Source organism: Streptosporangium sp. NPDC049248 (assembly GCF_040678965.1).
Classification (GTDB): Bacteria; Actinomycetota; Actinomycetes; order Streptosporangiales; family Streptosporangiaceae; genus Streptosporangium; species Streptosporangium fukuiense.
On the sequence record NZ_JBFAQY010000026.1, the window covers coordinates 2,516 to 60,186 of the forward strand.

General features: G+C 70.1%; 50 protein-coding genes and 2 tRNA genes (1 of these 52 cut by a window edge). 10 read left to right on the plus strand and 42 right to left on the minus strand.

Translation table 11 applies throughout. The features are described from left to right. A partial coding sequence (locus tag AB0K21_RS33915; RefSeq protein ID WP_364155775.1) for a tetratricopeptide repeat protein occupies positions 1-1,019 on the plus strand: 1,019 nt, incomplete at its 5' end. Between the two features lie 175 nt (positions 1,020-1,194). On the opposite strand, the gene AB0K21_RS33920 is transcribed toward AB0K21_RS33915, so the two are convergent. The 9 genes from AB0K21_RS33920 to topA form a co-directional block, all read right to left on the minus strand. Then, positions 1,195-1,271, minus strand: a tRNA-Thr gene (locus AB0K21_RS33920). 64 nt (positions 1,272-1,335) lie between these two features. Beyond that, the gene (locus tag AB0K21_RS33925; RefSeq protein WP_343971398.1) at positions 1,336-2,832 is read right to left on the minus strand and encodes an alpha/beta hydrolase; all 1,497 of its coding nucleotides are present in this window, start codon (positions 2,830-2,832) and stop codon (positions 1,336-1,338) included. Positions 2,833-2,958: 126 nt separating this feature from the next. After that, on the minus strand, positions 2,959-3,810 hold the full coding sequence (gene ricT / locus AB0K21_RS33930) for a regulatory iron-sulfur-containing complex subunit RicT (RefSeq protein WP_343971717.1): 852 nt from the start codon (positions 3,808-3,810) through the stop codon (positions 2,959-2,961). Positions 3,811-4,028: 218 nt separating this feature from the next. Then, the gene (locus AB0K21_RS33935) at positions 4,029-5,183 is read right to left on the minus strand and encodes a glycosyltransferase family 4 protein (protein WP_343971402.1); all 1,155 of its coding nucleotides are present in this window, start codon (positions 5,181-5,183) and stop codon (positions 4,029-4,031) included. Beyond that, positions 5,180-5,932, minus strand: a complete 753-nt coding sequence (locus tag AB0K21_RS33940; protein WP_343971405.1) for a hypothetical protein — start codon at positions 5,930-5,932, stop codon at positions 5,180-5,182. Before AB0K21_RS33940 ends, AB0K21_RS33935 begins: the two co-directional genes overlap by 4 nt. A 483-nt stretch (positions 5,933-6,415) precedes the next feature. Continuing rightward, a complete protein-coding gene (locus AB0K21_RS33945) occupies positions 6,416-7,597 on the minus strand; it encodes a DNA polymerase III subunit delta' (RefSeq protein ID WP_343971408.1) in 1,182 nt (393 codons plus the stop codon). Between the two features lie 81 nt (positions 7,598-7,678). After that, positions 7,679-9,742 carry a dTMP kinase gene (gene tmk, locus AB0K21_RS33950; protein ID WP_343971411.1) on the minus strand — a complete coding sequence of 688 codons (2,064 nt, stop codon included), beginning with the start codon at positions 9,740-9,742 and terminating at the stop codon, positions 7,679-7,681. 179 nt (positions 9,743-9,921) lie between these two features. Beyond that, positions 9,922-11,328 carry a metallophosphoesterase gene (locus AB0K21_RS33955; RefSeq protein WP_343971414.1) on the minus strand — a complete coding sequence of 469 codons (1,407 nt, stop codon included), beginning with the start codon at positions 11,326-11,328 and terminating at the stop codon, positions 9,922-9,924. 132 nt (positions 11,329-11,460) lie between these two features. Beyond that, on the minus strand, positions 11,461-14,112 hold the full coding sequence (gene topA / locus AB0K21_RS33960) for a type I DNA topoisomerase (RefSeq protein WP_343971417.1): 2,652 nt from the start codon (positions 14,110-14,112) through the stop codon (positions 11,461-11,463). 157 nt (positions 14,113-14,269) lie between these two features. Between topA and AB0K21_RS33965 the strand changes: the two genes are divergently transcribed. Continuing rightward, positions 14,270-14,455: a DUF5703 family protein gene (locus AB0K21_RS33965; RefSeq protein WP_012895568.1), complete on the plus strand. Its 186-nt coding sequence runs from the start codon at positions 14,270-14,272 to the stop codon at positions 14,453-14,455. A 182-nt stretch (positions 14,456-14,637) separates the two neighbouring features. Here the strand turns inward: AB0K21_RS33965 and AB0K21_RS33970 are convergent, their stop codons facing one another. The 3 genes from AB0K21_RS33970 to AB0K21_RS33980 form a co-directional block, all read right to left on the minus strand. Next, complete coding sequence (locus tag AB0K21_RS33970; RefSeq protein WP_343971421.1) at positions 14,638-16,803, minus strand: chaplin family protein; 2,166 nt, start codon at positions 16,801-16,803, stop codon at positions 14,638-14,640. A 250-nt stretch (positions 16,804-17,053) separates the two neighbouring features. Beyond that, positions 17,054-17,674 (minus strand): hypothetical protein, encoded by a 621-nt coding sequence (locus tag AB0K21_RS33975; RefSeq protein WP_343971424.1) that lies wholly within the window; start codon positions 17,672-17,674, stop codon positions 17,054-17,056. Positions 17,675-17,783: 109 nt separating this feature from the next. Beyond that, positions 17,784-19,091 carry a M20/M25/M40 family metallo-hydrolase gene (locus tag AB0K21_RS33980; protein WP_343971427.1) on the minus strand — a complete coding sequence of 436 codons (1,308 nt, stop codon included), beginning with the start codon at positions 19,089-19,091 and terminating at the stop codon, positions 17,784-17,786. 164 nt (positions 19,092-19,255) lie between these two features. Here AB0K21_RS33980 and AB0K21_RS33985 point away from each other — a divergent pair. After that, positions 19,256-19,341, plus strand: a tRNA-Leu gene (locus tag AB0K21_RS33985). 308 nt (positions 19,342-19,649) lie between these two features. On the opposite strand, the gene AB0K21_RS33990 is transcribed toward AB0K21_RS33985, so the two are convergent. From AB0K21_RS33990 to AB0K21_RS34025, 8 genes are read right to left on the minus strand one after another with little or no spacing between them, the layout of a single operon-like run. Next, complete coding sequence (locus tag AB0K21_RS33990; RefSeq protein WP_343971430.1) at positions 19,650-20,402, minus strand: SDR family oxidoreductase; 753 nt, start codon at positions 20,400-20,402, stop codon at positions 19,650-19,652. Next, positions 20,399-21,193 (minus strand): enoyl-CoA hydratase/isomerase family protein, encoded by a 795-nt coding sequence (locus AB0K21_RS33995; RefSeq protein WP_343971433.1) that lies wholly within the window; start codon positions 21,191-21,193, stop codon positions 20,399-20,401. The genes AB0K21_RS33990 and AB0K21_RS33995 overlap by 4 nt, the downstream gene beginning before the upstream one ends. Position 21,194: 1 nt before the next feature. Beyond that, positions 21,195-21,458 carry a hypothetical protein gene (locus tag AB0K21_RS34000; protein WP_343971436.1) on the minus strand — a complete coding sequence of 88 codons (264 nt, stop codon included), beginning with the start codon at positions 21,456-21,458 and terminating at the stop codon, positions 21,195-21,197. Then, positions 21,455-23,125 carry a CocE/NonD family hydrolase gene (locus AB0K21_RS34005; protein WP_343971439.1) on the minus strand — a complete coding sequence of 557 codons (1,671 nt, stop codon included), beginning with the start codon at positions 23,123-23,125 and terminating at the stop codon, positions 21,455-21,457. Before AB0K21_RS34005 ends, AB0K21_RS34000 begins: the two co-directional genes overlap by 4 nt. Continuing rightward, on the minus strand, positions 23,125-23,895 hold the full coding sequence (locus AB0K21_RS34010; RefSeq protein WP_343971442.1) for an SDR family oxidoreductase: 771 nt from the start codon (positions 23,893-23,895) through the stop codon (positions 23,125-23,127). The genes AB0K21_RS34005 and AB0K21_RS34010 overlap by 1 nt, the downstream gene beginning before the upstream one ends. A 10-nt stretch (positions 23,896-23,905) precedes the next feature. Beyond that, positions 23,906-24,733: an enoyl-CoA hydratase-related protein gene (locus tag AB0K21_RS34015; protein ID WP_343971445.1), complete on the minus strand. Its 828-nt coding sequence runs from the start codon at positions 24,731-24,733 to the stop codon at positions 23,906-23,908. Continuing rightward, complete coding sequence (locus tag AB0K21_RS34020; RefSeq protein WP_343971448.1) at positions 24,730-25,461, minus strand: SDR family NAD(P)-dependent oxidoreductase; 732 nt, start codon at positions 25,459-25,461, stop codon at positions 24,730-24,732. Before AB0K21_RS34020 ends, AB0K21_RS34015 begins: the two co-directional genes overlap by 4 nt. Continuing rightward, a complete protein-coding gene (locus AB0K21_RS34025) occupies positions 25,458-26,429 on the minus strand; it encodes an amidohydrolase family protein (protein ID WP_343971451.1) in 972 nt (323 codons plus the stop codon). The genes AB0K21_RS34020 and AB0K21_RS34025 overlap by 4 nt, the downstream gene beginning before the upstream one ends. An 84-nt stretch (positions 26,430-26,513) precedes the next feature. On the opposite strand from AB0K21_RS34025, the gene AB0K21_RS34030 reads away from it, so the two are divergent. Beyond that, positions 26,514-27,164 (plus strand): TetR/AcrR family transcriptional regulator, encoded by a 651-nt coding sequence (locus tag AB0K21_RS34030; RefSeq protein WP_364155783.1) that lies wholly within the window; start codon positions 26,514-26,516, stop codon positions 27,162-27,164. Positions 27,165-27,262: 98 nt separating this feature from the next. Here the strand turns inward: AB0K21_RS34030 and AB0K21_RS34035 are convergent, their stop codons facing one another. The 8 genes from AB0K21_RS34035 to AB0K21_RS34070 all read right to left on the minus strand — a co-directional run bounded on the left by AB0K21_RS34035 (position 27,263) and on the right by AB0K21_RS34070 (position 36,975). Further along, complete coding sequence (locus AB0K21_RS34035; protein WP_343971457.1) at positions 27,263-28,894, minus strand: AMP-binding protein; 1,632 nt, start codon at positions 28,892-28,894, stop codon at positions 27,263-27,265. A 1-nt stretch (position 28,895) separates the two neighbouring features. Next, positions 28,896-29,654: an ABC transporter ATP-binding protein gene (locus AB0K21_RS34040; RefSeq protein WP_343971460.1), complete on the minus strand. Its 759-nt coding sequence runs from the start codon at positions 29,652-29,654 to the stop codon at positions 28,896-28,898. Then, positions 29,651-31,438: a branched-chain amino acid ABC transporter ATP-binding protein/permease gene (locus tag AB0K21_RS34045; RefSeq protein WP_343971463.1), complete on the minus strand. Its 1,788-nt coding sequence runs from the start codon at positions 31,436-31,438 to the stop codon at positions 29,651-29,653. Before AB0K21_RS34045 ends, AB0K21_RS34040 begins: the two co-directional genes overlap by 4 nt. After that, complete coding sequence (locus AB0K21_RS34050) at positions 31,431-32,306, minus strand: branched-chain amino acid ABC transporter permease (protein WP_343971466.1); 876 nt, start codon at positions 32,304-32,306, stop codon at positions 31,431-31,433. The genes AB0K21_RS34045 and AB0K21_RS34050 overlap by 8 nt, the downstream gene beginning before the upstream one ends. A 7-nt stretch (positions 32,307-32,313) precedes the next feature. Further along, positions 32,314-33,552: an ABC transporter substrate-binding protein gene (locus AB0K21_RS34055; RefSeq protein ID WP_343971469.1), complete on the minus strand. Its 1,239-nt coding sequence runs from the start codon at positions 33,550-33,552 to the stop codon at positions 32,314-32,316. A gap of 443 nt (positions 33,553-33,995) precedes the next feature. Beyond that, positions 33,996-34,748 carry an SDR family oxidoreductase gene (locus AB0K21_RS34060; RefSeq protein WP_343971472.1) on the minus strand — a complete coding sequence of 251 codons (753 nt, stop codon included), beginning with the start codon at positions 34,746-34,748 and terminating at the stop codon, positions 33,996-33,998. Further along, a complete protein-coding gene (locus tag AB0K21_RS34065) occupies positions 34,745-35,776 on the minus strand; it encodes a phosphotransferase family protein (protein WP_343971475.1) in 1,032 nt (343 codons plus the stop codon). Before AB0K21_RS34065 ends, AB0K21_RS34060 begins: the two co-directional genes overlap by 4 nt. Then, positions 35,773-36,975, minus strand: coding sequence for an acyl-CoA dehydrogenase family protein (locus AB0K21_RS34070; RefSeq protein ID WP_343971478.1), 1,203 nt, complete (start codon positions 36,973-36,975; stop codon positions 35,773-35,775). Before AB0K21_RS34070 ends, AB0K21_RS34065 begins: the two co-directional genes overlap by 4 nt. 182 nt (positions 36,976-37,157) lie before the next feature. Between AB0K21_RS34070 and AB0K21_RS34075 the strand changes: the two genes are divergently transcribed. The 3 genes from AB0K21_RS34075 to AB0K21_RS34085 all read left to right on the plus strand — a co-directional run bounded on the left by AB0K21_RS34075 (position 37,158) and on the right by AB0K21_RS34085 (position 41,103). Further along, the gene (locus AB0K21_RS34075) at positions 37,158-37,715 is read left to right on the plus strand and encodes a TetR/AcrR family transcriptional regulator (protein ID WP_343971720.1); all 558 of its coding nucleotides are present in this window, start codon (positions 37,158-37,160) and stop codon (positions 37,713-37,715) included. A 316-nt stretch (positions 37,716-38,031) separates the two neighbouring features. After that, positions 38,032-40,083 carry a cellulase family glycosylhydrolase gene (locus AB0K21_RS34080; protein ID WP_343971481.1) on the plus strand — a complete coding sequence of 684 codons (2,052 nt, stop codon included), beginning with the start codon at positions 38,032-38,034 and terminating at the stop codon, positions 40,081-40,083. A gap of 336 nt (positions 40,084-40,419) precedes the next feature. After that, entirely contained in the window at positions 40,420-41,103 is a 684-nt protein-coding gene (locus AB0K21_RS34085) for a hypothetical protein (protein WP_343971484.1), read from the plus strand. A 196-nt stretch (positions 41,104-41,299) separates the two neighbouring features. Here AB0K21_RS34085 and AB0K21_RS34090 read toward each other — a convergent pair whose 3' ends face one another. Further along, the gene (locus AB0K21_RS34090; RefSeq protein ID WP_364155789.1) at positions 41,300-41,464 is read right to left on the minus strand and encodes a hypothetical protein; all 165 of its coding nucleotides are present in this window, start codon (positions 41,462-41,464) and stop codon (positions 41,300-41,302) included. A 4-nt stretch (positions 41,465-41,468) separates the two neighbouring features. Between AB0K21_RS34090 and AB0K21_RS34095 the strand changes: the two genes are divergently transcribed. Beyond that, entirely contained in the window at positions 41,469-41,606 is a 138-nt protein-coding gene (locus tag AB0K21_RS34095) for a hypothetical protein (protein WP_364155791.1), read from the plus strand. A 95-nt stretch (positions 41,607-41,701) separates the two neighbouring features. Here the strand turns inward: AB0K21_RS34095 and AB0K21_RS34100 are convergent, their stop codons facing one another. Further along, entirely contained in the window at positions 41,702-42,436 is a 735-nt protein-coding gene (locus tag AB0K21_RS34100; RefSeq protein ID WP_343971494.1) for a helix-turn-helix domain-containing protein, read from the minus strand. Between the two features lie 221 nt (positions 42,437-42,657). Between AB0K21_RS34100 and AB0K21_RS34105 the strand changes: the two genes are divergently transcribed. Further along, positions 42,658-43,329 carry a DUF4097 family beta strand repeat-containing protein gene (locus tag AB0K21_RS34105; protein WP_343971497.1) on the plus strand — a complete coding sequence of 224 codons (672 nt, stop codon included), beginning with the start codon at positions 42,658-42,660 and terminating at the stop codon, positions 43,327-43,329. A gap of 48 nt (positions 43,330-43,377) precedes the next feature. Then, entirely contained in the window at positions 43,378-44,505 is a 1,128-nt protein-coding gene (locus AB0K21_RS34110; protein WP_343971499.1) for a serine hydrolase domain-containing protein, read from the plus strand. Between the two features lie 308 nt (positions 44,506-44,813). Here AB0K21_RS34110 and AB0K21_RS34115 read toward each other — a convergent pair whose 3' ends face one another. From AB0K21_RS34115 to AB0K21_RS34170, 12 genes are all read right to left on the minus strand, one after another. After that, a complete protein-coding gene (locus tag AB0K21_RS34115; protein ID WP_343971501.1) occupies positions 44,814-45,257 on the minus strand; it encodes a carboxymuconolactone decarboxylase family protein in 444 nt (147 codons plus the stop codon). Further along, entirely contained in the window at positions 45,254-46,078 is an 825-nt protein-coding gene (locus tag AB0K21_RS34120) for a class I SAM-dependent methyltransferase (RefSeq protein WP_343971505.1), read from the minus strand. The genes AB0K21_RS34115 and AB0K21_RS34120 overlap by 4 nt, the downstream gene beginning before the upstream one ends. 5 nt (positions 46,079-46,083) lie before the next feature. Next, the gene (locus AB0K21_RS34125; protein ID WP_343971508.1) at positions 46,084-47,757 is read right to left on the minus strand and encodes a class I adenylate-forming enzyme family protein; all 1,674 of its coding nucleotides are present in this window, start codon (positions 47,755-47,757) and stop codon (positions 46,084-46,086) included. After that, positions 47,754-49,490: a CoA transferase gene (locus AB0K21_RS34130; protein WP_343971511.1), complete on the minus strand. Its 1,737-nt coding sequence runs from the start codon at positions 49,488-49,490 to the stop codon at positions 47,754-47,756. Before AB0K21_RS34130 ends, AB0K21_RS34125 begins: the two co-directional genes overlap by 4 nt. Then, positions 49,481-51,088, minus strand: a complete 1,608-nt coding sequence (locus AB0K21_RS34135) for a class I adenylate-forming enzyme family protein (RefSeq protein WP_343971514.1) — start codon at positions 51,086-51,088, stop codon at positions 49,481-49,483. The genes AB0K21_RS34130 and AB0K21_RS34135 overlap by 10 nt, the downstream gene beginning before the upstream one ends. Positions 51,089-51,154: 66 nt before the next feature. After that, positions 51,155-52,489 (minus strand): FAD-dependent oxidoreductase, encoded by a 1,335-nt coding sequence (locus tag AB0K21_RS34140; protein WP_343971517.1) that lies wholly within the window; start codon positions 52,487-52,489, stop codon positions 51,155-51,157. Next, positions 52,486-53,481, minus strand: coding sequence for a UbiA family prenyltransferase (locus AB0K21_RS34145; RefSeq protein WP_343971520.1), 996 nt, complete (start codon positions 53,479-53,481; stop codon positions 52,486-52,488). Before AB0K21_RS34145 ends, AB0K21_RS34140 begins: the two co-directional genes overlap by 4 nt. Then, positions 53,478-54,629: a DegT/DnrJ/EryC1/StrS family aminotransferase gene (locus AB0K21_RS34150; protein WP_364155796.1), complete on the minus strand. Its 1,152-nt coding sequence runs from the start codon at positions 54,627-54,629 to the stop codon at positions 53,478-53,480. The genes AB0K21_RS34145 and AB0K21_RS34150 overlap by 4 nt, the downstream gene beginning before the upstream one ends. Then, positions 54,626-55,831 carry a DegT/DnrJ/EryC1/StrS family aminotransferase gene (locus AB0K21_RS34155; RefSeq protein WP_343971525.1) on the minus strand — a complete coding sequence of 402 codons (1,206 nt, stop codon included), beginning with the start codon at positions 55,829-55,831 and terminating at the stop codon, positions 54,626-54,628. The genes AB0K21_RS34150 and AB0K21_RS34155 overlap by 4 nt, the downstream gene beginning before the upstream one ends. A 165-nt stretch (positions 55,832-55,996) precedes the next feature. Further along, positions 55,997-56,524 (minus strand): EF-hand domain-containing protein, encoded by a 528-nt coding sequence (locus AB0K21_RS34160; protein WP_343971528.1) that lies wholly within the window; start codon positions 56,522-56,524, stop codon positions 55,997-55,999. Between the two features lie 239 nt (positions 56,525-56,763). After that, complete coding sequence (locus tag AB0K21_RS34165; RefSeq protein ID WP_343971531.1) at positions 56,764-57,228, minus strand: hypothetical protein; 465 nt, start codon at positions 57,226-57,228, stop codon at positions 56,764-56,766. Then, positions 57,225-57,671: the 3' portion of a Gfo/Idh/MocA family oxidoreductase gene (locus AB0K21_RS34170; protein WP_343971534.1), read on the minus strand. Its footprint extends 477 nt past the window's final position; 447 of the gene's 924 nt are visible here — the last part of the coding sequence; its start codon lies off the right edge, out of view; the stop codon is at positions 57,225-57,227. The genes AB0K21_RS34165 and AB0K21_RS34170 overlap by 4 nt, the downstream gene beginning before the upstream one ends.

A 57,671-nucleotide genomic window follows, 5' to 3' on the forward strand; every position in this document is an offset into this window, starting at 1 on the left:
GCGCTTACCAATCGGCAGGGCGGATTGCAGAGGCGATCACCCTGTTTGAGCAGATGCTGGCTGACAGCGAGCGAGTACTAGGCACCGACCACCCCGACACCCTGACCAGCCGCAACAACCTCGCCAGCGCTTACCAATCGGCAGGGCGGATTGCAGAGGCGATCACCCTGTTTGAGCAGATGCTGGCTGACAGCGAGCGAGTACTAGGCACCGACCACCCCCGCACCCTGACCAGCCGCAATAATCTTGCTTATACCCATGGGTCGGCAGGGCGGACGACAAAAGCGATCATCTTGCTTGAGCAGGTACTGGCCGACAACGAGCGAGTACTAGGCACCGACCACCCCAACACCCTGGCCAACCGGCACAACCTCGCCAACGCTTACCTATCAGCAGAGCAGGTAGAAAAAGCGGTCATCTTGCTTGAGCAGGTACTGGCCGACAACGAGCGAGTACTAGGCACCGACCATCCCAACACCCTGGCCAACCGGCACAGCCTCGCCAGCGCTTACCAATCGGCAGGACGGATTGCAGAAGCGATCACCCTGTATGAGCAGGTACTGGCCGACAACGAGCGAGTACTAGGCACCGACCACCCCAACACCCTGGCCAACCGGCACAGCCTCGCCAGCGCTTACCAATCGGCGAAGCAGATAAGAGAAGCGATCACCTTGTATCAGCAAGTGGTGACTGATCGTGAGCGGGTGTTGGGCGCTAACCACCCTGGCACTTTGAGCAGCCGCCACAACCTGGCTTACACATACCGGTCAGCAGGGCGGATTGCAGAAGCGATCACCCTGTATGAGCAGGTACTGGCCGACAGCGAGCGAGTACTGGGCGCCGACCACCCCAATACCCTGACCAACCGGCACAACCTCGCCGGAGCCTATGGGCTGGCAGGGCGGGTAACAGAAGGGCTCGCCCTGTATAAGCAGGTACTGGCCGACAGCGAGCGGGCGCTTGGGGCAGATCACCCGCTCACACGAATGATGCGAAAAAATCTTGGCGGCACTCGGTAAGCTAGGCGCTCGAAATGATCATGGTAGCGGCGTCTGATATGCCGACTTAGGGGTGCTTGTTAAGCAGCCGTTTTCCGACACTAGCTCCGTCACGGGAGAAACGCCGGGTCCACAGTGCTGTTAGCAAGGGTGTTAGCAAAAGGCCCCCACCGGAACCCGGTGGGGGCCTCTGAGCTGGAGCCGCCTTGGGGAATCGAACCCCAGACCCCTTCATTACGAGTGAAGTGCTCTGGCCGACTGAGCTAAGGCGGCGTGCCGTGTTTCACCACGACTTACGGCAGTCTACAGGCTCCCAGGGCCTTCCCGCGCACCGGAATCAGCCGATCTTCGGACACTGGGTTCCGTCGGCGGGGACGGTCAGATCGATCAGGTAGTCGTCCACCAGGCGATCCACACACGCCGAGCCGGTCAGATAGGCGGTGTGGCCGTCTCCGTCGAAACCGACGAGGACACCGGAGGAGAGCTGGGAGGCGAGGGCCTCTGACCACTGGTAGGGCGTGGCGGGGTCGCGTCTGGTACCGACGACCATGATGGGCGGAGCTCCGGGGGCGTCGATCTTCTCCCGGGCACCTGCCTTGACCGGCCAGTACGCGCAGGGCAGTGAGCTCCACATGACGTACGCGCCGAACAGGGGGGCGACCCTGGCCGCCTGTTCGGCCGCCTCGGCGTAGGCGGCGGGGTCTTGGGGGTAGACGCTGTCGACGCAGTTGACCGCCAGGTTGGACTCGGTCTGGTTGGTGTACTCGCCGTCCTCCCCACGGTCGACCAGCAGGTCGGCCATGCGGAGCAGGACGGTGCCGTCACCCTTCAGCGCCTGGGCCAGCGCCTGGCGGAGGACCGGCCATGCCTGCCGGTCGTAGAGCGGGGTGATCACACCGAGCATGGCCCAGGCCTCGGTCACCGTACGGTCGTCGCCGGTCCTGTTGGTCAGGGAGGCGGTGTCCGCCCTGCGGAGCAGCTCGGTGATCTCCGCACGGGCGGAGGCGACGGAGCCCTGGAAGGGGCAGTCGGTGGCCGCGAGGCAGTTTTCCAGGAACGCGTCGAGGGCGACCTCGAAACCGCGTGCCTGCGCGGTGTTCAGCTCCAGCGGGCCGAGCGAGGGGTCCACGGCGCCGTCCAGGACGAGGGCGCGGACCCGGTCGGGAAAGAGATCGGCGTAGACGGCACCCAGCTGTGTGCCGTACGACTTGCCGAGGTAGGTGAGGTGGGAGTCACCGACGGCGGCACGCAGCAGGTCCATGTCCCTGGCGGCGTCGGCGGTGCCGACGTACGGCAGGAGCCTGCCCGATCGGGTCTCGCATCCGGCGGCGAACCGTTGCGCCCCCTCCTTGAGCACGGTGACCTCTCCCGGTGAGTCGGGCGAGTTGTCGAGGCCGACGAAGACGTCCAGCTCGCTCGGCGACAGACACCGGACGGGCGCGGACTCGCCGACCCCGCGCGGGTCGAAGCCCACGACGTCGAAGCGCTCGCGAACCGCCTCGCTCACCGCGGTGCGGGCACTTCGCGCGTACTGCACTCCGGAGGCACCCGGCCCGCCGGGATTGAGGAGGATCGAGCCGATCCGCTTCCCCGAGGCCGGGAGCCGGATCACACTGAGCTCGATCTTCTCACCGTCCGGCTTGCTGTGATCGAGCGGTACGGCGAGCTTGGCGCACTCGAAACCGTCCTCGCACTCGTTCCAGCCGAGAGCCGCTCCCGCCACACCGCGGCCGGCTCCGGTGCCGCCACTGGCGTCGGCGGGGACGTCGGTGCCGGTGCACGCGCTCGCGAGCAGGGCCACCGCCGCCAGTACGGCGGTCACACGGGATCTCACGCCTTGTCCGTTCCGTAGTCCGTAGGTCGGGTCACACGCGGATCCGGCAAGGGGGCCGACACGCGGAGAGGCTGAACGGTCGAATCCTACGCCCGCGCCGAAACCCCGTGACGGGAAGCCGGTCGGTCACCCTTCCGGCCCGCTCTCGGCGACCCGCACCGCGCCGCCGTACGCCTCGTCGTGCTGCTTGCGCGGGGAGCAGACCGAGGCCGACGGGCAGGCGCAGCGGCGGCCGCCGTCCTCCAGGCGGACCACGACGGAGTCCGAGGGCACGTTGCGGCCCACGACGGTCCCGGCGCCCTCGGGGGTGTCGACCTTCAGCCCGATCCGGGGCATCCTGCTCTGGGCGTCGAGGTAGAGGGGGTGCTCGTACTTCAGGCAGCACATCAGCCGCCCACATGCCCCCGCGATGCGCAGCGGGTTGACCGGCAGGTCCTGGTCCTTGGCCATCCGGACGGAGACCGGCTCGAAGTCCTTGAGGAAGGTGGCGCAGCACAGGTCGCGGCCGCAGGGTCCGATGCCGCCCTGGAGGCGGGCCTCGTCGCGCGGGCCTATCTGGCGCAGTTCCACCCTGGCGCGCAGGTTGCGGGCCAGGTCGCGGACGAGGGCGCGGAAGTCGACCCGTTGCGGGGCGGAGAAGTAGACCGTGTAGACGTTCTCCGCGTCCAGGTAGTCGACGCCGACGACCTTCATCGGCAGCGTGTGCCGCTTGATCAGGCGCTTGGATACGCTCCGGGCCTCCGCGCGGCGCCGTTTGTTGCCCTCGTCGCGGGTCAGGTGTTCCTCGGTCGCGATGCCCGCGCACAGCGGCAGCCCGCCGATCTCCTCGCTCGTCCACTGCGGCGCCCAGACACACTCGGCCACCTCGGGTCCGGCCTCGGTGGGCACCAGCACCTTGTCGCCGACCTTGGGGCTGTGCTCGCCGGGGTCGAGGTAGTACAGCCTGCCGTAGCGGGTGAAACTCACCGCCATGATCATGCCCATATGGCTCCAAACCTGGGGGTACGGCTCGTGCTCACCCTACGCTCCGCACCCTGCAGAGCGCGGGGCCGCCAAGAGGTGAACACGGGCCGCCCCATCGAGAACCCGGTGGCTGGAGCTCCGGGGACGAGCACTGCTCCCTTTCGAACAGCCCACGGGGAGAGAGTCGTCTGTCGGCGCGGGGCCCGTCAACGGCCGGGGCCCCGGGCAGCCGCTCAGCGGCCGAGTTGGGCGAAGGACTTCTCCCAGCGTTCGGCGATCGTCGAGATGTCGTAGCTCCGGGCCGTCTGGAGGGCGTTCTTGGCCATCCTGTGGCGGCCCTCCTCGTCGTCGATCATCTGGATCAACCCGTCGGCCAAGGCGTCCACGTCGTCGGCGGGGACCAGCAGTCCGTCGATCCCGGGTGTGATGATCTCGCGAGGTCCACGGGGGCAGTCGAAGCTGACCACCGGCACCCCGGAGGCGAACGCCTCGATGATGGTCATGCCGAAGCCCTCGAAGCGGGAACTGACCGCGTGGATCGACGCCTTGGCGAGCTCGCCCTCGATGTCACCGGTGGGACCCATGAACGTGACGTTGTTGTGCAGCCGCAGCTTGACCGCCTGCTTGATGAGCTTGTCGCCGACCCGGCCCTCGCCGTAGATCCGCAGCTTCCAGTCGGGACGTTCCCTGGCCACCCGGACGAACGCCTTCAGCAGCCGGTCGTACCCCTTGACCGGCACCAGCCTGCCCGCGGCCAGCACGATCCGGTTCTCCTGCCTGGAGCGTGGACGCGGTCCTCCGGGCAGCCCGTTGCCGATGGTGAACACCCGGGTGGGCGACCCGTTGAGCATGTTCCGATAGTCGTGCTCGTCGGCCTCGGTGAGGGTGACGACCGCGTCCAGCTTCGGGTACCAGGTCCGGATCTCCTCGAAGATCCCAGGCTGATGCGCCTCGAAGTGCAGGTGCTCCTGGGCGATCGTGACGACCTTCCTGCGGGCGTACCTCGCGGCCATGATGTTGAGACCCGCGCGGGTGGTGATCAGGACATCGCTGCGGAGCCTGCGCAGCTCGCGGACGAGGACCTCGTCGCTCCAGGCGCTGAAGGACGCGTAGGCGCGCTCCTCGGGGTGGATCAGCGCGCTCTCCCGCGCTCCCAGCCGCTCGGCCCTCTTCGTGTACGGCCAGCGGACCCTGGCCCCCTCCCGCAGGTCCACCAGCGAACGGAGCCTGACCCGGGAGCTCAGCGGTAGGAAGGGGGTGTCGGTGTGCTGGAAGACACTGACGACCTCGACCTCGTGCCGCTCGGACATGGCGGTGGCGAGGTCGAAGGTGGCGCGGATGGTGCCGCCCATGCCGTAGGCGTTGAGAATGAGAAAGGAGATCTTCATGGTTTCTCCCCTTCGATGCTGAGCGCGACGGCGAGACTGTCGGTCTCGGTGTAGTACGGGCGGACCCTCACCTGCCCGACACGCTGGGCAGGAAAACGAACTTTGACCTTCTTGTCCGTTATGTCATCAAGACGGGTCGCCAGCGGCAGTCGGATCCCGGAGATCTCCGCGTACAGGTCCCAGAAGACCCGGCGCCGCACCTGCGCCTCGGCCATCGGCGCGATCTCGATCGCTCCCTCGAACCACCGTCCCTGGAACGTCGCCGGCCCGCTCACCGGCTCCGGCCCCCGGCGGGCCACCGCCACAAGCCGGGCCTCCCCCCGGATCGGGTCACCGTACGCGACGGAGCCCTCGACGGCGATCACTCCCTCGTCGGCGGTCACCCGGATCACCTCGATGTACGGTTCGACCTCGCGGACCCGCAGGCCCAGCGTGCCGAGGGAGGTGCGGAACGCCCTGATCTCCCGGTTGCGGCGGGTCTCGGCGTAGGACCAGAGCCCGTCGAGTGAGAACCCCGGGTCGTCGGTGGCGACGGGCTCGCCCCGGCACGAGGCCATCCAGAGTCCCGGGGCCAGCACCGTCAGGTCCGCCGCCCCGCACTCCTCACCGGTCTCCATATGCCGCAGGACGATCTCCACGTCCGTCGGCGCCGACCATTCGATCCTCAGCGTGTCGTCATCGCCTACCCGGCTCGTGACGGCCCGCCCGCCCACGGACGGGACCACCCGGTGGCGTGCCTCGGTGCTCACTGAAATTCCCCCGGCCTTCGCTGCTCATCCCCGTAGAGCAGGACACTTCCTGTTGTTTTATAACAAAAGCATTGATTTTTGCCCGTGAATCCTAACGACCCACACTCATGCTTTGAGGTGATTTAGCGAGCAATGGTTCCATCTAATCGGAAAAAGGTGGGCAGGAGATGCACAGTCGCGACGATCGCGGTCCTTCACCAGCCGATATCCGTCACGCCGGGTTACCGGAAACTCCAAAGTGTCCGATATCGGCCAAAGTTGATCAGCCCGAACTCCGGTCCCCAGCGGACCACGATGTGCGCCTCCGAACCATCCATGCCCGCCGGCCGGAAACCTCCCGGCCATCGCGGTGGCACACGTCCGCCTGCCTGCCGCCCCCGGCATAGGGCCCGCCGATCGCCTCACAGGTTCCGGTCTGCCCAATTCCTATATTTCAGCCTATAACGTAAAAACCGCCTCCGGGTCGCCTCCCGTCAAGGCGGATCAGAGCCGGGGCTGACGCAACGAGAGAGTCATCGACTCCACGGCCATCTGCGGGCTGACATTGGCCGCCAGCCGCCTCCGGCAGCGCATGACGGCGTCGATCCTGCGCAGGGTGTCCTCCGGGGTGGAGGCCCCGGCCAGGTCTTCCAGATCGGCGCGGCGGTCCTCGCTGGCCAGTTCCACGTGTGCGCCGAACTGCACGGCCAGCACGTCGCGGTAGAACGCCACCAGGTCGAGCAGTGCCGCGTCGATGACATCGCGCTTGGTGCGGGTCGCCCGGGACTTCTGCCGGTCCTCAAGATCCTTGAGCGCTCCGGCACCGCCGCGGATCAGCCCCCTGTTGAGCCCCTTTCCGGTGGAGCCCTCGCCGTAGACCTGACGCAACTCGGTGATCTCCGCCTCGTTCAGCACCGCCGTGACCGCGGCGGCCTCGTCCTCGGCGGTCTTCACCAGGCGCTCGGCGGCCATCACGCACTCCCCGACGCCGGTGAGCGACCGGGGGATGGACAGCACCGCCTCGCGACGCGAGCGCGCCTCCTCGTCCAGGGCCAGCCTGCGGGCGCGGTCGATGTGCCCCTGGGCGGCCCTGGCCGCGAACTCCGCCATCGTCGGCGGCACGTTCTCGCGCGTGGCCAGCACGTGGGCGACCGCCGAGGTGGGCGGGGTGACGAGCGTGACGATCCGGCAACGGGACCTGATGGTGATCATCATGTCGTCCGGAGCAGGCGCGCAGAGCAGCCAGACGGTCTTCGGCGGCGGCTCCTCGATGGCCTTGAGCAGCGCGTTGGACGCCCCCTCGGTCGCCCGGTCGGCGTCCTCGAACAGCACGACCCGCCAGCGGCCCAGCGTCGGCGCCCCGGCCGCGCGCAGGATGAGCCTGCGGGTGTCCTTGATGCCGTACGAGAGTCCCTGCGGGCGGACGATCTCCAGGTCCGGGTGGGAGCCGACCGACACCTGGTGGCACATGTCGCAGTGGCCGCACCCCTGCTCGGGGCAGAACAGCGCGGCGGCGAACGCCCGCGCGGCCTCCTCACGCCCGGACCCGGGCGGCCCGGTGAACAGCCACGCGTGAGTCATCCCGGCACCGCGCCCCCCGGCCAGCAGGTCGGCACCGGCCGCCGCGGCCCGGCGGAGCGTTACGGCGGCCCGCTCCTGCCCCACAAGATCATCAAAGACTCCCACGGACCCAACCTACCGCCGGTGCCGGTCGCGTCGCCGGGGCAGAGCCTCACAGATCCGCTCACGGCTCACGGAGGCACCGGGTCAGTCGCGAATCGCCGGGATGGTCCCGGTGACGTCCTCCGACTCCTGTGGCACCGGGTCGGGCATGATCTCGCGGACCCGGTCGTAGATGAGCGAGGAGATCCGTTCCTGGGTCAGGGTCCCGTCGACGACCAGGTAGCGATCCGGCTCCGCGGCGGCCAGCGCCCGGAACTCGCGGCGGACGCGCTCATGGAACTCCAGCGGCTCCGACTCGATGCGGTCGGCGGCCCCGCCCAGCCGGGCCAGCCCCACCGACGGCGGGGTGTCGATGAGCACGGTGAGATCGGGAACGAGCCCGCCGGTGGCCCAGCCGTTGATCCTCTTGACGTCCTCGATGTCCAGCGCCCGGCCCGCGCCCTGGTAGGCCAGCGACGAGTCGACGTACCGGTCGGAGATCACCATGGAGCCCCGCTGGAGGGCCGGGCGGATGACCTTCTCCACATGCTCGGCCCGGTCGGCCGCGTACAGCAGGGCCTCCGACCTCGCGGACAGCCCCTGGTGCACCGCGTCGAGCAGGATCGCGCGCAGCCGCATGCCCACCTTGGTCGAGCCCGGCTCGCGGGTCTGTACGACGTCGAAGCCCTGGTCGCGCAGCCAGATCGCGAGCAGCCTGGACTGGGTGGTCTTGCCCGACCCCTCACCACCCTCGAAGGCGATGAACATCCCGCGTGCCTGCTCGGCGCTCTCGGGTGCGAACCGCTCCCCACGTGCCGCGGCGATCAGGTCGGCGACGATCGAGACGCCCCTGCGGTCGTCCATCTGCCGTAGCGCGACGGTCCCGACGGCCACCGCGAGCAACCCGCCGACCAGCAGCACCAGGTTGGAGCCGTCGAACTGGTAGACCGGCTCCTGCCCGACCCTGATCTCCCGCTCACCGAACAGGCCCGCCAGGGTCGGCGCGACCGCGACCACCAGCAGCAGGGTCACCCGGGCGAGCGACTGCAGGAAGGAGAACGTGCGGCCCCGCAGGTTGTCGTCCACCTCCAGCCCGATCATCGTGTAACCGATGATCCAGGCGATTCCCGCGCACGCGCCGAGCAACACGGTCAGCAGGACGACGATCACCAGGTTGTGGACGAGCGCGATCGCGACGAGGACCACCCCGGCCACCACGATCGACAGGCCGAACAACCGTCGCCGCGACAGCTCCCTCAGCAGCCTCGGCCCGAAGAACATGCCGGACGCCATGCCGACGAAGACCGCCCCGAAGACCACGCCGTACGCCGCGTCGCCGCCGCCCAGCGCGCCCACGTAGATCTTGGCCACCCCGACCACCGCACCGCCGGCGGCGAACGCACCCAGCATGCCGATGATCAGGCCGCGGATCAGCCGGTTACCGCCGACGAACCGCCAGCCCTCGAAGATCTGCCGCAGCACCGACGGCGTGGAGGTCGCGGCCCGCGCGCCGGCCTTCGGGATGTCCTTGAGCGAAAGGATGATGAAGGCCGAGACCAGGTAGGCGAGCGCGTTGATGAACAGCGCCAGGTAGGTCTCTCGCTGGGCGAAGAACGGCACCAGGTTGCCCAGGGCGTCGTCGGCGACCGACAGCACCGCGAACAGCAGCGCGGCGACCGGCGCGGTCCCGTAGGTGACCAGGAGGTTGAGCTGGTTGGCCTCCTCCAGCCGCTCCTTGGGCACCAGGTTGGGCACCGTGGCGTCCTTGGCCGGAACCCAGAAGAGGTTGACGCACTCGACCAGGAAGGTGGCGATGATCACCCATTGGTAGTTGCCGATCAGCGGGATCGACAGCACCAGCGCGAAGCGCAGGAAGTCGCAGAAGAACATCGTCATCCGCCGGTCGAACCGGTCGGCGAACGCGCCGGCGAGCGGACCCAGCAGGATGGCGGGGAGCATCTTCGCCACGAAGACGCCTCCGATGGCCAGGCTCTGGACCTTGTAGCCGGACCCCACCGTGAGGTTGCCCGCCAGGGCGGTCAGTGCCAGCAGGTTGAGCCAGTCTCCGAGGCTGCACACCGACATCGCCGTCCACAGTTTGCGGAACGGGGTGTTGGCCAGCACGTGGGGGGGCTTGCGTCGCGTGGTGCTCCGGCCAAGGGTGGTCATAGTGTCAGCGTATCCAGGTGCTCGCTGGGCTGGGGAGAACATGAGCCAGGCGAGAACGCCCGGCTGCCCGTCGCACGAGGGTAATGCCTCCGCCCTGTGCCCCGCAGGTGTCACACCCGAAAAGAAGCGTCAGATGCTCGTGTTCCCAGTGATGCGTCCCCTTCCCGATCGGTGCCGGACTACCGAGGCTTCTCGTTCCGGACTTCCAGCAGGGTTATCTCGGGTGGGGCGCCCACCCGGACCGGCGGCCCCCAGAAACCCGCGCCCCGCGTCACGTAGACCTGGGTGCCGTCCACCTCGCCGAGACCGGAGACGACCGGCTGCTGCATCGGAATGATCAGGTTGAAGGGGACCATCTGCCCTCCGTGCGTGTGGCCGGACAGCTGGAGGTCCACCCCGTAGGTGGCCGCCTGGACCGCCTGGACCGGCTGGTGGGCGAGCAGGACCGTGGACCGGGAGCGGTCACGGCCCCCCAGCGCCCGCTCGAAGTCCGGACCGTCACCCGACGCGACACCGCCGACGTCGTTGACCCCGGCGAGATCGAGCACGGCTCCCCCGTGGGCGATCTCCACACGCTCGTTGCCCAGCGGGCGGACGCCGAGTTCGCGGAGTTCCTCGATCCACTCCTGCGGGCCGTTTGCGGTGTAGTACTCGTGGTTGCCGGTGACGAAGTAGGCGCCGTAGCGGGATTCGAGATCCTTCAACGGCCTGGCCAGCGGGCCGAGCTCGGCCACCGTACCGTCGACCAGGTCGCCGACCACGGCGACCACGTCGGCCTCCAGTGAGTTGATCATGCGGACGATGCGCCGGGTGTGCTCCGTACCGGTGAGCGGGCCCAGGTGGATGTCGCTGACAACCGCGAACCGCAGGCCGTTCAGGCGCGGATCCAGCCTGGGCAGCACCACCCCGACCGACTCGATCACCGGGTCGCCGAGAGCGGTCCTGATCCCGAACCCGATCGTGCCGAGCGCTCCCGCCCCGGCGGCGACCGCCGCCGTACGGGCGATGAACAGCCTCCTGCTCAGCCCGCCCGCCGTGTCCTTCGCCCCTCCGTCGCGCGGCGTGCCTCCGGGGCCCGGTACGACCACCACCCCACCGATCGCGGACTCCCCACGGTCGGTCCGGGCCACCGAGACGGACCGGAGGGAGTGCTCGGGACGAACGGCGGCCACGGACGCCGGTGTGACGGCGGTTTCGGATCGAACGGCGAGCTCCGGCTGCGCGTCTCGTTTCGCACGGCGGGCGGCCACCCCCGGCGGCACCCCGCGCCGCTCGGCCCGGTGCTCCACCCCGCGCACCACCAGCAGGGCCACGGCCCTGGGGATCTCCAGGACCACCAGGAACACGAGGAGGTAGAACATCGTCGCGATCCAGAAGAATCCCGGCCACGCCAGGAAGTGCCCCCACTCACTGCGGGAGGCGACCAGCGTCACGGGGGCGAGCACCGCCAGGCCGACGATGACCCAGGTCAGCACCCGGCGGGTCCGCCCCGGCCGAGTGGTCGAGCGGACCAGACGACGCCACAGGTAGTAGTGGACCACCGTGATCGCACAGATGACCAGCGATACGAAGCCCACGATCGTCACTTGCCTTCCCTCTCGCGCCCACCGGCCATCCCGGCGCGTTCCGAAGAACGCCCGAAACGGCGAATGCGTTCCCCGCGGGCGCGGTGACCCCATGGGCCAGGGCCCCGTACGAGGTGCCCTGGCTCGGCGGCGTCAGGCCTTGGCCTTGGCCCGGGTGGTGCGGGGGCGCTTGGGCGCCGGGCCACGGGCGCGGCGGTCAGCGAGAAGCTCGGCGGCGCGTTCGGTGGTGATCTGCTCGACCTCGTCCCCCTTGCGCAGCGAGGCGTTGGTCTCCCCGTCGGTGACGTAGGGCCCGAACCGCCCCTCCTTCACCACGATCGGCTTCTTGGAGACCGAGTCCTCGCCCAGCTCGCGCAGCGGCGGCGCGGCCGCGGCCCGCCTGCCCCTGGTCTTGGGCTGGGCGAACAGCTCCTTGGCCTGGTCGAGGGTGACCGTGAACAGCTCCTCCTCCGACTTCAGGGAACGAGAGTCGGTGCCCTTCTTGATGTACGGCCCGAACTTGCCGTTCTGCGCCGTGACCTCCTGGTCGTCGATCACCCCGAGCACCCTCGGCAGCGAGAGCAGAAGCAGGGCGTCCTCAAGGGTGACGGTGTCCAGGGACATCGACTTGAGCAGCGACCCGGTGCGCGGCTTGGGGGCGTCGGCCTTCTTGGTCTTCTTCTTGCCCTCGGCCGGAGGCGCCTCCACCGGCAGGATCTCGGTGACGTACGGGCCGAAGCGACCGTCCTTGGCCACGATCACGTGCCCGGTCACCGGGTCCTTGCCCAGCTCCCGGTCACCCGTCGGGCGGGAGAACAGCTCCTCGGCCATCGACGCGGTGAGCTCGTCGGGGGCCAGGTCCTCCGGCACGTTCACCCGGACACCTTCGCGGTCCAGGTACGGGCCGTAGCGGCCCACCCGGATCATGATGTCGGTGCCCCTGATCGAGAACGAGCTGATCTCCTTGGCGTCGATCTCGCCGAGATCGGTGACCAGTTCCTTCAGCCCCTCGCCGCCGTCCACGCCGAAGTAGAACCGGCGCAGCTCGGGCACCCGCTCCGCCCGGTCGTTGGCGATGTCGTCGAGGACCTTCTCCATGTCGGCGGTGAAGTCGTAGTCGACGAGGTGGCCGAAGTGCCGCTCCAGCAGGTTGACCACCGCGAACGCCAGGAAGGACGGCACCAGGGCGGTGCCCTTCTTGAAGACGTAGCCGCGGTCCAGAATCGTTCCGATGATCGACGCGTACGTCGAGGGGCGGCCGATCTCCCGGTCTTCCAGCTCCTTGATCAGCGACGCCTCCGTGTACCGGGCCGGCGGCTTGGTGGCGTGCGACAGCACGTTCAGCGCGGACGCGGTGAGCGGGTCGTTCTCGCTCAGGTTCGGCAGGCGCTTCTCGGAGTCGTCGCGGTCGGTGGACGGGTCGTCCGCGCCCTCGACATAGGCCTTCAGGAAGCCGTGGAAGGTGATGGTCCGCCCGGAGGCACTGAACTCGACCCGCTCCCCCGAACTGGACGTGCCGTCCACCTTGACGGTGACCGACTCACCGACCGCGTCCTTCATCTGGGAGGCCACGGTCCGCTGCCAGATCAGCTCGTACAGGCGGAACATGTCACCGGTCAGCCCGGTCTCGCCCGGCGTGCGGAACTCCTCACCCGAGGGGCGGATCGCCTCGTGCGCCTCCTGCGCGTTCTTCACCTTGCTGGCGTAGACGCGCGGCTTGTCGGGCACATAGGCCGAGCCGTAGAGCTTGATGGCCTGGCTGCGGGCGGCGGCGACGGCGGTCTCCGACAGCGTGATGCTGTCGGTCCGCATGTAGGTGATGAAGCCGTTCTCGTAGAGGCGCTGGGCGACCTGCATCGTCGACTTCGCGGAGAAGCCCAGCTTGCGGCTGGCCTCCTGCTGCAACGTGGTCGTCCTGAACGGCGCGTACGGCTTGCGGGTGTACGGCTTGCGCTCGACCGACCTGACCTTGTACGGCACACCGGCCAGCCGCCCGGCCAGGGCCTGGGCGGCCTGCTCGTCCAGGTGCAGCACATCGGCGCTCTTGAGGGTGCCGTTACTCGCGAAGTCCCGGCCCTGGGCGACGCGCTTTCCGTCCACACCGGTCAGCATGGCGGTGAACTCGTGCGGAACCTCGTCGCCGCCGGTGTCGAGCAGCGCCTGCAGGTCCCAGTAACTCGCGCTGGTGAACGCCAGGCGCTCGCGCTCGCGCTCCACGACCAGCCGGGTCGCCACGGACTGCACGCGCCCTGCCGAAAGCCGGGGCTTGACCTTCTTCCACAGGACCGGGCTGACCTCGTAGCCGTAGAGACGGTCGAGGATGCGCCGGGTCTCCTGGGCGTCGACCAGCCGCAGGTTCAGGGCGCGGGGATTGGCCACCGCCTCCTGGATCGCCCGCGGGGTGATCTCGTGGAACACCATGCGGTGCACCGGGACCTTGGGATTGAGCACCTCGCGGAGATGCCAGGCGATCGCCTCGCCCTCGCGGTCCTCGTCAGTGGCGAGATAGAGCTCGTCGGCATCCTTGAGCAGCTGCTTGAGCTTGCTCACCTGTGCCTTCTTGTCGTGGTTGACGACGTAGAGCGGCTCAAACTCGTGATCCACATTGACGCCGAGGCGTGCCCAGGACTCCCCCTTGTACTTCTCGGGGATGTCGTCGGCCTTCTCAGGGAGATCACGAATATGCCCGATGCTGGACTCCACGACGTAGCCGCGGCCGAGGTACCCGGCGATGGTCTTCGCCTTGGAAGGCGACTCGACGATCACCAGGCGGTTTCCGCCGGCGTTGCCGTTCTTGGCTGGCACGCTGCTTCCTACCTCGCTGTTCGCATTCGTTCCCCGTTTACTTCCCCTCGGGTTACCCGATCTGAGTCGGGAACACTCCCAAGGAAAGCCGCAAGGACGCAGAATAAAGCCCTATGAGTGTCGACGTCCCTCAGCTCACCCTCGGAGACTAATCGCTGTGCTGGACTACTCCTACTTGGTTCTCCATCTCCCGCGTGGCACCTCACGGGACGCAGCCCGCCAGATACTGACCGAACACGCAGAATACGGTGACTGGGAGCTCGACCGTCTGCGACTGTATCCCGATGGCCGCCGAGACGTCCGGCTGCGCCGGAAGATCATACGTGTGACCAGGACGATGTGATTCCAGACATGGCTTTGCCCGCCCCGGGCCGCGCCCCCGGGACGGGCAAAGCTTCCGTGCCTCGCCAGGCGAGCGAGCACCGCACCACACGGGCACGGTCATCCTGTCTCGCCGCCGTCGAGGCGTCTGCGCGCCTTCCTCAGTGGCTCTGAGGAAGGCATGCCTAATAGGTGACTAATGCCTTACTTTTTACCGAAACGGATGCGACGGGTGGTGCCGAAGACGGTCGCGGAGGCCGCGGCCAACGCGCCGATCAGCAGGGTGACCAGGGAACCGACGTTCATCCCGGTCACGCCGACGGGCTGAGCGGCACTCATCAGGCCCAGATCACGGATCGGCAGGTTACCGGCCGGGGTGGAGGACGTCAGGCCCGTGACGGGAGCCAGCGGCGAGCTGCTGTCGGCCGCCGCGGCCCGCTTGCTCACCGGTGTGGCGGGCATGACGGGGAGCTCGGGCAGACCGGCGGCCGGAAGCTGGGACCGGCTCGCCTTCCGGGCACCGCGGGCGTCGGACGGCGACGCCTGACCGGTCTCGCCGTCGACCCCCGGAACGGCGGGGAGGACGGACAGCAGGCTACTGGTCTTGTTCCTGCCAGGCTTGCCATCCCAGCCGTCGCGGCCGCCGTTGTGATCGCCCTTGTGGCCGCCCCACTGGCCACCGTTGTGGCCGCCCCACTGGCCGCCGCCCGGCCCTCCGGCGCGGGAGCCGCCGAGGCAGCCCGCGGCGGCGTCGCCCAGGACGGCGACCGCGTTGCCACAGATGTTGATCGGCGCGGTGATCGGCGCCACCACCTGGTTACCACCCAGGACGCTGCCCCGACCGGAGGTACGGTTGCCACCGGCCCCCGCACCCGCACCACCGGAGACCGAGGTGCCGCCCCTGCATCCGGCCGCGGCCCGGCCGAGCACGCCCACCGCGTTGCCGCAGACGTTGATCGGCGCGGTGATCGGCGCCACCACCTGGTTGCCGCCGCCGATGCTGTGATCACCGTTCGTGCGGTTGCCACCGGCACCGCCGCCACCGGGACCACCGGTCCCGACGGACGCACCGCCCTGGCAGCCGGCGAAGGCCCCACCCAGGACGGCGACCGCGTTGCCGCAGACGTTGATCGGCGCGGTGATCGGCGCCACCACCTGGTTACCACTCAGGACGCTGCCCCGACCGGAGGTACGGTTGCCGCCCGCACCGCCGCCGCCTTGGCCCGTCCCCGCGGACGAACCGCCCGGGCAGCCCGCCTGGCCGTTGCCGACGGCGCTGCCACAGACGTTGGCGGGCGCGGTGATCGGCGCGACCACCTGGTTACCGCTGCCGGCTCCGAAGCGCCCATCGGTGTCGTTTCCCGGCCGGCCGTACCCCGAGCCGGGACCGCCCGGACGCGGGCCCCGCTCCCAGCCGCCGTGACCGCCGTGACCGCCGTAGCCCGGCTTACCCGGCCAGTCGGGCTTGCCAGGGCCACCGTGCTCCCCCGAGCCGCCCGGCCGTCCCGGCCCACCAGGGTGCCCGGGCCCACCGGGGTGACCAGGACCACCGGGGTGCCCCGGCCTGCCGGGGTGACCAGGACCACCAGGGTGCCCAGGACCACCGGGCTGCCCCGGCCCGCCGGGCCTGCCGCCGCCGACCTCGGCACCGCCCTCGCAGCCGGAGAACGCCTCGCCGACGACGGCGACCGAGTTGCCGCAGATGTTGATCGGCGCGGTGATCGGCGCCACCACCTGGTTACCACCCAGGACGCTGCCCCGACCGGAGGTGCGGTTGCCGCCCGCACCGCCGCCGCCACCGCCCTGACCGCTCACCGAGGCACCACCCCGGCAACCGGCGGTCGCCCCACCGAAGATCGCGAAGGAGTTGCCGCAGGCGTTGATCGGCGCGGTGATCGGCGCCACCACCTGGTTGCCGCCGCCGATGCTGTGATCACCGTTCGTGCGGTTGCCACCGGCACCGCCGCCGTTCCCGCCCTGGTTCCGCACCGAGGCACCGCCACGGCAACCCGCCTCGGAACGGCCGATCACCGACACCGCGTTGCCGCAGGCGTTGACGGGCGCGGTGATCGGCGCCACCACCTGGTTGCCGCCCAGAACGCTGCCCCGACCTGAGGTCTCGTTGCCCCCCGCGCCGCCGCCGCTGTTCTCGGCGGACGCGCCCCCCTCGGAGGAGGCGGCCGACTGCCCGGCCACAGCGACGGCGTTTCCACTGATGTCGATCGGCAGGGTGATCGGAAGATTGACCTGGTTTCCTCCGGCGATCGAGTGGTCACCGTCGGTGTCGGCGAAGGCGGTACCGCCGCCCATGGCCATGACGCCCAGTGCGAGCAGTGCCGCAGGGGCGGTGCCCCTAACCCACGTACGCATGATTGAAGCTCCTAGCAGTCTCGGGGGGACCTGAAGCCCTCGTGAGGGCATGCGAGTGCCATGCGAGGACCGGACAGGGCCCGCACAGCGGAGGCCCAGGCGGGCCGTCACGAGGAGTTGGGAACCGGCTGACTCGTCGGCCTGCTCACCGCTCACCGGTGGAGCGACTCTCCGGGGGACGGAGGATCGAGACAGGCTCCGCGACCGGCGGATCACTCGAAAGGAGATCAGGCCGGTCTACGAGACGGTGTCAGTCAGGAGAGAAAGAAGGGTCGTCCGCCGCTGTGCGGACGACGGGGGGGAGCACGAACGCCAGCGGAACACGCTGCGTCGCCAGTCGCGGGTCGTAGGCGAACCACGCGACATCCCCCGGACCCGAGCCGAAGAGGCCGGATCCACCACCGCTCTGGGGCACGAATCCATTGGTGCCAGAACCGTGGTCGACGGTGGCGGGTGCCGGGGCCCCCGGCTTGGACTGGCTGGTGAGCCCGTCCACACCTCGCCCCGCCATGGCTTCGGCGTTGTCCGTCGCCGACGGTTTGCCGCTACCCGTGGGGAAGTCATCGACCTTTGCAGCCGATCCGGAAGCGACAGCGTCGAAGGCCTGGGAGCGGGCCACTCCTGTCGCCGCGGTGGCGTCCGCGGCCGCGGGAGTGGCACTGAGAAAGCCGAAGACGATCGCGAGCAGCCATGCGGCGGCCAGGAGACCGCCGATGGCGAGGGCTTGCCTGATGCCCCGCCGGGCGCCGGCCGCGAACCGCGCCATCCGGTCGGCCCGGTCGGGGATCGTGTCGTCGACGGAGAAGGCCACGGGCACGCGTCGAGCAGCGGGCGAGGACGCCCTCCACTGCTCGTGCGGCACGTGCGCCACATGGCCTCCCAAAGCTCCTGGACAGGCCCGCTTGGACACGGGCCACCCTTCAACGGAGAGTCACGTTAGCACCACATGGAGTCAACGCAACGGGTTTCCCGGGAACGGATCAGCAGCCGTCCAGGAATCGGTCAAGAACCCGGACCCCGAACCGCAACGAATCCACCGGCACCCTCTCGTCCACCCCATGGAACATCCCGGAAAAGTCCAGGTCGGCGGGGAGCTTCAGCGGCGCGAACCCGAACCCTCGAATTCCCATCCGGCCGAACGCCTTCAAGTCCGTCCCCCCCGACAACGTGTACGGCACGGCCAGCGCGCCCGGGTCCTCGGCGAGGAGGGCGTCGGCCATGGCGCGCACCAACGGCCCGTCGAAACCGGTCTCGATGGCGATGTCGTGGTAGATGAACTCCCTGGTCACATTGGGGCCGAGCAGCTCGTCGACGGTCTGGAAGAACTCGTCCTCATATCCCGGCAGGAAACGGCCGTCCACATGCGCGGTGGCGACCTGGGGGATCACATTGGCCTTGTAGCCGGCCTCCAGCATCGTGGGGTTGGCGGTGTTGCGCAGCGTGGCGCCGATCATCCGCGCCAGCGGCCCCAGCTTGGCGACGGTCTTCTCCGCGTCGTCCAGGTCAAGCTCCAGCTCCAGCGCCCTGGAGGTCTCCTCCAGGAACGTCCTCACCGTCTGTGTCATCCGTACCGGCCACTCGTACCGGCCGATGCGGCCCACCGCCTCGGCCAGATCGGTGACCGCGTTCTCCGCGTTGAGCATCGAGCCGTGCCCGGCCCGGCCGGTGGCGGTCAGGCGCATCCAGGCGATGCCCTTCTCGGCCGCCTCGATCAGATAGAGCCTGCGCGCCTCGTCGATGGAGACGCTGAACCCGCCCACCTCACCGATCGCCTCAGAGCACCCGTCGAACAGGTCCTTGTGCTGCTCGACCAGCCACTGCGCGCCGTAGTGACCCCCGGCCTCCTCGTCGGCGGTGAAGGCCAGCACCACGTCCCTCGGCGGGCGCCGCCCCTCGCTGAGCCGCTGTCGTACGACCGCGAGGATCATCGCGTCCATGTCCTTCATGTCGACCGCGCCGCGTCCCCAGACACAGCCGTCCGCGATCTCACCGCTGAGCGGGTGGTGGGCCCAGTCGGCGGCGTCGAAGGGCACGACGTCCAGATGTCCGTGCAGCAGCAGCGCGTCCCGCGAGGAGTTCTCCCCCGCGATGCGGGCGATCACGTTGGCCCGCCCCCTGTCCGACTCCAGGATCTGCGGCTCCAGCCCGACCTCGGCCAGTTTCTCGGCCACGTACTCGGCGGCGGCCCGCTCTCCGGGGCCCGAGTTGTCACCCGCGTTGGTCGAGTCGATCCTGATCAGGTCGCGGCACAGCCCGACGACCTCATCCTCACCGTTGAGCGTAGCCATGTGGACTCCTTGAGTTCGGTACGGCTTCCACCCCCATCCTCCCGCCGTACCCTCCTTCCCGGCACCCCGTCCCTACCCGCCCTCCAACCGATATGACGCAAGCTCAAGAGTTTGCTAACCTAAGTCCGCCGACGCGGGATGACGGTCCCACGTGCAGGCACCACGTCCGGGTGGCGGAATAGGCAGACGCGCTAGCTTGAGGTGCTAGTGCCCTTTGCGGGGCATGGGGGTTCAAGTCCCCCCTCGGACACATAGGAACAAAGTGCGACAGATGGCCATCTGTCGCACTTTGCGCTTTCCATGACCTGATCGTCGTCAGCGTCGGCGGACCGATCCGGCTCCCCGGCGCGTCCCGTACGCGATCGCGATGAAACCGGCCCTCACCGGCAGGCTCATGTCCGCAGGTGTCAATGCCCATTCGGACACCGCCGGCCCAAGAGTCCTCGCCGAACACCGTCCGACTTTGACTTTCGAGCAGATCCGCACCGGTACGGCAGTGCCGGGCACGGCAGGATCGTCCGGTACCGTCCGGCTCGGTACAGCGGGTGAGGTCATGGCTCAGCGCAGCGAGTTTCCTCCGTCCGTGATGATGGAGCGTCCGGTGATCCAGCCGGCCTCCTCGCCGCACAGGAACGCGATGACCTTGGCCAGGTCTTCGGGGGAGCCGGCGCGGCCCAGCGGTGTGGCGCGCGCGGCGGCGGCCAGGAGGCGCTCCGGGTCGGGGCTGATCTCGCGCAGCGCGTCCGTCGCCACCACACCGCCGCTCACCAGATTGACCGTGATGCCGTCGCGGCCGAGTTCCACGGCGAGGTAGCGGACGACGCTCTCGGCCGCGGCCATGGCGGCGGCGATCGCCGCATAACCGGGGACGTGCCTGCTCGTCCCGGTGCTCACGGTCGTCACGACCCGGCCGCCGTCGGCCAGTTGCGAACGTGCCGCGGTCACGAGGGCGAGGAGGGAGCCGACGCGGGTGGCGAACATCCGCTCGTAGGTATGCCAGGGGGTTTCGAGTGCCTTCCCCAGGGACGGCGAGGCGGAGCCGAATCCTGTCGCGTTGGAGATGACCGCACGGACGGGCCCGAGCCGTTCACCCGCTGCGCGCACGAACTCCGCGCACTGGTCCTGATCGGCGACATCCAGCGCGAAGGCGGCGGCGTGTCCGCCGTTCCGGTGGATCTCGCCGACGACTTCGGCGGCGGACTCGGCGTTCCGGTGGTAGCCGACCGCGACGGCGTAACCGTCGCGTGCGAGCGTGAACGCGGTCGCCCGGCCGATGCCCCGGCCGGCTCCGGTGATGACCGCGGTCTTCACGGGCGGTCTCCGAAGGAGATGTCGTCGTCGTCCGCCGCCTCGGCGTAGCGGCGCCGCGCCGCTTCCTGAAGCCTCCTGGATTCGGGGCTGGCCAGTCTCTCCGCGAAGAGTGCGGCCTCCAGCCGGAGACCTTCGGCGAGCGGTAGCCGGGGACCCTCGACGAGTGCGCGCTTCGCGGCGGCGAGGGCGGCGGCGGGATGGGACGCCATGCCGCGCGCGAGCCGCAGAACCTCCGCCTGGAAGTTGGGCGCGGGGAGCACCCGTTCGACGAATCCGGCGGCCCTGGCCTGTTCGGCGGTGAGGACGTCACCGGTGAGGACGATGTCGGCGGCCCGCCCGGGGCCGATCAACCGGGCCAGCCGCTGGGTGCCGCCCGCCCCGGGGATGATGCCGAGCGCGGTCTCGAGCAGACTGAAGTGGGCGGCGGTCGAGGCCCATCGCAGCGTACAGGCCAGGGACAGCTCGAAGCCGCCGCCCCATGCCTGGCCGTCGATCGCGGCGATCACCGGCTGCGGGATCCGCTCGACGCGTCGCATCGCGGTGTACCAGATCTTGGCCCGCGGCATCGGCCCCCGGGAGAGTTCGGCGAGCTCGTCCAGGTCGGCGTGGGCGATGAAGTAGCCGGGGACATCACTGGTCAGCGTCACAACCCCGATGTCCGGCGCGGTCTCCAGCCGGGCGAGTTCCGCGTCCAGTTCTTCGAGCGCGGCGAAGGTGAGGAAGTTGCGTGGCGGGTTTCGGTAGGTGAGGACGGCGACGCCGTCGACGTCCTCCCGGCTCCACATCGTCATATCAGTCCTCCGGTGAGTCGAGTCCGTGCTCGGCGGGGAAGCGCAGCACGGTGCTGTTGAAGAAGTCGGAGCTCCCGTGGCCCCGGACGTCCCCCAGCAGGATCCGGTACCGGGCGGCGAACGCCTCGGCCTGCGGTTCCCACGTACGGTGATCGAGGGTGGCGCCATGGGTGAGAACGATCGGGGACTGGTCACCGGAGTCGCCGGTCCAGTGGTGGATCTCGCAGTCGGTGGAGCGCTGGACGGTCCGGTGCCGCAGCGTCACGGGCGCGCCCCGTCGCCCAGGAGGAGGACCGACGTCCCGTAGTGGACACTCTGGGTGGACGGCGTGCCCGGTCCGGCCGTGGCGGGCGGCTCCCCGTCCCCCTGGTTGCGGTCGTAGTGGGGGAAGTTGCTGCTGGACAGCATCAGGCCGATCCGGTGGCCGGCCGGGAACCGCTGGGCCGTGTACCCGAGATCGATGTCCAGCCGGACCGGTTCTCCCCGTGGCACCGGGGTGTCGGGGCCGTCGCGGCGGCTCAGCCTGATCACCCCCTCGCCGACCGGCAGCATCCGCCCGTCGGGCAGCTGGTCCACCAGCCGAGCCATCACGTCGGCGTCCGCCGCGTCGGTGGCGAAGGTGAGCTTCAGCCGCACCGGGCCGATGACGTCCGTGTCCTCGGTGAGCACGTCGCCGTGGTAGACGAGGACGTCGGGTCGCTCGGCCGTTCGGCTGAGGTCCAGCGGCCCGGGGACGAGGCGGCCGAGGTGCAGGACGCGCCCGCCGTGGCTCGGCACCGGATCCTCCGGATCGTGGAGGTAGCCGTCCGGTGTGGCCGGGTTCGCCGTGTCGGGCGTGGCGGTCAGCCGTCCCGGCGTCCTACCCTGCGCGGCGGGCCCCGTCAGGTACAGGGCGTGCCCGGCGGCCTCCGTCGGCGGCCATCGCTCGGCGGTGCGCCACTCGTCCGCGCCCATCTGGAAGTACCGAACGGGGGCGGGACCGTCCGATCCGTCCAGGCAGCGGCGGAAGAACTCCAGGTGCCGGGCGGGCAGCCGGGTGGCCGCGGCGGAGGCCGCGACACCGAAGTTGACCTCGCCCTGCAGATGGGACAGGGCTCCGGTGTGCGCCCAGGGGCCGACTATCAGCTCGTGCCGCAGGTCCGGTCGCAGCCTGCGCATCTCCAGGTGCCCGCGGATGGTCGCGGTGGCGTAGACGTCGTACCAGCCGGTCACCGACAGGGTCGGCACCTCCACCGCCGCGTGGTCCCAGTCGGGCAGGGCCTGGATCCGTCCGTCCAGCAGGTCGCCGATCCGGATCGGGAATCCGGGCAGGTCCAGTTCCGGCATGCCCACGAGCGGCAGCCGCCGCATCGCCCGTCCCGGATCGTGAATCAACGACGCGACCTTGGCGACCAGCGACGGGTCGGCGTCCGGTCCCTGCCGGCCCAGCCAGTCGGCGGCCATGTAGGCCAGCCACCCGACGAGGTGGTCCAGCCGCAGCGCGCCGCCGGTGTCACGGGTGTCGGCCGCCGCGCCGGTCGTCATGGCAGGGGCGATGCCGCGCAGGTGGGGCGGGCGTTCGGCCGCGCCGAGCCAGGCGATGATGCCGAGGTAGGAGGTGCCCGCGAGGAACACGTTGCCGTCGCACCAGGGCTGTGCCGCCGCCCACTCCACCGTGTCGTAGGTGTCCCTGGCCTCCTGCTCCCACATGACGGCCCGCCAGTCGCCGTCGGAGTCAAAGCGGCCCCGGGTATCCTGCACCAGCGCGGCGAATCCTCCGGCGAGGCAGTGCTGGGGGTGCAGCGTGTCGGAGCTGATCTGCCGCCGGCCGTACGGCGTCCTGAACACCACGGCCGGGGACGGGGACGGGGGCCGCCACAGGTCGCCGCGCAGCAGCACGCCGTCCCGCATGGGGGCTTCGACGCCGCCTTCGATGCGTCCCAGTTCCGTCATCACACCTTCTTGAGAGTGAGCATCGTCCGGGCCATCTCGTTCCACCCGGCGGTCGCGCCGCCGTCCACGGTGAGACTGCATCCGGTGAGGAAGGAACTGCCGGGCAGCGCGGCGAACACCGCGGCGCGGGCCTGTTCCTCGGGGGTGGCCAGCCGTCCGACGGCGGTGGTCGCGGTCAGCGAGTCGCGGAGCGGACCCGGCGGCCACAGTTCGTCGACCATCCCGGTGTGCGTCGGCCCGGTGATCAGGGCCACCGCGCGAATCCCCTGCGCGCCGTAGTCGACGGCGACGGACTGGGCGAGGCCGATGAGAGCGTGCTTGGCCATGTTGTAGACCGGGGAGCGGGGAGTCGCCGACACCCCGCACATCGACGAGGTGAACACGAACACTCCCCCGTGCGCGCGCATGTGCCCGACCGCGGAGCGCACCAGGTAGAAGTTGGCGTCGCAGCAGACGCCCATCACCTTGCGGTAGTCGTCGTCGGTGAGGCTGTGCGGGCGGCCGGGCACGTTGACGCCGGCGTTGCCGTGGACGACGTCTAGCCGGCCGTGCCGGGCGACCACCCCGTCGACGACCTCCGCGACCTGTGCCGGGTCGGAGACGTCCGCTTGGACGATGCCCTCTCCCGGGGTCAGGTCCACCCCGATGACCTCGGCCCCGACGGCCCGGAACAGCCTCATCGAGGCCGCGCCGATGCCGCTCGCCGCACCCGTGACCAGAACGACCCTGCCGTCGAGCCGGCCGAACACGTCACCGTCTGCCATGGTCATCCGTTCCTCCTCAACGGCCCGTGAATTCGGGGCTGCGCTTTTCGACGAAGGCACGTGCTCCTTCGACGGCATCATGGACTTCCCTGTTGTTGCGGATGTGGAAGGTGTTCTGGATCCGCAGCGCCTGCTCCAGCGGCTGACCGTACACTCGCTCGCGTAGCTGCTTGTAAAGCCCGATCGCGCCGGTCGGACCGGCCGCGAGCCTGCGGGCCTCGGCGAGCGCCGCGTCCCGCAGATCCCCCGACGGGACGACCCGGGTGTAGATGCCCAGGCGTTCGGCGTCGGTGGCGTCGAGCAGCCCGCCGGACAGATAGATCTCGGTCGCCTTGGCGCTCCCGACGATCCGGGCCAGCATCACGGCGGTGCCGGTCTGCGCCACGTTCACCAGGCAGCTCCCGATCCGCGCCGTGTCCGAGGCGATCCGCAGGTCGGCGGCGCAGGCCAGCTCGGTGCCCGCCCCGGCCGCGGGGCCGTTGACCGCCGCGATGACCGGCTGCGGCGCTGTGACGAGGGCCTCGACGATCCGCAGGTACACGGGGTCGGCGGTGTCACCGAGCACCGGCGAGTGCCTGCGGTCCCCGGCGAGGTGCTCGTCCACCGCGCCGAGGTCGTCCCCGCCGCAGAAGGCACTGCCCGCCCCGGTCAGCACCACGACCCTGGCCTGCGGGTCGGTCTCGGCGTGCTCCAGCGCGCGCAGCAGCTCCTCGCCGAGCGCGCGATCGATCGCGTTGCGGCGGTCGGGACGGTTCATGGTCAGCCACAGCACCCCCGGGGCCGGCCGGGAGACCAGCAGGGCCCCTTCACCGCTTGACGTCGTGCTCTCCTGTTCGCGCATCATGCTCTGACCATCCCTCCATCGACGAACAATGCTTGGCCGGTGACATAACCGGCCCCCGTTCCCAGCAGCCACACGACCGCGGCGGCGACCTCCTCCGGGTGCCCGCACCGGCCGATCGGCAGCCGGGCGGCGACCTTCTCCGCCAGCCCGCGAAGCCCGCTCTCGTCGAGCATCGGGGTGTCGATGAAGCCGGGGCACACGGCGTTCGCGCGGACGCCGAGCGGTCCCAGTTCGACGGCGAGCGAGCGGGTCAGGCTCAGCAGCCCACCCTTGCTCGCGTCGTAGGCGGCCTGCCCGGCGAACCCGGTCACCGCGATCGAGCAGACGTTGACGATGGCGGCGCCCGGCCGTCCGGCGAGGGCGGGTGCCGCCGCACGGGCCAGCCGGAACGGCGCCGACAGGTTGATCTCCATGACGCGCGCCCAGTCGGCGGTGCTGTGCTCGCCCAGTGCCGCGCGGTGCTCCACACCTGCGTTGTTCACGAGGCCGTCGAGGCCTCCGAGTCGGCCGAGCGCCTGATCGACGATTTGCTGTGGCGCTCCGCTCTCCGTCAGGTCGAGCGGCACCAGGTGGAGCCGATCGTCGTCGAACCGCCTTTTCAGGCGCTCGCAGCCTGACGCGTCGACATCGGTCGCCAGCACCTGCGCGCCCTGCAGAAGCAGTTCGGCCACGAGGGACGTGCCGATGCCACCGGCGGCCCCGGTGACCAGCACCCGGCGGCCGCTCATGCCGCGCTTCCCTGCCAGGTGCGGTTCAGCAGTCGCTCGGCGTTGCCATGCAGCCAGGCCTGGACGACGTCGTCCGGAAGGCCCAGCCAGGTGACCTCGGCGGCGAGCCTGGCAGGGGTGGAGGCCTGGGTCCAGCTGGTGGACCCGAAGAGGACGCGGGAGCGGACGGATGCGGCACCCAGCGTCAGCAGCGCCTCCCATCCCGATCCCCTGGCCGCCATCCTGGACGGACGGTGCGAGGAGAACTCCAGGTAGACGTTGGGGTGCCGCTGCGCCACCGCCAGCATCTCCGTGACCCAGGGCCAGCCTCCGTGCCCGGCGACCAGGACGAGACCGGGGTGGGCGCCGGCGATCCGGTCCAGCACCCGCGGCCCGGAGACATCGATCGGGATGTCCGAACGGAAGTGCTGCCCGCAGTGCAGCCACACCGGGACACCACGGTCGGCGGCGAGCTTCCAGAGCCCGGCGTGTTCGGGTGCGGACGGGTCGGTGCCGTCGAGGAACGGGATGACCGAGAGGCCGGTCGCACCGAGCTCGTCGAGCGCGCGACGTGCCTCGGCGATCGCGGTCCGCGAGTCGGTGAGGCTGACCCCGGCCCATGCGCTGAGCCGGTCCGGGTGCCTGGCCGCGAAGGCGGCGACCGTGTCGTTGACGGTGGCGTCCCTGATGGGCCACGGCCCGCCGTGCAGGATCTGGTGGGCCACCCCGCTCTCGGTCAGCGCGGCGACATGGTGATCGATGTCGAAGCCGCGTCCAAGGACGTGGGCCAGCCGCTCCGCCGTTCCTATCGGATCATGCGCCGCCTCCGCCGCGACCTCGCCGTGAGCCCGTCCGGTGAGGGCGGCGAGCCGCCCGGAGAACATGACGAGATAACGCGGTGCGACGGTGGCCAGCGAACGCAGGTAGGCCGTCCAGCATTCGGTGTCGTAGGCGACCTCGCAGATGTCGATCACCGGTTCACCCATCATTCCCCCTTCTTATATACAAACGTTTGTTTACCAGACTCGGCACCGCCAGGTCAATGAACGTTCATATGGTGATAGCGTCGGGGGGTGGGTACGACACGCTCCCGGAAGACCACTGACGGCGCCCCTGCCACGACCTCGATGAGCCGGCGCATCCTCGACGAGGCGGCGCGCCTGTTCTATGAAGACGGGTTCCCCGCGACCACCGTCCGCAAGATCACCGCCGCGTGCGGGGTCACCGCGGGCTCGCTCTACAACCACTACGGGTCCAAAGAGGAAGTGCTCTACGCGATCCTCAAGAGGGCTCACGAGGACTCCGAGCGCATACTGGAGGAAGGACTCCTGCGCGGCGGCGACCGGGCCGACCGGCAACTGGCCGAGCTGGTGCGGGAGCTCACGCTCTTCCACACCGAACGGCGTATCGAGGGCCTGGTGGCCCGGACAGAATGGCGCCACCTCCCGCCCGAGCAGGCCAAGGAGGTTCTGGATGCCCAGCAGCGAGTCCGCCGCATCTTCGAACGCACCCTGGAACGGGGCCTGAACACCGGCCGGTTCCGCCTGACCGACCCGCGGTCGCCGGGTCCGGCCCGAGTGGACGTGGCCGCCAAGGCGATCCTCGACATGTGCATCAACGCCGGGCAGTGGTTCCGTCCCGACGGCGGGCTGTCCGCCCAGGAACTCGCCGACCAGTACGCCTTCCTCGTCCTCCAACTCGTCGGCGCGGCCCCGGAGGACTGACGCCCCGAAGGCCGGCGACCGGGAAAGCCGATCGCACATTCCTGATGGGAGGTGCGGAGACCGGCCGGGCGCGGGACCGGCCGGTACTCCGAGGAGGCTCAGCCTGCGGCGGGCGTCCCGCCGATGCGGTCACGCCGGACGGCCACGCCCAGCCGCTCGCGATCGGCCGTGTCCGCCGTGACGCCTTCCGAGCGCAACCGGTGCTTCTCGATCTTGTTCGTCGGGGTGTGCGGCAGCGCGTCGACCACGCGCACGTAGCGGGGCACCATGAAGTGCGCCATCCGGGGGATCAGGAAACGCAGCAGCTCGGCGGGGTCGATCTCCGCCCCGTCCACGGGCGCGACCACGGCGAGCACATCGTCCTCGCCGTAGGGGCTCGGCACGGCGACCACCGCGGCCTCCCGGACCGACGGATGCGCCAGCAGCTCGGTCTCCACCTCGGCCGAGGAGATGTTCTCACCGCGGCGCCGGATCGTGTCGCCCATCCGGTCCACGAAGAAGTACTCGCCGTCCACCGTCCGGAAGGCGTCCCCGGTGTGGAACCACCCGTTGCGCCAGACCCGTGCCGTCGCCTCGGGCATCCCGAGGTAACCGGAGTTCAGTGCCCACGGCTGGGCGGTGCGCAGCACCAGCTCACCGACCTCCCCGTCGGGCACCGGCCGGTCGTGCTCGTTGACGACCCGGGCCTCGACACCGGGCCGCAGCCGCCCGGACGTGCCCGGCACATCCGGGTTGGGGCCGGAGATGATCGGAATCGACACCTCCGTCATGTTGAACATGGCCACCACGTCGACACCGAAGCGCTCGGCGAACGCCGCGCTGTCCTCGATGAGCGGGATCATGAAAACGTGCCGCAGCGGGTGAGCACGGTCATGCGGGGACGGAGGGCGCTTGCCCAGGAACGTCGCCATCACGCCGAGCAGCGTGACGTGCGTGGTGCCCGTGTCGCGGACGGCCGGCCAGAACGACTCGGTATCGAACGCGCTGACGAGACTGATCCCACCGCCGAGCAACAACGCCGCGTACGTGCCGATAGTGCCGCCCGCGTGGAACAGCGGCAGGTTCACCATGTAGCGGTCGGCCGCTCCGAAGCAGCCGCCGAACGCGGCCCGCGCGCAGGCCGCGAGCTGGACGTACGAACACAGGACGCCCTTCGACGGCCCCGTCGTTCCGGACGTGAGGATCACCGCGTACGAGTCCCACGGCCGGGGTGGTGAGTCCGGGCGGAAGCCGGGGCTCGGCGCCGCCAGCGCCTCCGCCCCCAGCATCCCGGCCCGGCCCGCCGGTCGGCTGTCGCCCTCCCCGAGCACCACCACCCGTTCCAGCGCGCAGGCGTCGATCTCGTCCAGGCGCCCGGCCAGCTCGCCGTGCACCACCGCCACCCGCGCCCCGGACAGCCGGATCGCATGTTCGAGCAGCCTGCCGCGGTAGGCGGTGTTGAGCGGTACCAGGGCGCCGCCCAGCAGGTTGACGCCGAACCAGACGCGCAGTGCGTCGGGCCCGTTCGGCAGCCAGGAGACGACCGTGTCACCCGGCCGCACGCCCAGCGCGTGCAACCCCGCGGCGACCCGCTCGGCCTGGTCCAGGGTTTCGGCGTAGGTCCACCGCGTCCCGTCCTCGAAGATCACGTACACCCGGTCGGGGTGCTCCGCGGCCCGGCGGACGAGAAGCTCCGCCACCACGCATTCGTCGGCCTCGGGCACTTCCGGGCCCCACCACTCACCGCTCATGTCACTCCTTGTTCCGCTGCTCGCCGGCCACGGCCGCGCCCAGATAGGCGGCCCGCAGCACGGGATCCTCCGCGAGCTCGGCGGCGGTGCCGACAACCTCGATCCGGCCGTGCCGCATGACCAGTCCCCGGTCGGCGAGCGCCAGCGCCTGGTTGACACGCTGCTCGACCAGGATCACCGTCAGGTTCTGCTCCCGCAGCCGGTCCACCACCGCGAACACCCGCTGGATGATCACGGGTGCCAGGCCGATGGACGGTTCGTCCAGCAGCAGCACTCGGGGTTCGCGCATCAGCGCCTGGCCGATGGCGAGCATCTGCTGTTCGCCGCCGCTGAGCACCTCCGCGTAGGCGTCCATCCGCTCACCCAGCACCGGGAACAGGTCGACGACCCGGTCCGTCCGCTCCCGCTCGACCTTGCGCCGGTTCGGGACGTTCCAGAGCCCGAGTCTCAGATGCTCGGCCACTGTGAGCCCGGTGAAGAGACGCCTGCCCTCGGGAATGTGGACGAGGCCGTGGGCCACGATCCGTTCCGGGCTCCACCCGGTGATGTCGGTTCCGGCGAGCCGTACCGATCCGGACGTGGGGTGAAGCAGCCCCGAGATGGTGCTGAGCAGGGTCGTCTTCCCGGCCCCGTTGCCGCCGACCACCGCGAAGATCTCGCCCGTATGGACCGTGAAGTCCACCGAGCGGATCACCGGCACCGTCCCGTACCCGGCGCTCAGCCCGGACACGGTGATCAGTTCCTCGCCCTGCGTTCTCATGCGGGTGCTCCCAAGTACACTTCGACGACCCGTGCGTCACCGAGTGCCTCCTCCGGCGCCCCCGACGTCACCAGTTCGCCCTGGTCGAGGACGGTCACGACGTCGGCGACGCTCGCGACGAGTTCGATGTGGTGCTCCACCAGGACCACCGTGGTGCCCGCGTCGCGAATCGCGCGGATCAGGCGGCCCAGCGCCTCCAGCTCTCGCGGCGTGAGCCCGGCCGCCGGCTCGTCCATCAGCAGCAGGCGCGGCCGTGCCATCAAGGCCCGGGCGACCTCCAGCAGTCTCTGCTCGCCGTGCGGCAGCGCCGCGGCCTCCTCGTCCGCCCGCCCGGCGAGGCCATGACCGGCCAGCAGCCCGTCGGCCTCCCTCTCCAGTTCGGCCCGTTCGCGCCGGGCCCACGGCAGCCGCAGGACGGTCGCCGGACCGTTCGCCCGCTCCCGCGCGTAGGCGCCGAGCAGGACGTTGTCCCGCAGGCTCGACGCGCCCAGCAGCCGCGGCGTCTGGAAGACGCGCGCCACCCCGCGCCGGGCGAGCCGCTCGGCCGTGGCCCGGCTGACGTCCTCGGTTCCGAGGAGGACCCGTCCCTCGTCCTGCTGCAGCAGACGAGTGATCACGTTGAGCAGGGTCGTCTTCCCCGACCCGTTGGGCCCGACGATCGCGTGCACCGTACCCGGCTCGATGGTGAGGTCGATGCCGCGCAGCGCGTGCACGCCGCCGAAGGACTTGCGAACGCCGGCCAGTTCGACGCCGAGCGGCTCTCCGCGCGGCGGCCTGACCTCGATCGTGACGCCCGTGCCGGGGGCGTCGGAAGACGTGCCATCGGCCCCGTGGCGTGCCCGCAGCTTCTCCCACGCCCCGGCGATGCCGTGCGGCGCGTACACCATCAGCACCAGCAGCGCCGCGCCGTAGATGAGGCCGCGCCATTCAGCCAGGCCGGTCAGCAGTTCCGGAAGGGCGAAGAACAGCAGGGTGCCGATGATCGGGCCGACGAGACGCGCGGCGCCGCCGATGATGACCACCAGCAGGAACAGGATCGAGAAGTCGAGGGTGAAGTCGTCCGGGGTGACGAGCCCGTGATGAACGGCCAGCAGCGCCCCGCCCAGACCCGCGGTGGCACCGCCGCAGGCGAACGCGAACAGCTTCATCCGCGCGGGTCCGACGCCGACGCTCCGCGCCATCTCCGGCGCGTCCCGTACGGCCATCATGCCCCGGCCGAAGCGGGAGTCGACGATGGTGCGGACCATGACGAACAGTACGACATTCACGGCGAGGGCCAGCCAGAGGACGTCTCGTTCCCCGAGTTCCCAGGAACCGAACGCGGGCCGCGGGATGCCGACCAGCCCGGACCAGCCACCGGTCAGCCCCTCGAACTCGACCAGCAGGCTGCGCATCGCCATCGCCGCTCCGAGCGTGACCAGGGCGATGTACCAGGACGACAACCGGAAGGCGGGCAGCGCCATCAGGGTCCCGGCGCCCGTGGCGATCACCACCGCCACCGGGGCCGCCGCCCAGAAGGTCCAGCCGTGGTCGGCCATGAGGATGCCGGTGGCGTAGGCACCTACGGCGACCAGCGCGCCCTGTCCGAGCGAGACCTGGCCGGTGTAGCCGAACATGATGTTCAGCCCCGTCCCCACCAGCACGTAGATCGCGGCCGTGGTGGCGAGGTAGGTGATCGTCGGGTCGCCGCTGACCAGTGGCAGCGCGGCCACGGCCGCCACGAGAGCGACCCAAGGGGCCGAGCGCCGCGCGGCGCCCGCCCGTGTTCCGCGAACTTCAGACATGACGTTGCACCGCCAGACCGCGCAGGCCGTTGGGCCGGATCAGCAGGATGAGCAGCATCGCTACGAACAGGACGACGGACTGCGACCCGGGAGAGCCGTAGGTGGCGCCCGCGGCCTCGACGGTGCCGAGCACCCATCCCGCCACCAGGACGCCTCGGTTGTCGCCGATCCCGCCGACCGCCAGTGCGGCGAAACCCTTGATCAGCAGACCCAGGCCCATCGTCACCGAGGCCAGCAGCAACGGCGCCGCCAGCACTCCGGTGAGCCCCGCCAGGGCGCCGCCGAGCAGGAACGAACGGCGGGTCAGCATCGTCGGGTCGATGCCGCGCAGCCGGGCGCCGTCACGGTCGGCGGCCACCGCGCGCAACGCGGCGCCGAACCGGGAACGGTCCAGTAGGCCGAGCAGTATCACCACGGCGACGGCGATGGCCACCACCCCGACCTGGTAGCTCGAGAACCGGACTCCCGCCACCTCGTTGACGTTGATGGACAGCGGCCACGGGGGTGCGACGGTGCTCGGCTGGTCCGTCCACAGCCGTCCGGCGGCCTCCGCGAGCAGCAGCGAGAACGCCAGCGTGGTGATCACCCAGCCGGCTGCGTGGGACGATCTGCGCAGCACCGGGGTGACGGCCACCCGCTCCTCGGCCAGCGCCACGACCGCGACGACGGCCATCACGCAGACGGCGGCGATTCCCCAGGGGAGTCCGCCGATCGGAGTGGCGGCCATCAGCATCGCGCCGATCATGATGAGCTCGCCCTGGGCGAAGTTCACCACGTTCGTCGGCCGGTACAGGACGTTGAACCCCATCGCGACAAGGCCGTAGAGGCTGCCGAAGACCAGCCCCGTGACCAGGATGTCGGTGATCATCGGGCGGTCACACCCCGTCCGCGCGCCGCCGCAGAACCCCGCCCAGGCTCTCCGGATCCTTCGCCGACATGAGAGTGCCGATCGTGATGTCCTCATCGGCGATGCCGGAGTGCCGCTTCGCGGTGAACGACACCTTCGCCCGGGTGCCCTGGTAACCGTCGACCTTGTCGAGCGCGGCCTTGAGATCGGCCGGATCGAGGCTTTTGGTCTCCCCGATCACCGTGGCCATCAGCATCACGTAGTCGTAGTAGGGGCTGGTCACCGCCGAGTAACCGAGGCCCGCGGTGTCCGGATGCGCGTTGATCCGCTCGACCAGCTTGCGGACCTCGGCCGGAGGCTGCTCGTCGCCGGCATAGGTGAGCCCCCGGTAGGTGGTGCCGAAGAACCCGTCGAGCAGGGGCCGCGGGAACTCCCCGAGCGCATCGAGGTAGTTCAGGTCGTGCGAAACGATCACAGGATGGAAATCGCTGGCCGCCATCGCCCGCAGGATCAGGATGGTCGCCTGCGGCTGACCGGTGAACAACCCCAGCCCGTCTACACCGGCCCGCTCCAGATTCCGGACGAACGGCGTCATGTCGGAGGCGTCCACCTCGAACACCTCGACCGCGACCGGCTTGGCGGAGTAGTCGTCGCGCAGCGTCCGGACGACGGCGTCCCTGATCGACGTGCCGAACTCCGAGTTCTCCACGATGATGCCGATCTTGCGCAGCCCGCGGACCTCGTGGAGGAAGCGCGCCGCCACCCTGGCCTGCTGGGTGGTGTTGTAGACGAGCTGGTAGTGGTACGGGAAGCGGTCACCGTCCCCGAGCAGCTCCGCGCCTCCCCAGCACGACTGGATCAGGTTCGCGCGGGCGAGGGCCGTCACCGACGCCAGCACCTGTGAGCTGCCTGTCGGTCCGACCACGAAGGTCGGATTCTCCCGGATCAGCCGCTGCGCCACGGCCGGCTGGCTGGCCGGGCTCCCCTTGTCGTCCTGCTCCGCTACCTGCACCGCCTGTCCGAGCAGGCCGCCGGCCACCTTGATGTCCTCCAGCGCGAGCCGCGCACCCACGTAGATCGGCTTGTAGGCGGCTGCGAGGCGACCGGTCTTCGGCTCCACCCACCCGATCCGGGCGGCCGTTTTTCCTCCGCCTCCCGAGCTCCCGCACGCCGCCGTCCCAAGGCCGAGCGCTCCGAGCGCGGCGGCGGACGCGGCGCCCGCCAGAAACCCTCGCCGGGACATCCCGTCCATCCGGTAAGTGACCAAGGCCGCCTCCTCAGATTGGTGTATGAACGTTTGTATACTTCGCCTCGATGAGCGTCAAGAGGAAGCCCGTAAGATCGAGCGGCACAACAGGCTGGTCAGAGCCGGGCGTCGAAGTCGGCCCAAGGCCGTGCCGGACGGGTGACGAGCAGAGGCGTCAGCGGGCCAAGGCGGCCCAAGAGGCCGAGGGGCAGCGGCGAGAGCCGCGGCAGGTATCGACTCGCGTTCCAATTCCGCGGGGGATGTCGAAGGCACCCGGCACCCATCTCGTAGGGGCACTTCGAGTGTGGTGGAAACCGAAACGTCCGAGGTTCTTTCCGTAGCGGACTTTGACTTTCGGGGTTGCGAGAGCCTCGGACGTCACGGCGATGATCGTGATGACATGGTCGGGCCTTCCAGCCCACATCGCCGAAGACACCCGCGTGGCAACGGCCAGGTGGCGGCGTTCAAGCGCGATGTAGTTGGCCCCCAGGACGGGTGACGACCAGCTCGGAAACGACGGCTCGTGCGGAGAGCCGGGTGATGCTCATCGCCAGCTCCGCGACGTCCGCTGTACTGATCATTTCAGTGGGGTCGATGCGATCGTGCACCCATGCGGACATATCAGTGTCAACGTAGCCGGGGCAGATCGCGGTGGCCGTGATTCCGGCGGCGGAGACCTCGGCGTTGATCGAGCGGCACAACGCGATGAGCGCGCCCTTGGACGCTCCATAGGCGGCCAGGCCCGGCTCGGGGTAGACGCCCGTGATCGACGAAAGCGCGATGATCTTCACCCCCGAGACGGAGCGCTGCGCCGCGGTCGCGCGCAGGGCCGGAAGCAGGGCCTGTACCAGTGCGTAGCACGCCCGGACGTTGACGGCGAACTGCTTGTCGAACCGATGCAGGGGCACGGTGTCGAGAGGGCCTGCCGTACCGACGCCGGCCGCGATCACCAGCACGTCGCACCGCCCATAGGCCGACGTGTGCGCCTGGGCGACGCGGAGGATGTCCTGCTCCTTGGCCATGTCGGCGGCCTCGGAACGCACGTCCACCCCATATGCGCCCAGCCGGGCGGCAGCGGTGGCGAGGTGGTCGGCATCCCGGGCACAGATCGTCATATCGTGCCCTGCCTCGGCCAGCCGCTCGGCGATGGCCAGTCCGATTCCCCGGGAGGCGCCGGTGATCAGCGCCGCCGGCCTGGTTCGCATGGTGCCGGTCATCCGACCTCTCTTCCCGTCATCGCACGTAGCCCGCCCGCGGCGAGCCGCGGAACCGCGGCACCGGCCGTCTCGAAGCCCTGCCCCACCGTCAGCCCCCGCGCATGGCGCGCGTGAATCCCCTCCGCGATAACAGCGATCTTGAAATATCCCAGCGCCAGGTAGAACTCGAGGCGGCCGAGATAGCGCCCGGACACTCGGGCGTACCGTTCGGCGAGCGCCTCGGTGGAGGGCAGGCGCTCGCTCACAGCGGCCGCCGATCCACCGAGCACCGGCTCGATGGCCGGGTCGCGGTAGACCAGGTGCAGCGCGAGGTCGGCCAGCGGGTCGCCGAGGGTGGCCATCTCCCAGTCCACCAGTGCCCGCACCGTGCCCAGGTCTCGTGCGTCGAAGATGGCGTTGTCGATACGGAAGTCGCCGTGGACGATGGAGGCACCGCTCTCGGCCGGCACCGCCTCGTCGAGCTTGGCATGCAGGACATCGATGTCGCGGAGTTCGCGCGTCGCCACCCGGCGCCACTGGTCGTACCAGCGGCGGATCTGCCGTCCCAGGAAACCCTCGGGGCGGCCGAAGCCCGCCAGACCCACCTCGGCGTACGGCACGGCGTGAAGCGTGGCGAGCACATCGACCAGGCCGTAGGCGCAGCGAGCCGGCTCGTCTCCGCCATGGCGGGCGAGGTCTTCCCGGCTGCGGACGACCTCGCCGGGCACGTACTCGACGAGGGAGAACGGGCTCCCTATGACCGAGGTGTCCTCACACAGCGCGACCGTGGGCGCGACGGGGACGGCGGTGCCCCGGAGCGCGCCGACCACCCGGTACTCCCGGGCCATGTCGTGCGCGGACGGGGTGAGTCCGCCGAGCGGCGGGCGACGCAGCACCCACGCGCTGTGGCCGTCGGTCAGGCGGTAGGTGAGGTTGGACCGACCGCCGTGCAGCAGTTCGGCGGTGATCGGGCCGACCGCCTCCGGAACATGCGCGTCGAAGTAGCGCTGAAGGGCGGCCAGGTGCAGCCCTTCAGGGACACCGGTCATGTCACGTTCCCGTGCGCCCGGCTGCCGCGCAGAGCCCGGCGGGCGATGGCCCACCGATGCGTTTCGGTCGGGCCGTCATAGATGCGGAAGGGGCGCACCTCACGCAGGAACCGCCCCAGCAGCACATCGCCGGACACCCCGAGGGAACCGCAGACCTGCAGCGCCCGATCCACCACGCGCCACACCGCCTCCGCGGTGAACGCCTTGGCGATCGCGGTGGACTGTGCCGCGGAACGGCCGTGGTCGAGTTCCCAGCACGCCTGCAGCGTCAACGCCCTGGCCGCGGCGATGTCGATCTCCGAGTCGGCGATCATGCCCTGCACCATGCCCAGGTCGCCCAGACGTGAGCCGAAGAGTTCCCGCTCCGACGCCCTGGCCAGCGCGATCTCCTGCGCCCGGCGGGCGATGCCCAGCCAGCGCATGCAGTGTGTCATCCGCGCCGGGCCCAGCCGCACCTGAGCGTAGTCGTACCCCTTGTCCACCTCACCGAGCACCGCGTCGTCGGACACGACGCAGTCGTCGAACACCATCTCGCAGTGCCCGCCGAACAGGCTCTCGTCGAGGGTGTCGATGTGTCGGATGATCTTCATTCCCGGATTGTCGACGTCCACGAGGAACATGGTCGCGCCGCCGCGGTCTCCCGGCTCACCTGATGTTCGGGCCATGCAGATGGCGAAGGCCGCACCGTCGGCACCGGTGATGAACCATTTGCGACCATCGATCCGCCAGCCACCCGCCACCTTCGTCGCCCGCGTGCTCAGGGCGGCCGGGTCCGAGCCCGCCCCCGGAGCCGGTTCGGTCATCGCGAAACACGAGCGCACCTCTCCTTGGGCGAGGGGACGCAGGTAGTGCTCCCTCTGCGGGTGAGTCGCCACCGCCTCCAGCAGATGCATGTTGCCCTCGTCCGGAGCGGCGATATTGAGCGCGAGCGGGCCGAACAGCGACCAGCCGGCCTCCTCGAAGACCGCCGCCCGGCCCCGCATGTCCAGACCGTGCCCGCCGTACTCGGGCGCCACGTGCGGGGCGAACAGGCCGGCCTGCTTGGCCGCGGCCTGGAGCCGGCCGCGCAACTCCTCGCCCCCGACGGCCGCGACACCGCCGTAGCGCTCCTCCTCGGGAACGACGACCTCACGGACGAAGCGCGCGGTGCGCCGAGCCAGCTCCTCCACCCGCGGTTCATGGGACAAATCAATGGGCACTGACCGACCTCCCGACGTCTTGGGCTCATCTCTCGCAACAGGCTAATGATTGTTAGCCTTTCGTAGCCGCCACCCCTCCCTGCTGTCAAGGCGAGGATCAATAAAGGCATGGGATCATCCTCGCTTCAGCTAGCATCGATTAGCCTTAAGGGAGCACTAGGAGGTCGCCCGTGGCAGTGCGTGTGGCGGACATCAGAGCGGCGGCGTTGACGTTGTTCTCCGAACGCGGATATCAAGCCACCACGATGGCGGACATCGGGGCTGCGATCGGGATCCGCGGGCCGAGCCTGTACAAGCACGTCGGGTCAAAGCAAGAGCTACTCGCTCAGATCATGACCGCGACAATGGACACCCTCCTGGAGAACCACGAGGCCGCCATCTCAGGCTGCGAGGACGTCACCGAACGTCTCCGCAGAGCCACCGAGGCGCACGTGCGGTTTCATGCCCGGCACCGGTTGGAGGCCTTCGTGGGGACCCGGGAGATCCGCAGCCTCGAGGAGCCGCACCGGGCTGAGGTTCTCCGGCGGCGCGCAAGATACGAGCACGGATTCCGGAAGCTCGTCGCCGACGGGGTACAGGCAGATCGGTTCCGCGTCGCGTCCGTGAAGCTGACCTCCTATGCCATCCTCGACCTCGGCATGGGCGTCTCCGTCTGGTATCGGGAGAGTGGCGACTTCACCGAGGACCAGGTCGTGTACCAGTACGGCGATCTCGCGCTGCGGCTCGCGGGCGCTCGCTGAGCCGGCGACCGTTCGGCCGGGTGCCCACGACGCCCCGGTCGGCACATGTCCCTGTCCGGTCGGCGCCGGCCGTCTGACCGGGTTCCCGGCGCACGAACGGCAGCGAGGCCTCGGCCACGAGGGACAGGACCATCTCCATGAACCTCGACTGAGGGCGACCTGCCCGCACCACTGAAATTTTCATACGTCCGCTGAATTCTTCGTGCCCAGCAGCAGGTCAGCGGCACGGCCTGGGGAAACGTCCTGTACACAGATGTGAAACAAGCCAAGGATGGGAGCGCTCCCACACGGGCACCCCTTCCCTGGAGGCTTGAAGATGAAGACACTGCGTTTGTGGGCTCTGTCCACAGCGGTCGCACTCCTGGCGGCGATCGGGGTGGCCGTCACCTCGCCCGCCGCCCAGGCGGCGGTCGCCTGTTCCGTGACCTACACCAAGGCATGGGACAACGGCAGCGGGTTCGGCGCCAACATCACGATCAACAATCTCGGCGACCCGATCGGCTCGTGGACGCTGCGCTACACCTGGCCCGGCAACCAGCAGGTCACCCAGGGCTGGGGCGGAACCTGGACCCAGTCGGGCCAGAGCGTGACCGTGACCGCCCCGTCGTACGCCCCGGGCCTGGGAACGGGCGCCGGCGTCACCGTCGGCTTCAACGGCGGCTACATCGGTGCCAACACCAACCCCACCGCTTTCGCCGTCAACGGCGTGGCCTGCGGCGGCACCCCGACGTCGACGCCCACCCCCACCCCGACACCCACGCCGACACCGACGTCCGGCAACGCGCAGGCCGTCGTGGCCGCGATGCAGCCCGGCTGGAACCTGGGCAACTCCCTCGACGCCACCGGCTCGGACGAGACCTCATGGGGCAACCCGCGGATCACGGCGGCGCTGCTCGACAACATCAGGGCGCAGGGCTTCAACAGCATCCGGATCCCGGTGACCTGGGGTCAGTACCAGGGCGGGGCCCCCAACTACACCATCAACGCGACGCACATGAATCGGGTGAAAGAGGTCGTCGACTGGGCCCTCGCCGACGGCTTCTACGTGATGATCAATATCCATCACGACTCGTGGCAGTGGATCCAGAACATGCCGGGCGACCGAACGAACGTGCTGGCTCGGTACAACGCGATCTGGACCCAGATCGCCGGCACGTTCCGGAACTCCTCCGCCAAGCTGGTGTTCGAGAGCGTCAACGAGCCGACCTTCACCGGCAGCTCCGGAGACGCCCAGAACGCGACCCTGCTGAACGAACTCAACACGTCCTTCCGAAACATCGTGCGCCAGTCGGGCGGCAACAACGCGACCCGGTTGCTCGTCCTGCCGACCCTGCACACCTCGGCCGACCAGGCCAGGGTCGACGAGCTGGTCAGCACGTTCAACGCGATGAACGACCCCAACCTCATCGCGACGGTCCACTTCTACGGGTACTGGCCGTTCAGCGTCAACGTCGCCGGCGGCACGCGCTTCGACGCCACCGTTCAGCAGGACCTGACCGGCGCCTTCGACCGGGTGTACAGCGCCTTCGTGACCCGCGGCATCCCCGTGATCATCGGCGAGTACGGCCTGCTGGGCTTCGACCGGCACACCGGCACGATCCAACAGGGCGAGAAACTGAAGTTCTTCGAATTCCTCGGCCACTACGCGCGTACCAGGCAGATCACCACCATGCTGTGGGACAACGGCCAGCACTTCAACCGGACCTCGTTCCAGTGGGCCGACCCCGAACTGTTCGCACAGATCAAGTCCAGCTGGACGACGCGCTCGGGTACCGCCTCGTCGGATCAGGTGTTCAACGCGAAGGCGTCCGCCATCACCGGCAAGACGCTCACACTGAACCTGAACGGCACCTCGTTCGTGGGGATCCGCCAGGGCGGCACGGATCTGGTACGCGGCACCGACTACACCGTCTCGGGCGACCAGCTCACGTTCACCGCATCCGCGCTCACCCGGCTGACGGGCTCCCGGGCCTACGGCGTCAACGCGACGCTGTCGGCCCGGTTCTCCCAGGGCGTCCCGTGGCGGATCAACATAGTCACCTACGACACGCCGACGGTGCAGAACGCGAGCGGAACGACGAGTTCCTTCGCCATCCCCACCACGTTCAAGGGTGACCAGCTCGCCACCATGGAGGCCAAGTACGCCAACGGCACCAATGCCGGCCCCCACAACTGGACCTCGTTCAAGGAGTTCGACGTCGCCTTCGCACCCAACTACAGCACCAACACCATCACGCTGAAGCCGGAGTTCTTCGCCGAGGTCGACGACGCCTCAAAGGTCACGCTCACCCTCCACTTCTGGAGCGGCACGACCGTGACCTACTTCGTCACCAAGTCGGGAAGCACGGTCACCGGTAGCACGACCTGATCGAGCGGGCTCCCCGCCCGGCACCGTCCCGGCGGTCCACGGTTCGGCGAAGCGAATCGTGGACCGCCGGTATCCCAGGCCGTACCGGAACGTACGCCCGCACCCCATCCGGCCGATGTCCGGATTGACGTACAGCCGAGTGATCAGTGCCTCGATCCGGCCACTCCAGCACCGTGATCGTGTTCCGGTCGACATGAACGCCTCCGCGCACCGGAGCCGGCGACGCGAAGGCTGCTCCACACGGAGGGTGATCTTCAGAGCACGAACGGCATTTACGGCAGCTTTAGGTGAGCTTATGCATTGTTGTCCTATTGACTGCTAGGGGGAGGAAGAAAGATGACCTCTGGATCGGACGGATTCAGCACCGCGGAAACAGTGGTGAACGAGCCGCCCAGGCGCCGCATCCCTCGCTCCGCACTGCTCATCGCCACCACCGCGCTCGCCGTGGTCGCCGGAGCCGGTGTCGCCACCGCGGCCGCGTTCTCGCCCTCGCCGTCCCCGACGCCCACGGCCGGCGACACCGCGACACCGTCGGCGACACCGTCGGCGGCACCGTCCGACAAGGCGCCGGGACAGGACCGGGGCCGGGGCCACAGGATGGGCTTCGGCGGACCTTCCATCCACGGCGAGTTCGTCGTGCCCGACGGTGAGGGCAAGTACGTGACCGTCGCCACCCAGTACGGCGACGTCACGGCCGTCGACCAGGACTCGATCACGGTCAAGAGCGAGGACGGCTATACCAAGGAGTACGCGATCAACGGGGACACCCGGATCAACCGCCGCGGCGAGGACGGCGACACCCTGAAGACCGGGCAGAAGGTCATGGTCATGGCGAAGGTGGACGGCAGCACGGCCACCGCCGTCGCGATCCACGACGCGACCACGCGCGACGGGCAGGGCCGGCACGGCAAGGGAGGTCAGTGGCACGGCAAGGGAGACCGCTCGCACCGCGACCACCAGCCCGGCCAGCCGCCGACCTCCTCACCCGCACCGACCTCCTCACCCACGGAGACCTCCTGACCGCTGAGAATCACCCCCGTGCCATGCCGCCCGAGGTGGCATGGCACGGGTTACCTCACGGACAGCTCACATCCCGAAGAACCAGCGCCGATACCTCGGCCGCCCACCGATCGGGAGTGTGATCCGCGGGGACACCGTCGGCAGAGAAGAAGACAGCCCGAACACCGGCGATCTCGATGCCACGGGTTCGACGACGTCAGTCCGGTCGTGGGGCCGGGTCGGCGGTGACCGAGCGGAGCAGGGGCCGTGACAGCGCGCCCGCCCCCAGCACCCCGGCGAACCCCACGGCGACAGAGGTCAGCAGCGTGACCGCCCCGCTCACGCTCATCGCCGCGTACACGAACGGCAACGCGCGGAACATGCCGATGGAGGACGTACCGAACGAGGACGCCGCCCGGCTCTCCCCTCTCAAGCACGCGAACCTCAACACGCTGGGCCGCCACCCCCGCCCCGGCCTGCGCCCGCTGCGCAACCCGGCCGACGACGATGACGGCGAGGACTGAGCGGACCACGGCCGCGGTGGTTTGCCGACGCTGTTGGTGTGGTTGAAGGCGTACCGGTGGACGCCGAGGCTGCCTGCCCGCGGTCTGAACGTGGCTCAGGTAGTGCTGTCCGAGGTCGTTTCGGGTTTCGTGTGGAGGATCTCGCGGGCCTGGTCCGCAGCGCGGGCGATGCTCTCAGAGACGAAGTCGACGAAGCGGGCGATGTTCTCCAGGCGGGCGGCGGCCGGGGAGTCGGGGCCGAGGATGTCGACGCCCTGCCGGGCGACCTCGCCGAGGTGGGCGGTGGAGCGAGCGCTGGCCATCGTCGACTGGTACAAAACATCGTCGTCGACGATGTAGCGCTCGCGGCGGCGCTCGTCGCGTTCCCGGCGGATGAGGCCCTGGCTTTCGAGGAACGTGATCGCTTTGGAGACGGACGCCGGGCTGACCTGGAGGCGCCCGGCGAGTTCGGAGGCGGTGAGGCTGCCGGCGTCGGTGGTGTAGAGGCTGGCCAGCACCAGCGCCGTCATCTTGGGCAGGCCCGATTGCATGAAGACGGTGGCGAACACCTCCTCGTACTCGCGCACGGCCTCGGCCTCGCGCCCGTAGGCCTGCGGGGGTGTGTTGGGGTCCCGGGGCGCGGCGCGCCTGCGGCGGTGGGTACGGCGTTCGGTGGCGCGGTGGGCCAGGTCGGCACGGTAGGCGGTGGGGCCGCCGTTGCGCATCACCTCACGCGTGATCGTCGAGGTCGGACGGTCGAGGCCTCTGGCGATCTCCGCGTAGGCGAGACCGTCGGCCAGTCCCAGCGCGATCTGCCGGCGGTCCTGCTGGGTGAGTCTGCCTCCCGGCATCGCGGTCTCCTTCGTGGTCCGTGGTGTCTCCAGTATAGCGTTCACCTTTGATTCATTGCAACGAGCAAGGTGAGGATTGTTGCATTAGATTCAAAACACTGCAACGAATTACTGACTTCTACCTGCGAGAATGTCTCTTGTACGCAACGAATCAATTGCCGTACTGCGAAATGCAACGTAGTGTTTCCATCGTCAGAAACAACAGGGCGAAGGAAGACACGATGCAGAAGTTCGACACCCCCACCCCGGTGACCGCCATCCTCGACATCCCCGCCGGCCGCATCCAGTTCATCGCCGCCGACCGGGCCGACACCGTCGTCGAGGTCCTCCCCGCGAACGCCTCGAAGAGCCGCGATGTGAAGGCGGCAGAGCAGACCGAGGTCGCATACGGCGACGGCGTCCTGCGGATCAAGGCCCCGGAGGCGAAGAACCAGATCCTCGGCGCTTCCGGATACATCGAAGTCACGGTCCAGCTGCCCGCCGGCTCCCGCATCGAAGCGAAGGCGGCCAGCGCCGAGCTCCGGGGCGTCGGACGGCTCGGCGACGTCGCCTTCGAGAGCGCGCAGGGCTCGGTCAAGCTCGACGAGGCCGCGAGCGCCCGCCTCACCCTCCTCGCCGGCGACCTCTCGGTCGGCCGCCTGGGCGGCCCCGCGGAGATCAGCACCCAAAAGGGCGACCTCCACATCACCGAGGCCGTGCGCGGCACGGTCGTGCTGCGCACCGAGTCCGGCGAGATCTCGATCGGCGCCGCCCGCGGGGTCTCCGCCTCCCTGGACGCCGGCACCACCTACGGGCGGATCCACAACGCGCTCAAGAACACCGATGGTGCCGACGCCGCCCTGACCATCCACGCGACCACCGCGTACGGCGACATCACCGCCCGCAGCCTGTAAGAGCGGCACCCCTTGAATTTCACAACAGTTCCAAAGGAGCACACCACCATGTCCAGCCCCCTTGCCGACCAGGACCGCCCGGAGCTGCAGAAGGCCATCGAGGAGATGGTCGATTCCGGTTTCGTCGGGGTGACGCTGCGCGTGCACGACGAGCGGGGCGAGTGGGTCGGCAGCGCCGGGGCGGCCGAGCTGGGCGAGACCGCCAAGCCGCCGACCAACGGACACGTCCGGATCGGCAGCAACACCAAGACCTTCACCGCGACCGTGGTGCTGCAGCTGGTGGCCGAGGGCAAGATCGGGCTGGACACTCCGGTGGATGACTACCTGCCCGAGTTCGGGCTGGACCGGAAGATCACAGTGCGGATGTTGCTGCAGCACACCAGCGGGGTGTTCAACTTCACCGGCGAGTACTACGACGACGGGACGTTCGCGCCGGGGATCCCCGCCACGCCCGCGGGCCAGGAGTGGGTGGACAACCGGTTCAAGACCTACCCGCCGGAGGAACTGGTACGGCTGGCGTTGTCCAAGCCGGCGCGGTTCGAGCCGGGGACGGACTGGAGCTATGCCAACACCAACTACGTGCTGGCCCGGCTGCTGATCGAGAAGGTCACCGGCCGCTCGGTCGCCGAGGAGATGCGGCGGCTGATCCTGGGGCCGCTCGGGCTGACGGGCACCGTGGCGCCGACCACCCAGACGGAGATCTCCGAGCCGCACGCCCACGCCTACTACCGCTACGAGGAGGACGGCCGGCAGAAGACGGTCGACGTCACCCGCCAGAACCCCTCCTGGATCTCCAGCGGCGGTGACATGATCTCGACCACCGAGGACCTGCACACGTTCATCTCCGCGCTGGTGAGCGGCAAGCTGCTGCCGGCCTCGCTGCTGGCCGAGATGTGCACGCCGGAATCGAAGGCCGGCTACGGCCTGGGCGTGTTCGTGCAGGAGGCACCGGACGGCGGCACCGTCATCACTCACAACGGCGGCATGGCGGGCCACGCGGCGCTGATGTACAGCACGCCCGACGGCGGCAAGACCCTGACCGCCGCGCTGAACTATGTCGACGACGCCGCGCTGTCCATGGGAGAGGCGTTCCAGAAGGCGACGCAGCGGCTCGTCAAGGAGGTGTTCGGCGGCGGACAGGCCGAGTCGGTTGACGCGGCCGAGCCGGCTCAGTAGACAGGGCCGAGCGGCGTGGCGCCCCACGCGGGCCCATGCCCGCCGACATGGACGACCAGGCCCACCCGGACCACACGCTGTCGCGACCCGAAGTGGCCGCCATGAGCGCGCGGGCCGCCCCCGTAGCTCCCGGCGCCCCAAGGCGGCGTACTCCGACACCGCATCGGAGTACGCCGCCTCGTTCGCGTGACCTCCCCTGGCGTCTCTCACCGTTCAAGATCCTTCTCAGTGCCGACCACGGTTCCGTTGACCCCCGGGGTCCGGAGACATCACCGGCTGAAAGTCCACGCCGCCGGTTGGGACCGGGCTCAGCGGACCGCCACCCCGCCCGCGGCGGTGGCGACGCCTATCCGGTTCCAGGCGTTGATCGCGGCGATCGTCCACAGCAGATGGACCAGTTCGGTGTCGTCGAAGTGCTCGGCGGCCGCGTCGAGGACCTCGTCGGGAACACCCTTTTCCGCGATCAGGGTCACGGACTCGGTCAGTGCCAGGGCAGCGCGTTCGGCTTCGGTGAACAGCGGGCTCTGGCGCCAGGTCGACAGGGCGTCCAGACGGCGCGGGTCCTCTTCCGCGTCCAGGGCGGCCCGGGTGTGCAGGCCAAGGCAGAACGCGCAGCCGTTGAGCTGTGATGCGCGCACCCGCACGAGTTCGGCGAGGGCCGGCTCCAGGCCCTCGCACGCGGCCGCGTCGAAGACCGTCATGACGGAGTGGACATACGGTGCCGTGGCGTGCACGTTGACGCGCGGCTTCATCGGGCCTCCACCGGGCGGCGGCCCTGCACCGAGTAGATCACGCACGAACCGGCCCGGAAGCCGGGGTCGGCCAGCAGGACGCGCACGTCGGCGAGTTGCCGGTCGGTCATCCCCTCCTGGATGAACTGATCACGCAGGTGCCGGGTGTGGTGGGCGACAAGGTGCACCCCCGGGGAATCCGAGTGCCACAGCTCCAGCCGGGGCAGCGGGTCGATGTCGACCAGGCCGGCACGGTGCATCGCGGCGGCGGCGTGGCGCCCCCACGCCACATCGGCGCCCGCGCGGGTCATCAGGCGAATCTTGGCCTCCATGAACGTCTCGTAGAGCCGCCGCGCGGCGGGATCGGGCATCAGCAGCGCGGGGCCGTAGGTGATGTCGAACTCGTCGAGTTGGAGCACGCCGCCGGGTTTGAGCGCGCGTACCAGGCGGTCCAGCACGGCGAGGCGTTCCGGCAGGTGCAGCAGCACCAGCCTGGCGTGTACGAGGTCGAACTCGGCTTCGGGCAGCGGGTCGCGCACGATGTCGTGGCGCAGGATCTCAAGGCCGGGGACGGTGGGAATGCGCTCGGGCTTGATGTCGGTGGCCACCACGCTCCCGGTGGGACTCACCCGCCGAGCCAGCCACACCGCCACGCTCCCGCCGCCCGCCCCCACCTCCAGACACCGCCACCCCGGAGCGACCCCGGCCTGGGCGAGGCGGTCCGTGGTCATCGGGTCGTAGGCGCGGGCCAGGCAGCGGTGCTGGTCGAGGGCGTGCTCACCGTGATTGTCGAAGACGTAGCGCGACGTGCTCGTCCCGGCGGCGGTGACGGTTGGGTGCATGGGTCCTACTCCTCGGTCGGTATGAGAGAGCCGGGAACGGCGGACTCGGCCGCGATGCGGGCGAGGGTGGCGGCGCAGACCTTGCCGGTCGGGCCGAGCGGCAGTTCGGGCAGCACCACGAACCGTTCGGGCAGTTTGCGCGGCTCCAGGCCGCGCTCGTCGCGCAGGTAGGCGGTCAGTACGGCCGGGGATGGCGGCGGGACGCCGTTCTTCGAGGCCACACACGCGCACAGGCGCTCGCCCAGGTCCGGGTCGGGGACCGGAACGCAGCACACGTCCGCTATGTCGGGGTGGGTGCCGAGTTCGCGCTCCACTTCGAGCGGAGAGATGTTGAGCCCGCCCCTGACCACCACTCGCCGGATCCGGCCGACGACCCACAGCGTGCCGTCGGCTTCCAACCGGCCCAGGTCGCCGGTGCGCACCCACCCGCCCGCGGCCCGATAGCGGTCGTCCAGTTCGGGTGCCGCCACGTGGCACAGCGGGCTCATCGGTCCCAGCGCCCAGATCTCCCCGATCTCCCCGGCGGGCACCGGTCGCCCTTCGCGGTCCCGGACGGTCACCTCGGTCACGTCGGGGGCGGGGCGACCGGCCAGCCCGGGACGCCACCGGCCGGGGTCGCCTCCCGTATGGCAGTTGACACCGTCGGTGGACCCGTACACGTTGACGACAGGCCGGTCGAACCGCCGTACACAGGCGTCCCACGCCTCCTGATGCAACGGCGCCCCGCTGGCGATCACGGCCCGCAGGGACGACAGATCCGCGTCGGCATGACCGTCGAGATCGGCCATGCGGCGCAGCATCGTGGGTACACCGAGCACGTGGGTGGGGCGGTGCCGCTCGATCGCGCGCAGCGCGGCGGCGGGGTCGTAGCGGGACAGCAGCACCAGGGTGCCGCCGTGCCTGGCCAGGGTCACCGAGGTCCCACAGGACCCGAACGAGGACGCCAGGGAGACCAGCAGCAGATTGCGCATCGGCTCCGGGCCGAACCGCAGCGCCGCCAGGTAGTTGCCCCGCCCGCCCGCCATCGCGTTGTGCGAGTAGGCGACCATCTTGGGTTCGGCCTCCGAGCCCGAGGAGACCAGGATGCGTGCGGGCGCCTCCGGGGCGAGACGGGTGGGACGCCAGCGCCGGACCTCGTTCCCTCCGGGACGGTCCAGTCCGCGTGCCCCTGTCACGGGCCGGCCGAACGTCCACAGTTCGCGAAGGTGCGGCATCTCGCACCGCCGGTCGCGGGTCGCCTCGACCATGGCCGGGACGGTGATGAGGGCTCCGGCCCGGGACCTGGCAAGCAGGGCGACGACGTCGCGAAGCCCCCGGGCATCGGGGATGGGCAATGCCACCGCGCCGATCGCCGCGACCGCGAGCTCGGCCACCACCGCGTCGCGTCCGTTGGGCAGCAGGACGCCGATGATGTCAGCCGAGCCCCAGCCCGCCCCGGACAGGGCGGCGGCGGCGCGGCGGACCCGGATATCCAGCGCGGCGTAGTCGAGGGTGCCCGCCTCGTCGATGACCGCGGGACGGCCGGGCGCCATCCGGACATGCTCCCCGAACAGGGTGTACAGATCCCGGCCGGGGCACAGTCCACGCGCGGTCCACTCCGCGCGCAGCCGTCCGGGAACGCGATCGGCCAGGACGATGCCGTTGGCGGAGGTCCAGGGCGGCGCATTGACGGGTCTCATCGGGTGTTCTCCAACCAAAGGGGCGCGGTGGCCGGGACGAACGTCCACGGTGCGCGGCTGTAGACGGCCTCGCCGCCGATGTCGAGCGCGGTCGAGAACGCGGGGTCGGCGGCCATCTCGGCCAGGTCGGTCACCACGGCGACGGCGCCGACCTCGGCACCGGTGCGCGTGGCATCCCCCCTGCCGTGCGGGGCGGTGGCGTCGCGGATCAGACGGGCCGCGTCGACCAGGGCCGTCTCCGCGCGCACCCCCGCACCGGTGCGGGAGCGGGCCAGCAGCGCGGCGACGACCCCCTCCGCGCTGATGAGCCCGCCCAGCACATCGGTGAGGGTCAGCAGGGTCGGCGCGGGCGGCTCGCCGGGACCACCGACCAGGGCCGCCACTCCGCAGTACGCCTGCACCAGGTAGTCGGTGGCCAACGGCTGGGGCTCGGGCAGGAGATCCGCCCAGCCCCCGGCGTGCGCGTGAACCAGACAGGGCCGTACGGCGGCGAGAGCCTCGTGGTCCAGGCCGAGCCGGGCCGCGCGGCCCGGTGGCCAGTTGTGCAGGAACACGTCCGCGGCGGCGACGAGCCGCAGGGCGGCACGACGGCCAGGTGCGGACTTCAGATCGGCCTCGACCACCCGCTTTCCCCGGTTCAGCGCCTGGAACCTGGCCGAGCACTCTCCCGCCATGGGCGGAACTCCCCGCATGGGATCACCTCCCGGCGGTTCGAGCCGGACGACCTCGGCGCCGAGCAGGCCGAGCAGGTGCCCCGAGAGCGGGCCCTGCACCCTGCTGGTGGCCTCCACGACCCGCAATCCGGCCAGCGGGGCGCGGTCATGCGGACCGAGTGGCGGAAGGGCGGACGCCGGGCCGGTGACGACCTGCCCGCGCAGCCGCCACGGTGACGCCGGGGCGGGGGGAAGAAGGCCGGGGGCGTCGGCGGCCCGCACCGGCAGCACGCTGACGCCGCTGCGCTCGGCCACGACTCGCACGGTCCGGTAGTCCAGCGCGGCCGCCGCCGTCCCGAGTGCGGTGGGCAGCGGGCACGTCGCGGTGGCGAAGCGCTGTTGGAACGGCGGCCAGCCCGTCGCGACCGCGGCGGGGCCCGCACCCAGTTCCGTCCAGAAACACCGCCAGTCCTCGGCGTCGAGCGTCTCGATCTCGAAACGCACACCGTCCGCCGAGCGGAAGAGCGGGGCACCGTACCCCGCTGACCCGGCCGGGCCGGGTGAGCAGGGACCGGGCTCGGCGGTGGCCGCGGCGACGTACTGGGTGAGAGCCAGCAGTGCCGCCTGGGCGGCCGAGGTGGCCGCCGCCAGGGCCGGCCCGCCGCGCAGCAGGGCCAGCACACCCGCGCTGACCGCCTGGACCGCGAGCACCCCGGCGCACACGGAGACGTAGTCCACCCGCAGCGGTCGTGGCCCGCCGGCGGCCCGCCCGTGGACCTGCATGATCCCGCAGGCGGCCTGCACGTCGTGTTCGCCGGCCATGGGCACGGCCACGGGTCCTGACCAGCCGATCCGGCACTCGGGCAGCGCACCGCCCGTCACCGTGAACGGAAGGCGGGTGACGCCCAGCCACCCCGCGGGGGCCCCGTCCGGCGGCGACTCGCTCCCTGTCTCGACGGCACAGCCCAGCGCGCGCAGCCGCCGTACGGCGACCCGCAGCGCGGGTGAGTCGCCGAGCGCGCGCACGACCGTCCCCGCCAGCGGCCGGTCCGCCGCCACCCCGGACCGGACTACGTCCACCGGCCCGTCCCGTGGGTCTCCCGCATCTCGCCGAGCCGGTCGCGCAGGGCCATCCTGCGGACCTTGCCGGTACCGGTGCGCGGTACCTCATCCCAGGTCAGCACCACGGGGTCGGCCAGTCGCGGCAGATCCGCGGTGGCGCGCCGCCACGATCCGAGATCGAGTGCGCCGTTCTCGGTGACCACGACGGGCAGGGAGGGGCGCTCGGGGACGCTCAGGATGACGCACTCCAGCACCTCGGGGATACGGTCGTCGATGACGTCCTCCAACTCGACGCAGCTTCCCTCGGGGATGGCGTCCACCTCCCGATCCACGAAACGCATGCCGCCGGTGCGGGTGAGGGCGCCGACGTCGCCGGTGTTCCACCACTCGCCCGCCCGCTTGTCCTGCCAGCGGCTCTGTTCGCCGACGTATCCGAGGCACAGTGCCTTGGTCCGGCAGTACACCAGGCCGGTGGCGCCTCGCGGCACCGGTCGCAGCGTCTCGGGATCCATGACGCGCAGCCGGGTGCGGGTGGGGATCGGATGGCCGAGGTCGCGGGTGGTGGGGTGCCGGTCGTGCGCGGTGGCCATGGCACGCCGGGTGAGGAACCGGAAGGTCAGCGGACCGGTCTCGCTCTGACCCCAGCCCTGCAACCACACCGGGCGGCGGTGCCGCGTGGCGTGGAGGAAGGCGCGCACGGTGGGCGGGTGCATGGCGTCGAAGGTGCTGATGTAGAGACGGACGCGCTCGAACGGACCGCCCTGCTCCTCGGCGTGGCGCTGCCAGCGCACGTAGGTCGCGGGCAGTGCTTCGAGGGTGGTGGGCCGATGCCGGTGCAGGAACGGGCCCGCCTCGGCCCAGTCGGGGGCGCAGACCGCCAGGAGTTTGGCGGGGGCCAGCCACAGCACGCTCGCGGCCTGGGCCAGCGCGCGGCCGTGCGCGAAGGAGATCGCACTGGCCACGGTGTCGCCGGGACGGCTGCCGAGCACCGGCCAGCGGTGTGCCTCGAACCCGGCCAGGCGACGCATGATCGTACGGGTGGAGTGGACGACGAGTTTGGGCACGCCGGTGGTGCCGGAGGTGTGCATGATGGCCAGCGGGTCGTCGGCGGGCGGGCGGTACGCGGGCGGCACGGTATGGCCGCGCACATCGTCGATGGACAGGGTGCCCTCGGCCGCGCCGTCGACGAGCAGGGTCCTGGTGGCGAAACCGGTCAGGTCGGTGCCGGCCTCGCGGCTCGACGCCAGCAGCGCGGAATCGGTGACCAGGAGGGCCGGCTCCAGCCGCTTCAGCAGCGTCTCCAGCACGTCGGGGGCCAGGTTCGCGGAGAGCGACGCGGGCACCGCGCCGATGCGTGCCGCCGCGCAGTTCAGCAGCACGTAGTCCCAGTGGTTGCGCTTGGCGATGGCGACCCGGTCTCCGCGCCGCACCCCGGCGGCTGCGAGCCACCCGGCGACATCGCGAACGAGCCCGGCCAGGCCGGGAATGTTCAGCGCGGAGCCCAGCGCGGGCGCGATGTCCAGCGGCCGGCTCAGATGCACGGCCGTGGTGTGGCCCCGGTCGGCCAGATCGTCGAACAGGGTGCCCAACTCGATGGGCTTGGTGAGGAGTGTCATCTACTCGCCTTCCGGTTCGGGGGTGGGGACGGGCGGCCACGGCGTGGCCGCGGCGGACGACCCCGGTCAGCCGGCGGGCGACAGGTGGGCGAGCACCCGCGCGGCGGCCCGCGCGGCGGAGGCGACCGCACCCTCGCTGCACGGGCGCAGCGCCGTCCAGTCGCCCGCGTACTCCACCGCCGAGGCCGGACGGGCCTCGAACGCGGCGCGCAGTTCGAGAGCGCGCGGTGTCGCCTCGGGCAGGCCGTACCGGAACCGATGCACGTGGGCGGAGGTGACGCACGCGGCCACCCCCGGCACGAAGTGTTCGGCACGGGCGGTGAGCCGGTCCGTCACCTCCTCGTCGGAGGCGTCGATCAGTTCGGCGGTGCCCCGGGGTGAGGCGACGAGCGACACCAGGCCGCGCCCTGCGGGCACCCGCCCGGGATGCTTGTGGTGATCCACGGTGATCACGTTGACCAGGGGGTCCTCGGCGGCGGGGACGAGGGTGGCGAAGCCGCGCCGTACGCCCGTGGGGGCCATCGGCCGGTCCAGGACCAGGGTGAGACGGAGCATGGGCGCATAGCCGCACGCGTCCCGGTAGGCGCGTTCGACCGGCGGGGCGTCCGTGTGCAGGCGTGCCGCGACGGGAGCGGGCACCGCCAGTACCGCCGAGCGGGCGGTGACGGTGCCGCCGGGTGACTCCAGCCGGACCTCACCGGGGTCCGCGACCACCCGGGTCACGGTATGCCCGGTGACCACGTCGAGCCGCGCGGCCAGCGCGCGGGCGAGGGTGTCCATGCCGTCGCGGTAGGTGTGCCAGCCGTTCGTGCTGCCCGAAGCCGTCAGATGCGCGGCGAACGGAGCCGCCGCGGCGCGCTCGGGATCCCATCCGAAGAATCCGGCGACCAACGGTTGGATGAGGTAGTCGCGAAGGTCGGGATGGTAGCGCCTGACGAGGTCGGCGACGGTGGCGGAGCCCAGCGGGCCGCGCTCCGGACGGTCAGGATCGAGGTCGCCGAACCGGGCCAGGCGCGTCTGGAGGCGGAACAGGTCCACCCGCGCGCGTGGCGGCAGCCCCGCCCCGGTGAGCAGTCCCAGCGGGCGGCCGACGTGTGGCCTGGAGCGGCCGCCGCGCCATACGGCGAGCGCGTCGCGCACCCGGGGCACGGCCTCGGGGTCGGCGTCCAGGCCGAGGGCGGCGATGAGCCTCCAGGTGGCCGGGTAACCCGCGGCAGAGGGGAGCATCTCGGCTCCGGTGTCGATCAGACAGCCGTGGGCGCGCAGGGTGCGCATCCGCCCGCCGACCGCGTCGGCGGCCTCGAAGACTCTTACCGAGCACCCCGCCTCGGCGAGCGCGTAGGCGGCGGCCAGTCCGGCGGGACCCGCGCCGACCACCGCGACGTCCAATGCGGAGGTCATGTGGCGGTGCCGGCGAGCAGCGGGGCGGCCAGATTCGCGATGACCAGCAGGATCACGGTGACCCGGTGGGCGCGAATGGCGATCCGCCGGGCGCGCAGGATGTCACCTCGCACGGAGCCGATTACCAGGTGGGTCGCGCGCATGGCGAGAACCGGCACCAGGACGACCGGTAACCACCAGGGCACGGCGCCGACGAGGGGGCCGGCGACGATGAGCAGGACCGCGGCGGCGGTCATCACGGTGATGAACGCCGTGTTGACCCCGGCGGGCACCAGGGCCGCGACGGTGACGCGCCCGGCGCGACGGTCTCCGTCGATGTCGTGGGTGTTGGAGTAGAGCCCGAACAGCATCGGCCCGAATCCGAACAGCAGTGCCTGCACGAGAACCAGATCGGTCACCTCGCCGGTGAGCAGGCCGTACGGCACCAGCACCCAGCCGACGCCCAGGCCGATCAGGAAGATCTCCTGAAATCCTCGATAGCTGATCTTCAGCCCCCAGGAGTACTGCACCGACGCCACGACGCACACCGCCGTCAGCACGACCGCCCACGGCGGGCGGTGTGGTGCCACCGCCACCGCCAGCGCCCACAGCACCACGCCGAGCGCGGTCGCCGCCCAGGCGAAACGGAGTGCCTGCGCCTCGGTGAGCGTGCCGGCGACCAGCGGTTTCCTGGCCAGGCGTCGCCTTGCGGCATCGGCGCCGTAGTTGGCCGCGTCGCTGCCGTCGCGGTAGCCGGTGATGTCGTCGAAGCCGACCATGGCGGCCACCACGGCGATCTCGGCGAGGCAGATCAGCACCAGCAGGCCGATGACGCCCGGCTCCCACCGGACGGCGGGAGCGAGCAGCGTCCACACCAGTGGCAGGCCGATGTAGTAGTCGTAGACATCGAGCTTGGCCAGACGCGCGTAGGCCGTGAGGGTACCGCGTGCGGTCGCGGCCGGACCGGACTCCGTTTGCCCGCCGGTTTCCCTGCCGGTGAACTGATCGGTCATCGTGCTCCCCGGGTTTCGTGGGCGAAGGCGCAGACGGTGTCGGCGATGTGTTCCAGCTGGATGTCGCTGAGATGCGGATACAGCGGCAGGGCGAGGTTGCGCCGGGCGGCCGAGGCGGCGTTGGGCCAATGTGTGTCGCGGGGCGCGTGCGGCGCGAACGCGGGCTGGGCGGGAAGGGTACGCGGGTAGTAGACGTGCGAGTCGACGCCGCGCTCGGCCAGGTGTGCTCTGAGCGCCTCGCGGTGGGTGGCCAGCACCGTGTAGACGTAGTGGCAGCGTCCGTCACCGCCGACGGGAGGTGCCGACACCCCGAGGGCGGCCAGGGAGGCGAACCGGGTGGAGTAGTAGTCGGCGATATCCGCCCGGCGTGCCAGCCGTCGGTCCAGACCGGCCAGCCGATGCGTCTGGAAGGCGGCCATCACCTCGTCGAAGCGGCTGTTGTGCCCGATGCGGTGGTGGACGAATCGGCGCGTGCCGTCCTGGCCGTGATTGCGCAGCATCCGCACGCGCGTGGCCAGGTCGGCGTCGTCGGTGACCACCACACCGCCCTCACCCGGCATCCCGAATGTTTTGACCTGCACGAACGAGTAAACGCCCGCGTCGCCCCAGCGACCCGCGGGACGTCCCAGCAGCGTGCCGCCCTGCGCGACCGCCGAGTCCTCCAGCAGGCGCAGGTCGTACCGGTCGGCCAGCTCACGGAAGCGGGGCATGTCCGCCATCGTCGAGAACATGTGCGCCGGCATCAGCGCCTTGGTGCGCGGGGTGATGAGTGCCTCGGCGGCGGCGGGGTCCATGGTCAGCCGCACCGGGTCGATGTCGGCGAAAACCGGCCGGGCACCGATGTTGACGACGGTCGCGGCCAGTGGCGCGCAGCCGAAGGCGGGCACCACCACCTCGTCACCGGGGCCGACTCCCATGGCGTTCAGCACCAGGGTGAGGGCGGCCGTGCCGCTGGAGCAGGCGACGACGTCGCCGGCCCCCAGCCGATCGCGCAGTTCTCGCTCGAATCGTGCCGTGTGCTCGCCCAGGATGAACCTCTGGGAGGCGGCGGTACCGATGACGCGCACCGTCTCCAGCAGTGCGTCACGCTCCTCCTCGAACAGGTCGGCCGGAAAGAAGGGGATGGTCGCGGTGGTCGGGGTGGTCACCGTCGTCCTCCCGCGTAGAAGTTCTCGACCTCGTCGCACACCCGGTCCACCTGCCACTCGGCCAGGTCGGGATAGAGCGGTAGCGCGAGGGCTCTCGCGCAGGCCGCCTCGGCACGTGGGAAGTCGCCGGGGGCGTGTCCCAGATGCGCGAAGCACGGCTGGAGATGCATCGGAACCGGATAGTAGGTTTCGGACTCGATCCCCTTGGCCGCCAGATGCGCGACGAGGGCGTCTCGATCTCTGACCTCGATGAGATGGACGTAACAGACCCGGTTGCCGCCGGGGTGTGGTGGGACGGCTCCTGGAACCGCGTACACCCCCGGGACACCGCGCAGCCGGTCGTCGTAGCGCGCCGAGAGCTCGTCTCGGCGGACGATGTCGGCGTCGAGGCGAGCGAGTTTGGTGAGCAGGACGGCGGCCTGGATATCGTCCATCTTGCTGTTGAGGCCGGAGAGCACCGTGGGGTTGGCGATACCGGGGAAGTGGTCCAGGGTGCGTCCGCCGCGACCGTGATGGCGTAGCGCCCGCGCGGTCTCGGCGACGGCGTCGTCGTCGGTGAGCAGCGCCCCGGCGTCACCGATGGCGCCGAGGGTCTTGGTCGGGAAGAACGACAGCACTCCGCCGACGCCGAGCAGCCCGGCGTGCGTGCCGTCCAGACGCATGCCGATGGCTTCGGCGCTGTCCTCCAGGACGGTCAGCCCGTGTCTTCGCGCCACCGCGTGCACGCCCCGCATGTCCGCGAGGCGGTCGAACAGGTGCACCGGCATGACCATCCGGCTGCGGGGGGTCACCACGGCTTCCACGGACCGCGGATCGATCCCGTACCCGTGCTCCTCGATGTCCGCGAAGACGGGCACGCCTCCGGCGAGCACCACCGAGCCGGCCGTGGCGATGAAGGTGTAGGCGGGGACGATGACCTCGTCTCCGGGGCGCAGTCCGGCGGCGCGCAGCAGCAACACCAGCGCGTCGGTGCCGGAGTTGACACCGACGACGTGTCTCGCGCCGGTCCACCGGGCGAGCGCCCCCTCGAACTCCGCGACCTTGGCGCCGTGCGAGAACTTGCCCCGGTCCAGGATGTCGACGCAGTGAGCGCGGATCTCGGGCCACAGCTCACCGAACGACGTGGCCTGGGTGAAGAAGGGGATGGGCGCGGGTTCGGTTCGCGCCGGGGATGTCGTGGGAGGAGGGAGGATCTTCTCCATGGCTCTCTTCCTGTGCGGCATGGTCGGGGAGAGCAGGTCCAGAGAGCACGGCGGCATGGCGCGGAAGGCTACGCGTCGGTTTCGCGCGTCCGGTCGCACCCGCCGTGGGCTGTCCGGGGCGCCTCCGGGCAGCCGCACGACGGGCGCACGGCGGACGCGTCTGGATCAGCGGCCCAGCAGGGGGATGTCGTTCTTGCCGAGGTGGTAGTCGCGAACCGCGTCGATCAGCTCCGTCACGGAGAGCCGGCCGGTGCCGTCGGTGTCCAGTTCCTGGAACGACTGGGCGGCCACGTCCGGCTCAAGACCGATGGCCTCGAACCACTTGGTCATCTCCGTCTGGCTGATCTCGCCGTCGCCGTCGCCGTCCAGGACGTTGACGATGGCCTGGATGGTGGGACCCACCACGCTGGCGAATCCGGCGTCGCCCTTGCTGATGATCTCCTGGTTGGCGGCCTGGATGAACTGGCCCTTGTCCATCTGGGGAGTGCCCGCGGCCCTGGACAGGCGGTCGAACATGGCCAGGTAGACCTGCCGGAGCTCGGCGCCCTTCGGGGTGCCCTGAGCGCCCAGGCCGGTGACGATGTCGTCGGCCTCGGATTCGAAGTCCGAGCGCTCGATCACACCGTCGCCGTCCGAGTCCCAGAGGCGGAAACGCTCTTCCAGACGACTGCTCTGCTTGGTACCTGCGGCCATTTGAGTCCTTTCCCGAGAATTTTGGGCAGCCCAATGGATGAGCGCCAGGGATGAGCAGAGTCAGCAGCAGAATTCCATCCTTTGAAATTCACCACTCTCCGCAATGGACTTATAACCGTGAGTGACGATCCGTAAACGCGGAACCAAGAAAGTGCCACGGCTTTATCTGGTGAGGCATCCAAAAAGGGAACAGCTGGACATAAACAGCCGTACGCCGATATGCGAATATCGATCAATTCTCATAGCCTGATCACCGTGAAATCGGACGCGCCGGCACCGGACTCGTCCATGCTTCCGGGCATGCCCTGCCGGAATACCAGCGACATCTCAGGTGCCAGATTCAGGTCCCGGCCGGTGACCATCGGATCGGCATGGATGAGCACGTTGTAGTGATTGGGGAAGTGGCAGCCGTCGAACCCGAGCAGCACACCGATTCGGCGCCGGCCGATCCAGACCTCGTCACCACGGTCGAGCACACCCGCCGTGGCGATCTCGACGAAGCCGAGAAAACCGACACGGTCGATCCTGGCCCCGGCCGCGGTCTCGGCGTGGTCGGTGACGACCAGCTCGTGCACCTCACCGGCTCGCACGCACCGGCTCGCGTACGGTTCGAGTCGCATACCCCGGTCCGTCCGACGGTGGACCAGCAGCTTCACCAGGGTCGCGGTGACCTCACGCTTGGGGCCGTCCTCGTACGGGTTCACACCGGCTCCTTTCTGGTGGCCGCCGCCAGCCGATAGACGTCCTCGACGAGACGTAGGGCGGGCAGCCCGCCGTCACCGTCCCCCGCGCCGTTCCGGACCCGCTCTTCGAACGCCCGCAGCACCCCCACGTACTCGTGCCACAGAGAGTTCTTGAACCCCGGATGGCCCGTCAGCATGTCGGCGTAGAGCGTTCGGCCGTCGGCCAGCAGGACTTCGATGTCCTTGCGCTCGCCCGGATAGGACCAGTCGAGCAGCACCCGCACCGACGCCGCCCCGGCGCGCAGTCCGATGTCGGCCTGCCGATCGGTGTCCGCCGCGTCACGGGTGATCCGCGCGGACACCACCTCGGCCGACCCCAGCAGCGACTCGACCAGATCGAACGCGTTGGGGCCGTTGTCGGCGACACATCCGCCGCCGCACCGCCGCGCGTCCAGATACCAGGT

Bases quoted from the DNA above. Each gene is read 5' to 3' on its own strand.
- ricT (WP_343971717.1), bottom strand. From the start codon at position 3,810: ATGATCATGGCGGTGAGTTTCACCCGCTACGGCAGGCTGTACTACCTC.
- AB0K21_RS33935 (WP_343971402.1), bottom strand. From the start codon at position 5,183: ATGAAGATCTCCTTTCTCATTCTCAACGCCTACGGCATGGGCGGCACC.
- tmk (WP_343971411.1), bottom strand. From the start codon at position 9,742: ATGACCACCCTTGGCCGGAGCACCACGCGACGCAAGCCCCCCCACGTG.
- AB0K21_RS33970 (WP_343971421.1), bottom strand. From the start codon at position 16,803: ATGCGTACGTGGGTTAGGGGCACCGCCCCTGCGGCACTGCTCGCACTG.
- AB0K21_RS33980 (WP_343971427.1), bottom strand. From the start codon at position 19,091: ATGGCTACGCTCAACGGTGAGGATGAGGTCGTCGGGCTGTGCCGCGAC.
- AB0K21_RS33995 (WP_343971433.1), bottom strand. From the start codon at position 21,193: ATGACGATGTGGAGCCGGGAGGACGTCGACGGCGTCGCCGTCCTCACC.
- AB0K21_RS34005 (WP_343971439.1), bottom strand. From the start codon at position 23,125: ATGACGGAACTGGGACGCATCGAAGGCGGCGTCGAAGCCCCCATGCGG.
- AB0K21_RS34010 (WP_343971442.1), bottom strand. From the start codon at position 23,895: ATGACCATGGCAGACGGTGACGTGTTCGGCCGGCTCGACGGCAGGGTC.
- AB0K21_RS34015 (WP_343971445.1), bottom strand. From the start codon at position 24,733: ATGATGCGCGAACAGGAGAGCACGACGTCAAGCGGTGAAGGGGCCCTG.
- AB0K21_RS34020 (WP_343971448.1), bottom strand. From the start codon at position 25,461: ATGAGCGGCCGCCGGGTGCTGGTCACCGGGGCCGCCGGTGGCATCGGC.
- AB0K21_RS34025 (WP_343971451.1), bottom strand. From the start codon at position 26,429: ATGATGGGTGAACCGGTGATCGACATCTGCGAGGTCGCCTACGACACC.
- AB0K21_RS34035 (WP_343971457.1), bottom strand. From the start codon at position 28,894: ATGAGCGGTGAGTGGTGGGGCCCGGAAGTGCCCGAGGCCGACGAATGC.
- AB0K21_RS34040 (WP_343971460.1), bottom strand. From the start codon at position 29,654: ATGAGAACGCAGGGCGAGGAACTGATCACCGTGTCCGGGCTGAGCGCC.
- AB0K21_RS34045 (WP_343971463.1), bottom strand. From the start codon at position 31,438: ATGTCTGAAGTTCGCGGAACACGGGCGGGCGCCGCGCGGCGCTCGGCC.
- AB0K21_RS34050 (WP_343971466.1), bottom strand. From the start codon at position 32,306: ATGATCACCGACATCCTGGTCACGGGGCTGGTCTTCGGCAGCCTCTAC.
- AB0K21_RS34060 (WP_343971472.1), bottom strand. From the start codon at position 34,748: ATGACCGGCACCATGCGAACCAGGCCGGCGGCGCTGATCACCGGCGCC.
- AB0K21_RS34065 (WP_343971475.1), bottom strand. From the start codon at position 35,776: ATGACCGGTGTCCCTGAAGGGCTGCACCTGGCCGCCCTTCAGCGCTAC.
- AB0K21_RS34080 (WP_343971481.1), top strand. From the start codon at position 38,032: ATGAAGACACTGCGTTTGTGGGCTCTGTCCACAGCGGTCGCACTCCTG.
- AB0K21_RS34085 (WP_343971484.1), top strand. From the start codon at position 40,420: ATGACCTCTGGATCGGACGGATTCAGCACCGCGGAAACAGTGGTGAAC.
- AB0K21_RS34090 (WP_364155789.1), bottom strand. From the start codon at position 41,464: ATGTTCCGCGCGTTGCCGTTCGTGTACGCGGCGATGAGCGTGAGCGGG.
- AB0K21_RS34095 (WP_364155791.1), top strand. From the start codon at position 41,469: ATGGAGGACGTACCGAACGAGGACGCCGCCCGGCTCTCCCCTCTCAAG.
- AB0K21_RS34100 (WP_343971494.1), bottom strand. From the start codon at position 42,436: ATGCCGGGAGGCAGACTCACCCAGCAGGACCGCCGGCAGATCGCGCTG.
- AB0K21_RS34105 (WP_343971497.1), top strand. From the start codon at position 42,658: ATGCAGAAGTTCGACACCCCCACCCCGGTGACCGCCATCCTCGACATC.
- AB0K21_RS34110 (WP_343971499.1), top strand. From the start codon at position 43,378: ATGTCCAGCCCCCTTGCCGACCAGGACCGCCCGGAGCTGCAGAAGGCC.
- AB0K21_RS34115 (WP_343971501.1), bottom strand. From the start codon at position 45,257: ATGAAGCCGCGCGTCAACGTGCACGCCACGGCACCGTATGTCCACTCC.
- AB0K21_RS34120 (WP_343971505.1), bottom strand. From the start codon at position 46,078: ATGCACCCAACCGTCACCGCCGCCGGGACGAGCACGTCGCGCTACGTC.
- AB0K21_RS34125 (WP_343971508.1), bottom strand. From the start codon at position 47,757: ATGAGACCCGTCAATGCGCCGCCCTGGACCTCCGCCAACGGCATCGTC.
- AB0K21_RS34135 (WP_343971514.1), bottom strand. From the start codon at position 51,088: ATGACACTCCTCACCAAGCCCATCGAGTTGGGCACCCTGTTCGACGAT.
- AB0K21_RS34140 (WP_343971517.1), bottom strand. From the start codon at position 52,489: ATGACCTCCGCATTGGACGTCGCGGTGGTCGGCGCGGGTCCCGCCGGA.
- AB0K21_RS34145 (WP_343971520.1), bottom strand. From the start codon at position 53,481: ATGACCGATCAGTTCACCGGCAGGGAAACCGGCGGGCAAACGGAGTCC.
- AB0K21_RS34155 (WP_343971525.1), bottom strand. From the start codon at position 55,831: ATGGAGAAGATCCTCCCTCCTCCCACGACATCCCCGGCGCGAACCGAA.
- AB0K21_RS34160 (WP_343971528.1), bottom strand. From the start codon at position 56,524: ATGGCCGCAGGTACCAAGCAGAGCAGTCGTCTGGAAGAGCGTTTCCGC.